Annotated in this window: 54 protein-coding genes and 1 riboswitch (2 of these 55 cut by a window edge); of the genes, 24 read left to right on the forward strand and 30 right to left on the reverse strand. The window is 58.3% G+C overall.

Annotated elements, in window-relative coordinates; all coding sequences use genetic code 11:
* The 3 genes in view from cobN to AGR1_RS14385 are tightly spaced (at most 2 nt apart) and all read right to left on the reverse strand, a layout consistent with a single transcriptional unit that may run on beyond the window.
* Positions 1 to 2,387, reverse strand: partial view of a cobaltochelatase subunit CobN gene (gene cobN / locus AGR1_RS14375; protein WP_149147198.1) — the 5' portion only. It extends 964 nt beyond the left edge of the window; 2,387 of the gene's 3,351 nt are visible here — the first part of the coding sequence; it begins with the start codon at positions 2,385 to 2,387; its stop codon lies off the left edge, out of view.
* Positions 2,388 to 2,389: 2 nt separating this feature from the next.
* Positions 2,390 to 3,427 (reverse strand): cobalamin biosynthesis protein CobW, encoded by a 1,038-nt coding sequence (gene cobW, locus AGR1_RS14380; protein ID WP_149147199.1) that lies wholly within the window; start codon positions 3,425 to 3,427, stop codon positions 2,390 to 2,392.
* On the reverse strand, positions 3,424 to 3,849 hold the full coding sequence (locus AGR1_RS14385; RefSeq protein ID WP_162927476.1) for a DUF1636 family protein: 426 nt from the start codon (positions 3,847 to 3,849) through the stop codon (positions 3,424 to 3,426). Before AGR1_RS14385 ends, cobW begins: the two co-directional genes overlap by 4 nt.
* 119 nt (positions 3,850 to 3,968) lie before the next feature.
* Positions 3,969 to 4,183, reverse strand: a riboswitch (cobalamin riboswitch).
* Positions 4,184 to 4,317: 134 nt separating this feature from the next.
* Here AGR1_RS14385 and cobO point away from each other — a divergent pair.
* On the forward strand, positions 4,318 to 4,935 hold the full coding sequence (cobO, locus tag AGR1_RS14390; RefSeq protein ID WP_149147200.1) for a cob(I)yrinic acid a,c-diamide adenosyltransferase: 618 nt from the start codon (positions 4,318 to 4,320) through the stop codon (positions 4,933 to 4,935).
* Position 4,936: 1 nt separating this feature from the next.
* A complete protein-coding gene (locus AGR1_RS14395) occupies positions 4,937 to 6,394 on the forward strand; it encodes a cobyric acid synthase (RefSeq protein ID WP_149147201.1) in 1,458 nt (485 codons plus the stop codon).
* Here the strand turns inward: AGR1_RS14395 and cbiB are convergent.
* Entirely contained in the window at positions 6,381 to 7,346 is a 966-nt protein-coding gene (gene cbiB, locus AGR1_RS14400; protein WP_080792182.1) for an adenosylcobinamide-phosphate synthase CbiB, read from the reverse strand. The two genes, AGR1_RS14395 and cbiB, sit on opposite strands and share 14 nt — an antisense overlap.
* Here cbiB and cobD point away from each other — a divergent pair.
* Positions 7,345 to 8,391 (forward strand): threonine-phosphate decarboxylase CobD, encoded by a 1,047-nt coding sequence (gene cobD, locus AGR1_RS14405; RefSeq protein WP_080792181.1) that lies wholly within the window; start codon positions 7,345 to 7,347, stop codon positions 8,389 to 8,391. The two genes, cbiB and cobD, sit on opposite strands and share 2 nt — an antisense overlap.
* Here the strand turns inward: cobD and AGR1_RS14410 are convergent.
* The 9 genes from AGR1_RS14410 to AGR1_RS14450 form a co-directional block, all read right to left on the reverse strand.
* The gene (locus AGR1_RS14410) at positions 8,373 to 9,650 is read right to left on the reverse strand and encodes an L-fuconate dehydratase (RefSeq protein ID WP_149147202.1); all 1,278 of its coding nucleotides are present in this window, start codon (positions 9,648 to 9,650) and stop codon (positions 8,373 to 8,375) included. The genes cobD and AGR1_RS14410 overlap by 19 nt on opposite strands.
* A gap of 36 nt (positions 9,651 to 9,686) precedes the next feature.
* Positions 9,687 to 10,016 carry an L-rhamnose mutarotase gene (locus AGR1_RS14415; protein WP_149147203.1) on the reverse strand — a complete coding sequence of 110 codons (330 nt, stop codon included), beginning with the start codon at positions 10,014 to 10,016 and terminating at the stop codon, positions 9,687 to 9,689.
* Positions 10,017 to 10,027: 11 nt separating this feature from the next.
* The gene (locus AGR1_RS14420; RefSeq protein ID WP_080792175.1) at positions 10,028 to 11,161 is read right to left on the reverse strand and encodes a mannitol dehydrogenase family protein; all 1,134 of its coding nucleotides are present in this window, start codon (positions 11,159 to 11,161) and stop codon (positions 10,028 to 10,030) included.
* A complete protein-coding gene (locus tag AGR1_RS14425; protein WP_149147204.1) occupies positions 11,158 to 12,168 on the reverse strand; it encodes a zinc-binding alcohol dehydrogenase family protein in 1,011 nt (336 codons plus the stop codon). Before AGR1_RS14425 ends, AGR1_RS14420 begins: the two co-directional genes overlap by 4 nt.
* Positions 12,169 to 12,171: 3 nt before the next feature.
* Positions 12,172 to 12,993 (reverse strand): amidohydrolase, encoded by an 822-nt coding sequence (locus AGR1_RS14430; protein WP_149147205.1) that lies wholly within the window; start codon positions 12,991 to 12,993, stop codon positions 12,172 to 12,174.
* 4 nt (positions 12,994 to 12,997) lie between these two features.
* The gene (locus tag AGR1_RS14435) at positions 12,998 to 14,011 is read right to left on the reverse strand and encodes an aldo/keto reductase (protein WP_149147206.1); all 1,014 of its coding nucleotides are present in this window, start codon (positions 14,009 to 14,011) and stop codon (positions 12,998 to 13,000) included.
* Between the two features lie 61 nt (positions 14,012 to 14,072).
* A complete protein-coding gene (locus AGR1_RS14440) occupies positions 14,073 to 15,014 on the reverse strand; it encodes an ABC transporter substrate-binding protein (protein ID WP_080792163.1) in 942 nt (313 codons plus the stop codon).
* A 75-nt stretch (positions 15,015 to 15,089) separates the two neighbouring features.
* On the reverse strand, positions 15,090 to 16,112 hold the full coding sequence (locus tag AGR1_RS14445) for an ABC transporter permease (protein WP_080792160.1): 1,023 nt from the start codon (positions 16,110 to 16,112) through the stop codon (positions 15,090 to 15,092).
* Positions 16,113 to 16,120: 8 nt separating this feature from the next.
* Positions 16,121 to 17,686, reverse strand: a complete 1,566-nt coding sequence (locus AGR1_RS14450; protein WP_187772148.1) for a sugar ABC transporter ATP-binding protein — start codon at positions 17,684 to 17,686, stop codon at positions 16,121 to 16,123.
* 252 nt (positions 17,687 to 17,938) lie between these two features.
* On the opposite strand from AGR1_RS14450, the gene AGR1_RS14455 reads away from it, so the two are divergent.
* Positions 17,939 to 18,631, forward strand: coding sequence for a FadR/GntR family transcriptional regulator (locus tag AGR1_RS14455; RefSeq protein WP_080792159.1), 693 nt, complete (start codon positions 17,939 to 17,941; stop codon positions 18,629 to 18,631).
* Positions 18,632 to 18,673: 42 nt separating this feature from the next.
* Positions 18,674 to 20,206, forward strand: a complete 1,533-nt coding sequence (locus AGR1_RS14460) for an altronate dehydratase family protein (RefSeq protein WP_080792157.1) — start codon at positions 18,674 to 18,676, stop codon at positions 20,204 to 20,206.
* Between the two features lie 87 nt (positions 20,207 to 20,293).
* On the opposite strand, the gene purH is transcribed toward AGR1_RS14460, so the two are convergent.
* From purH to htpX, 4 genes are all read right to left on the reverse strand, one after another.
* Positions 20,294 to 21,910 carry a bifunctional phosphoribosylaminoimidazolecarboxamide formyltransferase/IMP cyclohydrolase gene (gene purH / locus AGR1_RS14465; RefSeq protein ID WP_149147207.1) on the reverse strand — a complete coding sequence of 539 codons (1,617 nt, stop codon included), beginning with the start codon at positions 21,908 to 21,910 and terminating at the stop codon, positions 20,294 to 20,296.
* 152 nt (positions 21,911 to 22,062) lie between these two features.
* On the reverse strand, positions 22,063 to 23,730 hold the full coding sequence (locus tag AGR1_RS14470; protein ID WP_187772149.1) for a heparinase II/III family protein: 1,668 nt from the start codon (positions 23,728 to 23,730) through the stop codon (positions 22,063 to 22,065).
* A gap of 125 nt (positions 23,731 to 23,855) precedes the next feature.
* Entirely contained in the window at positions 23,856 to 25,241 is a 1,386-nt protein-coding gene (locus tag AGR1_RS14475) for an RsmB/NOP family class I SAM-dependent RNA methyltransferase (protein ID WP_149147208.1), read from the reverse strand.
* Positions 25,238 to 26,203, reverse strand: a complete 966-nt coding sequence (htpX, locus tag AGR1_RS14480; RefSeq protein WP_080792151.1) for a zinc metalloprotease HtpX — start codon at positions 26,201 to 26,203, stop codon at positions 25,238 to 25,240. Before htpX ends, AGR1_RS14475 begins: the two co-directional genes overlap by 4 nt.
* Positions 26,204 to 26,319: 116 nt before the next feature.
* On the opposite strand from htpX, the gene AGR1_RS14485 reads away from it, so the two are divergent.
* Entirely contained in the window at positions 26,320 to 26,532 is a 213-nt protein-coding gene (locus AGR1_RS14485; RefSeq protein ID WP_080792147.1) for a DUF1674 domain-containing protein, read from the forward strand.
* Between the two features lie 60 nt (positions 26,533 to 26,592).
* Here AGR1_RS14485 and AGR1_RS14490 read toward each other — a convergent pair whose 3' ends face one another.
* The 8 genes from AGR1_RS14490 to hemE all read right to left on the reverse strand — a co-directional run bounded on the left by AGR1_RS14490 (position 26,593) and on the right by hemE (position 35,339).
* Complete coding sequence (locus tag AGR1_RS14490) at positions 26,593 to 27,474, reverse strand: ParB/RepB/Spo0J family partition protein (protein WP_080792146.1); 882 nt, start codon at positions 27,472 to 27,474, stop codon at positions 26,593 to 26,595.
* A 30-nt stretch (positions 27,475 to 27,504) separates the two neighbouring features.
* Positions 27,505 to 28,299 (reverse strand): ParA family protein, encoded by a 795-nt coding sequence (locus tag AGR1_RS14495; protein WP_003505322.1) that lies wholly within the window; start codon positions 28,297 to 28,299, stop codon positions 27,505 to 27,507.
* A gap of 19 nt (positions 28,300 to 28,318) precedes the next feature.
* Positions 28,319 to 28,936, reverse strand: a complete 618-nt coding sequence (rsmG, locus tag AGR1_RS14500) for a 16S rRNA (guanine(527)-N(7))-methyltransferase RsmG (protein WP_149147209.1) — start codon at positions 28,934 to 28,936, stop codon at positions 28,319 to 28,321.
* An 11-nt stretch (positions 28,937 to 28,947) separates the two neighbouring features.
* Positions 28,948 to 30,831 (reverse strand): tRNA uridine-5-carboxymethylaminomethyl(34) synthesis enzyme MnmG, encoded by a 1,884-nt coding sequence (mnmG, locus tag AGR1_RS14505; RefSeq protein ID WP_149147210.1) that lies wholly within the window; start codon positions 30,829 to 30,831, stop codon positions 28,948 to 28,950.
* Positions 30,832 to 30,892: 61 nt separating this feature from the next.
* On the reverse strand, positions 30,893 to 32,224 hold the full coding sequence (mnmE, locus tag AGR1_RS14510) for a tRNA uridine-5-carboxymethylaminomethyl(34) synthesis GTPase MnmE (protein ID WP_187772150.1): 1,332 nt from the start codon (positions 32,222 to 32,224) through the stop codon (positions 30,893 to 30,895).
* Between the two features lie 86 nt (positions 32,225 to 32,310).
* On the reverse strand, positions 32,311 to 33,576 hold the full coding sequence (gene rho / locus AGR1_RS14515) for a transcription termination factor Rho (RefSeq protein ID WP_004444236.1): 1,266 nt from the start codon (positions 33,574 to 33,576) through the stop codon (positions 32,311 to 32,313).
* A 186-nt stretch (positions 33,577 to 33,762) separates the two neighbouring features.
* The gene (gene hemJ / locus AGR1_RS14520) at positions 33,763 to 34,308 is read right to left on the reverse strand and encodes a protoporphyrinogen oxidase HemJ (protein ID WP_187772151.1); all 546 of its coding nucleotides are present in this window, start codon (positions 34,306 to 34,308) and stop codon (positions 33,763 to 33,765) included.
* Positions 34,305 to 35,339 carry a uroporphyrinogen decarboxylase gene (gene hemE / locus AGR1_RS14525; RefSeq protein ID WP_149147212.1) on the reverse strand — a complete coding sequence of 345 codons (1,035 nt, stop codon included), beginning with the start codon at positions 35,337 to 35,339 and terminating at the stop codon, positions 34,305 to 34,307. Before hemE ends, hemJ begins: the two co-directional genes overlap by 4 nt.
* A 408-nt stretch (positions 35,340 to 35,747) precedes the next feature.
* Here hemE and AGR1_RS14530 point away from each other — a divergent pair, with 408 nt between their 5' ends.
* From AGR1_RS14530 to dnaQ, 5 genes are read left to right on the forward strand one after another with little or no spacing between them, the layout of a single operon-like run.
* Complete coding sequence (locus AGR1_RS14530; protein WP_149147213.1) at positions 35,748 to 36,569, forward strand: pyruvate, water dikinase regulatory protein; 822 nt, start codon at positions 35,748 to 35,750, stop codon at positions 36,567 to 36,569.
* Positions 36,570 to 36,600: 31 nt separating this feature from the next.
* Entirely contained in the window at positions 36,601 to 37,200 is a 600-nt protein-coding gene (locus AGR1_RS14535) for a Maf-like protein (protein WP_149147214.1), read from the forward strand.
* Complete coding sequence (locus tag AGR1_RS14540) at positions 37,193 to 38,053, forward strand: shikimate dehydrogenase (protein ID WP_149147215.1); 861 nt, start codon at positions 37,193 to 37,195, stop codon at positions 38,051 to 38,053. Before AGR1_RS14535 ends, AGR1_RS14540 begins: the two co-directional genes overlap by 8 nt.
* A complete protein-coding gene (coaE, locus tag AGR1_RS14545; protein ID WP_080792130.1) occupies positions 38,053 to 38,661 on the forward strand; it encodes a dephospho-CoA kinase in 609 nt (202 codons plus the stop codon). The genes AGR1_RS14540 and coaE overlap by 1 nt, the downstream gene beginning before the upstream one ends.
* On the forward strand, positions 38,654 to 39,352 hold the full coding sequence (gene dnaQ / locus AGR1_RS14550) for a DNA polymerase III subunit epsilon (RefSeq protein ID WP_149147216.1): 699 nt from the start codon (positions 38,654 to 38,656) through the stop codon (positions 39,350 to 39,352). The genes coaE and dnaQ overlap by 8 nt, the downstream gene beginning before the upstream one ends.
* Positions 39,353 to 39,455: 103 nt before the next feature.
* On the opposite strand, the gene secB is transcribed toward dnaQ, so the two are convergent.
* Both secB and AGR1_RS14560 read right to left on the reverse strand, forming a co-directional pair.
* The gene (secB, locus tag AGR1_RS14555; RefSeq protein WP_077983679.1) at positions 39,456 to 39,938 is read right to left on the reverse strand and encodes a protein-export chaperone SecB; all 483 of its coding nucleotides are present in this window, start codon (positions 39,936 to 39,938) and stop codon (positions 39,456 to 39,458) included.
* Positions 39,939 to 40,040: 102 nt separating this feature from the next.
* Positions 40,041 to 40,592, reverse strand: a complete 552-nt coding sequence (locus AGR1_RS14560; RefSeq protein WP_149147217.1) for an FxsA family protein — start codon at positions 40,590 to 40,592, stop codon at positions 40,041 to 40,043.
* A gap of 140 nt (positions 40,593 to 40,732) precedes the next feature.
* Between AGR1_RS14560 and AGR1_RS14565 the strand changes: the two genes are divergently transcribed.
* From AGR1_RS14565 to gyrB, 5 genes are all read left to right on the forward strand, one after another.
* Entirely contained in the window at positions 40,733 to 41,431 is a 699-nt protein-coding gene (locus AGR1_RS14565; protein ID WP_149147218.1) for a Tim44/TimA family putative adaptor protein, read from the forward strand.
* Positions 41,428 to 42,537: a murein transglycosylase A gene (locus AGR1_RS14570; RefSeq protein WP_149147219.1), complete on the forward strand. Its 1,110-nt coding sequence runs from the start codon at positions 41,428 to 41,430 to the stop codon at positions 42,535 to 42,537. Before AGR1_RS14565 ends, AGR1_RS14570 begins: the two co-directional genes overlap by 4 nt.
* Positions 42,537 to 43,106, forward strand: a complete 570-nt coding sequence (locus tag AGR1_RS14575) for a Smr/MutS family protein (protein WP_080792121.1) — start codon at positions 42,537 to 42,539, stop codon at positions 43,104 to 43,106. Before AGR1_RS14570 ends, AGR1_RS14575 begins: the two co-directional genes overlap by 1 nt.
* Positions 43,103 to 43,468: a helix-turn-helix domain-containing protein gene (locus tag AGR1_RS14580; RefSeq protein WP_149147220.1), complete on the forward strand. Its 366-nt coding sequence runs from the start codon at positions 43,103 to 43,105 to the stop codon at positions 43,466 to 43,468. Before AGR1_RS14575 ends, AGR1_RS14580 begins: the two co-directional genes overlap by 4 nt.
* Before the next feature lie 157 nt (positions 43,469 to 43,625).
* Positions 43,626 to 46,061, forward strand: coding sequence for a DNA topoisomerase (ATP-hydrolyzing) subunit B (gene gyrB, locus AGR1_RS14585; RefSeq protein ID WP_149147221.1), 2,436 nt, complete (start codon positions 43,626 to 43,628; stop codon positions 46,059 to 46,061).
* Between the two features lie 98 nt (positions 46,062 to 46,159).
* Here the strand turns inward: gyrB and AGR1_RS14590 are convergent, their stop codons facing one another.
* Entirely contained in the window at positions 46,160 to 46,762 is a 603-nt protein-coding gene (locus tag AGR1_RS14590; RefSeq protein WP_149147222.1) for a nitroreductase family protein, read from the reverse strand.
* A 128-nt stretch (positions 46,763 to 46,890) separates the two neighbouring features.
* On the opposite strand from AGR1_RS14590, the gene AGR1_RS14595 reads away from it, so the two are divergent.
* The 8 genes from AGR1_RS14595 to AGR1_RS14630 all read left to right on the forward strand — a co-directional run bounded on the left by AGR1_RS14595 (position 46,891) and on the right by AGR1_RS14630 (position 55,149).
* Positions 46,891 to 47,733, forward strand: a complete 843-nt coding sequence (locus AGR1_RS14595) for a fumarylacetoacetate hydrolase family protein (RefSeq protein WP_149147223.1) — start codon at positions 46,891 to 46,893, stop codon at positions 47,731 to 47,733.
* A 126-nt stretch (positions 47,734 to 47,859) separates the two neighbouring features.
* Positions 47,860 to 49,092: a polyhydroxyalkanoate depolymerase gene (locus AGR1_RS14600; RefSeq protein ID WP_246669644.1), complete on the forward strand. Its 1,233-nt coding sequence runs from the start codon at positions 47,860 to 47,862 to the stop codon at positions 49,090 to 49,092.
* Positions 49,093 to 49,160: 68 nt separating this feature from the next.
* Entirely contained in the window at positions 49,161 to 49,928 is a 768-nt protein-coding gene (locus AGR1_RS14605) for a M48 family metallopeptidase (protein ID WP_149147225.1), read from the forward strand.
* 102 nt (positions 49,929 to 50,030) lie between these two features.
* A complete protein-coding gene (locus tag AGR1_RS14610) occupies positions 50,031 to 50,693 on the forward strand; it encodes a phosphoribosylanthranilate isomerase (RefSeq protein WP_149147226.1) in 663 nt (220 codons plus the stop codon).
* 1 nt (position 50,694) lies between these two features.
* Positions 50,695 to 51,915 carry a tryptophan synthase subunit beta gene (gene trpB / locus AGR1_RS14615; RefSeq protein ID WP_149147227.1) on the forward strand — a complete coding sequence of 407 codons (1,221 nt, stop codon included), beginning with the start codon at positions 50,695 to 50,697 and terminating at the stop codon, positions 51,913 to 51,915.
* Positions 51,916 to 51,919: 4 nt separating this feature from the next.
* Entirely contained in the window at positions 51,920 to 52,759 is an 840-nt protein-coding gene (trpA, locus tag AGR1_RS14620) for a tryptophan synthase subunit alpha (protein ID WP_080793324.1), read from the forward strand.
* 27 nt (positions 52,760 to 52,786) lie between these two features.
* Positions 52,787 to 53,683 (forward strand): acetyl-CoA carboxylase, carboxyltransferase subunit beta, encoded by an 897-nt coding sequence (gene accD, locus AGR1_RS14625; protein ID WP_080792098.1) that lies wholly within the window; start codon positions 52,787 to 52,789, stop codon positions 53,681 to 53,683.
* A gap of 86 nt (positions 53,684 to 53,769) precedes the next feature.
* Entirely contained in the window at positions 53,770 to 55,149 is a 1,380-nt protein-coding gene (locus AGR1_RS14630; RefSeq protein WP_187772152.1) for a folylpolyglutamate synthase/dihydrofolate synthase family protein, read from the forward strand.
* Between the two features lie 47 nt (positions 55,150 to 55,196).
* On the opposite strand, the gene trxA is transcribed toward AGR1_RS14630, so the two are convergent.
* Complete coding sequence (gene trxA, locus AGR1_RS14635) at positions 55,197 to 55,517, reverse strand: thioredoxin (protein WP_003505361.1); 321 nt, start codon at positions 55,515 to 55,517, stop codon at positions 55,197 to 55,199.
* A 77-nt stretch (positions 55,518 to 55,594) separates the two neighbouring features.
* Positions 55,595 to 57,671: the 3' portion of a double-strand break repair helicase AddA gene (gene addA, locus AGR1_RS14640; protein ID WP_149147228.1), read on the reverse strand. It continues 1,481 nt past the right edge of the window; only the last 2,077 of its 3,558 coding nucleotides appear in the window; its start codon lies beyond the right edge, outside the window — the gene reads right to left on this strand; it ends in the stop codon at positions 55,595 to 55,597.

Below are 57,671 nucleotides of genomic sequence, written 5' to 3' on the forward strand. Positions count from 1 at the left end.
TGCAGAGCCTGCGCCACGTCCTCGCCGCCATTGCGCAGACTGGCGCTGCCCCAGAGATCGAAGACCAGATGTTTCGGCCACTCACCATGGGTCTGCAGATGATGACGCAATACTTCTTCAGCTGCCATTTTGCCGAGCTCAAATGCCGTCGGCGTCGGCATGGTACGGGGATCGGCGGCATAAAGGTTGCGACCGGTGGGCAGCACATCAAGCCTTCCGCGCGCAGGTGCGCCGGAAGGGCCGGGCATGATATGGCGGCCATCAAGCGCGGCAATCAGGGCGGCTTTTTCCGATTTGGCGCTTTCAAGCCTCAGGAGGTCGGTCTCACCCTCGGCACTGCGGCCAAAAACATGCTGGCCGTCCTTGATCGCAAAATCCTTGAGGTCGCAGAGAAAGGCATCGATGCGCGACAGCGCCGCATCTGGATCATCTTTTTCGGCCACACCCGCTTCCGCCGCAAGCCCGGTCTCCAGCGCCTTTTCAACGATCAGTTTCGCCAGCCGGTCACGCCGGCGGCGATCCAGCCCATCCGCCTGGGCATATTCATCGACCAGTTGCTCCAGCGCCGACTGCTCCGGCGAAAGCCCGGCATTCACGAGTACTGGCGGAACATGGCCGATGGTCACGGCCGCAATTCGCCGCTTGGCGACCGCAGCCTCGCCCGGATTGGAAACGATGAACGGATAGACTACAGGCAGCGAGCCGGTGACGATTTCGGGAAAACAATAGCGGGAAAGTGCTACCGTCTTTCCGGGCAGCCATTCCAGCGTTCCATGCGCGCCCACATGCACGATGGCATGCGCACCCGCAATCCGCTGCATCCATGCGCCGAAGGCAACAAGCGCGTGACGCGGCGGCAGGGCCGGGTCGTGGTAGTCCACCCGACGATCCTCATTGCGGCCCCGGTCCGGCGCGAGCGCCACGAACACTTCGCCGAAACGGGCGGCGCGGAACCGGAACGCGCCGTCGACGAGTGTGTCGTCATCGATTGCCGCGCCCCATGTCGCTTTTACGGACCCGGCAGATGCCGACGGCAAGGTGGAGAAAAAAGCCTCGTAGGTGGAAAGATCAATTGCCGCTTCCTGCTGTTCGACACAGTCGAGCAACGCCCGCGCGGTCTCAGGAATATCCTTGACCGTATAACCGGCCCCGGCGAGATCCTGCATCATTTCGAGAACGCTTTGCGGTACATCGAGACCGACGGCATAACCGGTTCGCCCGGGCGCCGCACCGGGATAATCCGGCATCAGAATGACGATGCGGCGATCCCGTGGAGCGGCATTCCGCAGCCGCAGGAAAGCGGCGATGCGATTTGCCGCCTGCTCGATGCGATCAGGCTCGGGTACATTGAGCAAACTCGCGCCGCCATCCACGCGCGCCTGTTTGAATGAGATCGCACCGGCAAGAATCCGGCCATCCAGCTCCGGCAGGACGACATGCATGGCGAGATCGGAAGGATTGAGACCGCGCGCGTTTTCCGCCCATCCGTCCCTCCGCGTCGTCGCCATCACCACCTGAAACACCGGAACGCCTATCCGGTCAAACAGGGTTGCCCCGTCATCATTCGTCTGACTGGCGAAGGCGGTGGCGGCGATGATGGCGGCGGGGTTCAGATCGGGCAGCGCCGTTTCGACGAAACGGATCGCCTCGCCATCCTTCAGACCACTGACAAAAATCGGCAATGGCGCAAAGCCGCGCTGCGAGAGCGCCTTAAAAAGCGCGTCCACCGGTGCGGCATCTGCCGCCAGAAGCATGGAACGGTAAAACAGAATGGGCAGAACGGGCGCACCTTCTGGAAAACCCGCGCAGGCTTCCGCCCTATCCACAACGCCCCTGCCGGGCCGGTAGAAACCGGCTTTCGGCAGCGGCTCGGCTTCGATATCCGGCCATGCCTCGCCCCTTGCAAGAGCGGCGAGAGCAAGGGCAAGCCGATCCATATTCTCCTGCCCACCCCCACGGAAGAAGGACAGGACCGAGGCCAAAATCCGCCGATCGACGGTCGAGGCCGCTTCCAGTTTCTCGTCCCTTTCGCTGCACTCGCCCGGCAAAAGCAGAAGCTTGATGCCACGCCCGTGCGCAAGAATGGAAAGCTGATCGACGCCGTAACGCCAGCGTTCCGCACCGCCGAGAATCCGGATAAGAATAACCTTGGCGTGTTCCGCCGTCTTTTCGACCCAGAGATCGACCGACATGGGATGCCGAAGCTCGGAGAGGTTGGCGGCTGACAGGGAGGGGAGCGCACCCCCTGTTCGCCGCCAGGCCTGTTCCAGCCCGGCCAGATCGCTTGCCGAAAAAGACAGTATCACCACATCAGACCGAGGCTGGTTGAGATCAACCGGCTCGATCAGATCGTCCAGAGACGAGGATGTGGTAGCAAGGATGTGCATCGTCAGGCGGCCAGCATCTGTTCGATCTTTTCGCGGTTGATGCCCTTTTCGCCGATGACGACGAGGCGGCTGCGGCGTTCCTCTCCTGCAGCCCAGGGTCGGTCGTAATAATGATTGACGCGGCTGCCCACAGCCTGCACCTGCAGGCGCATCGGCTTTGCGGCAACCTCGATGAAGCCCTTGATGCGCAGGACATTTTCCGCAGCAGCTGTCTCGGCGATACGGATCGCAAGCGCTTCCGGATCGGTAACAGTCGGCAGATCGATGACGAAGCTGTCGAAATCGTCATGCTCGTGGTCGAGTTCGCCATCATGGTGGGTGCGGCGGTTTTCGATATCCTCTTCCACCGCAAGGCCAAGACCGATCAGCACGGCGGGGTCGATGGCGCCATTGGAGGCCACAACGATCTTTGCCGCCCGCGGCAGATGTTCGAGAACATGCGCCTTGGCCTTGTCCAGACCGACGTCATCCAGCAGATCGGCCTTGGTCAGCACGATAAGATCGGCGCAGGCGATCTGATCCTCGAAAACCTCTTCGACCGGGTCATCGTGATCGAGCGCCTCGTCGTTGGCACGCTGGGCAGCGAGCGCTTCCATGTCGTGCGCCACCTGACCTTCGGCAAGGGCGGCGCCATCCACTACGGCCACGACGGCGTCCACCGTCACACGGCTCTTGATCGCCGGCCATTGGAAGGCCTGCACCAAGGGCTTCGGCAGGGCAAGGCCCGAGGTCTCGATGAGGATATGCTCCACCTTCGGCTGGCGGCTCAGAATCTGTTCGATGGCGGGCTGGAAATCATCCGCCACCGTGCAGCAAATGCAGCCATTGGCCAGTTCGACGATGTTTTCTTCCGGGCAGCTTTCAATGCCGCAACCTTTGAGAATCTCACCATCGATACCGATGTCGCCGAATTCGTTGACGATGATCGCCAGCCGCTTGCCGTCCAGCTTTTCGAGAAGACCGCGCAGCAGCGTGGTTTTGCCGGCCCCCAGAAAGCCGGTAACGATGGTGCAGGGAACGCGGTCCAGAAGGGTGCTCATGATCTCTCCTCGGTAAAATCGAATGGGGGAATGCGCGCCACCATGCCGCGCTTTAAGGGTTCGGGGCGGCCGCGCCAGGGCATCAGGCCGTCGGGGGCGGCAGCCAGCAGCCGTGCGCCGGTCAGCAAATCGTCCGCATCACCGGTCGTCAGCCCGCCGAAGACATAGGACCAGCCATCGGCGCTGCGCAGTGCAGCGCTAAGGCCGCGCTTGCAATTGGCGAGGCAGTTGACGGAACGAACGGTGACACCCGTTTCCTGCGCCTTTGCGATGACGGCATCGGCGAGACGCGAACCGGGGCGCGGTTCGGCATTGGGATCGGTTTCATCACGGCAGCTTCTGCAAACGAAGACGGTCACGCCGGACGCCGTTTCGTTCTGCGTGTTTCCGCCTGCACATGAAGATGTCGCTGAAATATCCAAACCGTATCGTTTCCCGCGCCTTACAAAAAATCTCGGGGGTGCGGATGTCGAATACGGCATGCGGACAGGCGCAAGCCGGGTGTTCGATCTAACCGACTGACCGGAGCACCCCGCCCGGCAGACGTTTTTCCTGAAACGGCAGGTCTCCTGGCTCGCGGCTTTACACCCTGACACCGCCTTCCCGAACCCTTGAGGTGTCCAGTGGCTTTACGGTGCGGGCTTACCGCTTACAGTTGCGGGGGCAGCCACGGAATGACCCGGTAGTCGGGATGGAACCGTGTTCCCTCTTAGCTTTTCCCGTTGCCGGGAAAAGACCGTCAGTTCGTTACCCTTAGGCTGAACGGGCGTGGGGGTCAATGCCGCGGCCCTGTGGCCCGCACATTGCCGGGTGCGGCAAATTGGGTATAGTCGCCGCTCCGAATGGCGGGGGCACCGGGTCCCGCGCCGCTGGATGAAAAGGAAAACGCGATGACACGCGACATCAGCGACAGCGAAGCCGAACGTCACCGGCAGAAAATGGTCAATCGCAAGACGGTGCAGGACACCGAAGTTGCGGAAAAGACCATCGAAAAAGGTCTGCTGATGATCAATACCGGTCCCGGCAAGGGCAAATCCACCGCCGCTTTCGGCCTTGCCCTGCGCATGCTCGGCACCGGGCGGCGGGTCGGCGTCGTTCAATTCATCAAGGGCGCATGGTCGACGGGAGAACAGCAGGCGCTGACTTTGTTCGGCGACAGGGTCGTGTGGCGCACCATGGGCGAGGGGTTCACCTGGGACACGCAGGATTTAAAACGCGACGTCGCAGCGGCGGCAAAGGCCTGGGAAGAAGCCCAAATCCTGATGGCCGACGAGACCATCGGCCTGCTGATCCTCGATGAGCTGAACATCGCACTCCGTTACGATTACCTGCCGCTGGAGGAGGTGGTCGAAACGCTTTCCAGCCGCAGGCCCGATCTCCATGTCATCGTCACCGGCCGCAATGCCAAGCAACCGCTCATCGACGCGGCCGATATGGTGACGGAAATGACCCTCGTGAAACATCACTTCAAGGCGGGCGTAAAAGCGCAGGCGGGGATAGAATTCTGACATGGTAGCACGCGTGCTGATGTTTCAGGGAACCGGCTCGGATGTCGGTAAATCGCTGATGGTGGCCGGCCTTGCCCGCGCCTTCGTCAGGCGCGGCCTGTCCGTCATGCCGTTCAAGCCGCAAAACATGTCAAACAATGCGGCGGTCACCGCCGATGGCGGCGAGATTGGCCGCGCGCAGGCACTGCAGGCACGGGCGGCGGGCGTGCCGCTTTCCGTGCACATGAACCCGGTGCTCCTGAAGCCGCAGAGCGAGACCGGCGCACAGGTGGTGGTGCAGGGCAAGATCGCCGGCAATGCCAAAGCGGCCGACTATCAGAACATGAAGGCCGGGCTGATGCCACGCGTGTTGGAAAGCTTCAACCGCCTGAAACAACAGGCCGATCTGGTGTTGGTGGAAGGGGCGGGCAGCGCATCCGAAATCAACCTGCGTGCCAATGACATCGCCAATATGGGCTTTGCCAGAGCTGCGGACGCGCCTGTGATCCTGATCGGCGATATCGACCGGGGAGGCGTCATCGCCAGCCTCGTCGGCACGAATGCCGTACTCGAAGCTGAAGACGCGGCGATGATCGAAGGTTTTATCGTCAATCGCTTTCGCGGCGATCCGGCCCTGTTTTCGGACGGCATGCAGATAATTGCGGAAAAGACCGGCTGGGCCTCTATCGGGCTCCTGCCGCATTTTTCCGATGCCGCGAAACTGCCGGCGGAAGATGCGCTGGGGCTTTCCGGCGCGGCCCAACAGAAGCCCGGCGCAAAGATCCGCATCGCCGTGCCGATCCTGCCGCACATTTCCAATTTCGACGACCTCGATCCGCTGGATATGGAACCGGATGTCGAACTGATCCGCGTGCGGCCGGGCGAAACCATTCCCGCCGATTGCCGGCTGGTTTTGCTTTGCGGCTCGAAATCCACCATCGCCGATCTCGCCGTGCTGAAAGATGCGGGCCTAGACATCGATATAAAGGCGCATGTGCGGCGCGGCGGCTACGTTCTCGGCCTTTGTGGCGGATACCAGATGCTCGGAAAAACCGTTGCCGATCCTGACGGCATCGAGGGATCGCCAGCGACTGTCGATGGGCTCGGTCTCCTTGATGTCGACACGGTTTTGACGGGTGACAAGCGACTCGTTTCCGTTCAAGGCGTGAGCTTTGATGGTATTGGTTTATCCGGCTACGAAATGCATGTCGGGAAAACAACGGGAGCAGCGGGCAATCTGGCGTTTTCGACGATCGACGGGCATAGCGATGGAAGCATTTCACCCGACGGTCGCGTCTTCGGCACCTATATTCACGGCCTCTTCGCAGATAACAGCCAGCGGAGCGCGTGGCTCAAGCGTCTCGGCGGGCAGAGCACGGAGCTGAACTATGATGAGCAGGTGCATGCGGTTCTCGACCGTCTCGCTGCACATATGGAGCAGCACCTCGATCTCGACAGACTTCTTGCTATAGCGCGATAAGGATCGCCAGAAGTCCCAACAGGCCGATCAACAACAGGTCAGCGATCCGCGCCAGCCGTAGCGCCGTGCGAATATCACCGGCAACCAACGCCGCCCTGCCGCCTTCGCCCATGAAACGCGCCTCGATCATCTGCCCGCCATAGGAGCGCGGCCCTGCGAGCGCAAAGCCGAGAGCGCCGGCCAGCGCCGCCTCCGGCCAGCCGGCATTGGGGGAACGGTGATGATGGGCATCGCGACGTATCGCGGCCATGGCCCCGCCGGGTGATGCGCCCTTAACAAAAAACGCCGCGACCACGAAAAGACCGCCGCTCAGCCGAGAGGCCGGCAGATTAACGAGATCGTCCAGCCGGGCGGAGGCCCAGCCGAAAGCCTCATGGCGGGGTGAGCGATGGCCGATCATGCTATCGGCCGTATTAATCGCCTTGTAAGCCGCGCCGCCCGGCAGGCCCAATAGACCAAGCCAGAGGGCAGGAGCGACGATGCCATCGGAAAAATTCTCGGCCAGACTTTCAACCGCCGCCCGGCAGATCGCCGCCTCGTCCAGCTTTTGCGGATCACGCCCGACGATCATCGATACCGCCTTGCGGCCGCCTTCCACACCCTCGCGCTCCAGAGCGATGGCGACAGCCTCCACATGCTGCTCAAGACTTTTTTGCGCCGGCAGCGAAGCGCCAAGCACGGCGACCAACAAAAGGCCGAAAGGCAGGAAGAGGAGAACGGATTGCGCCAACCACGCAACAAGCAGCGTCAGCCCGACGAAAACGAGGAGAGCCGCGACACCGGCACCCTTACGCTGTGAAAATGACGCACTCTCCCGGTTCCATTTTTTGTCCAGCAGCGCGATAAGCGAACCGATCCAGGTGACGGGATGGCCGATGCGTTTGAACAGCCAGTCCGGATAGCCGGTCAGGCGTTCGATCACGAGCGACAGGAAAGCGAGAGCAAAGAACATGGGCGAAACAGTACCAGAAAAGGCGAAAGCTGCGATCCGTCACGGTGGCAATCTCGGCAGGGCGCGTTTGATGTTTCCTGAAGCCCCGGAACCGTGGATCGACCTTTCGACTGGGATCAATCCGCACTCCTATCCGCATTCGCCGATCCCCGCCAGCGCATTCGCGCGCCTGCCGGAACCGGACGCCGCCGAAAAATTGAGACATCTGGCCGCCACCCATTTCAATGCGCCTTCCGCCCGGCATGTGGCGCTTTCCCCCGGCACCCAGATGCTGATGCCGTTGCTGGCTCAGATCGCTATCGCCCGCGGGGCAAAAAGCGGCGCCGTCCTTTCCCCCGCCTATGCGGAACATGCCCGAACCGCACGCATGGCCGGACTGGCTGTGACCGAGGCGGAAAACATCAGCGCGATGTCGGCTCATGACTATGGCGTCGTGGTCAATCCCAATAATCCCGATGGCCGCATCACGGATCGCACCGCCTTGTTGTCGCTGGCCGCCGCCATGCGCCGCAAGGGTGGGCTGCTCGTCGTGGACGAAGCCTTCATCGAGACAGGAGGTGCCGAAAGCCTCGCAAATGCCGCTGGTCAGGATGCACTGGTGATCCTGCGCTCTTTCGGTAAATTTTACGGCATGGCAGGCGTTCGGCTGGGTTTCGCGATTGCGCAGCCCGATATCGCTGCTGAACTGGAGGCAAGGCTCGGCCCCTGGGCGGTTTCCGGCCCGGCGCTGCATATCGCGACGCAGGCTCTGGCGGACGGGGAATGGCAATCGTCCATGCGTCTGCACCTTGCCGAAGACGGCCGGCGCATGAACGCCATGCTGGAAAAAGCGGGGCTGGCAATTGCCGGCGGCACGTCGCTGTTTACTCTGGTGCGGGATCCCCGCACCACAAACCTGTCCAGCCATCTTGGCCGACACGGCATTCTGGTCCGCATTTTTGATGAAAGGCCGAACGACATGCGTTTCGGTCTTCCCGGTAGCGAAACGGAGTGGCAGCGGCTCAAAGAGGCGCTGTCATCCTTTGACTATTCCTCGAAGGTGTAGGTCTCAATCGACTCCGGCTTCATTTCGATGGAGAAGCCCGGCAATTTCGGCGGCATGTAAGCGGCGTTTCTGATATCGCAGGGCTCGATGAAGTGCTCGTGCAGGTGGTCGACATATTCGATCACGCGGCCTTCTTTCGTGCCAGATACGACCAGATAGTCGATCATCGACAGATGCTGCACATATTCGCAAAGGCCGACGCCGCCGGCATGCGGCCAGACTGGCAGATTGTATTTGGCGGCGATCAGCAGCACCGCCAGCACCTCGTTCAGACCGCCCATGCGGCAGCTGTCGATCTGCACCACATCGATGGCGCCCTCGGCGATGAACTGTTTGAACATAATACGGTTCTGGCACATTTCACCCGTCGCCACCTTAACCGAACCGATGGCCGCGCGGATCTTGCGATGGCCGGCGACGTCGTCCGGGCTCGTTGGCTCCTCAATGAAGAAGGGGTTGCAGAAGGCGAGCTTGTTGACCCACTCGATGGCCTGATCGACTTCCCAGACCTGATTGGCGTCAATCATCAGGTAACGGTCGGGACCGATCACCTCACGGGCAATGGTAAGACGGCGAATGTCGTCTTCCAGATCGCGGCCTACCTTCATCTTCACATGGTTGAATCCGGCGTCGATGGCTTCCTGGCAAAGGCGGCGCAGCTTGGCGTCGTCATAACCAAGCCAGCCGGCAGATGTCGTGTAGCAGGCGTAACCTTCGTTCTTCAGCGTCTCGATACGTTCCTTCTTGCCGCTTTCGGCTTTTTTGAGGATCGCAAGCGCTTCGTCCCGGGTCAGCACGTCGGTCAGATAGCGGTAATCGACGATATCGGCGATTTCTTCCGGACTCATATCGGCGACAAGCTGCCATACGGGCTTGCCTGCCTTCTTGGCCAGCAGATCCCATACCGCATTCACAACGGCGCCGGTGGCGAGATGCATCGCGCCCTTGTCCGGGCCGATCCAGCGTAGCTGGCTGTCGCTCGTCAGATGCCGCCAATATTTGCCGGGGTTCTCGGTGACGGTGGCAAGATCGGTGCCGACCACCAGATGACGCATCGCTTCGATGGCCATGCAGCAGATGTCATTGCCGCGGCCGATGGTGAAGGTCAGCCCGTGGCCTTTGAGACCCGGCTCATCGGTATCGAGAATGACATAAGCCGCCGAATAATCCGGGTCGGGGTTCATCGCATCCGAACCGTCGAGACTTTGGGACGTCGGAAAACGCAGGTCGAAAACACGCAGATCAGTAATTTTGGTCATGGCCGTTCACTCGCGGTCGGTGTCAAAGGAAATCGTTCAATCGTGGTGGAAGGTCTCTTCCATCATCGCCCACCACTCGCCTTCCTTGCGGCTTTCGAGTGGCTGCTGGCAGGGAATCGTGAAGGACCACCATTCCTGATTCTTGGGGCTTGCAGCCATCTTCGCCATGTCGGCGCTGATATCGTTGCCGTGATATTCCCAATAGCCGAAGAGCAGATTTTCCGGCTCGCGCAGGAAGATCGTATAATTGCGGATATTGCAGTCGCTGATGAGCGCCAGAATTTCAGGCCAGACGGCGGCATGCAGCCTTTTATATTCCGCGATCATCTCCGGTTTGACGCCTATGACCATACCCATGCGCTGCATGAAAAACTCCGTTATTGCTTGATGGTGGCGAGCGCCGCGCGCAACTTCGACTGTGGCAGGCTCAATCCCAGCCGTTCCGCTGCGGCAACGACCGGAGCGAAGCGGCGGCGCTTCTTTTCATCGTGGTTGCCGGCGATATCGGCCAGCCGATGCGCGAGAAAGGGATTGCGCAAACGCTCCCGCAGCACGCCAATATAGGCCTGCGCCTCTTCTCCCATGCCTTCAGCGGCAAAGACCGGCAGAACCTCGTCCCGCCAAAGCGTCTCCAGATCCGCAACCAGAACATCGTCGACCATTGCTTGACGCACCGTCTCGTCCTTCGCACGCGCATCCTGCAACCAGCGCTCCGCAAGATAGGAATGGCCAAGATTGAGCAGGAAAAGCTTCAGCTTTTCATAGTGATCGAGATCATCGGTCAACACCACGGCGGGGTGCGTGCAGGGAAGGACAAGCCCGTCCTGTTTCTCGATTGCCCAGAGTGCATAGGGCTCCGCCACCGCACCCACTGGCTCGATAGGCTCGGAGACAATGCGATCCACCAGACTATTGCCGAAACGGCACTTCTCATTCAGATAAAAGGCAAAACCGGCCGGCAATTGCCATTCATCGACAAGCCGGCGAATGACCTGTTTCAGCTTTTCGCCATTGCGCGGCACGAGCTCGCAAGGAAAGATGGAAATCGGTGCTTCCGGATTGCGCTGAAAACGCTCCAGCAGCAACATGCAGAGTTTCGCCGGAAAGCTTTTCGGTACGATCATGAAATCGCCAGCAAGCCCGGCACTATCAGCCGAATCCAGCTCATAACCGCGATCGCCCGTATTGGACAGAATGACCTCGGCCTCGCAGGCAAGGCGGCGCACCTCGGCCCAGTCGGTCGCAGCCGTCAATGCCCGCGCGACAGCCCCGCCCTGAATTTCCTCATCTACTTCCTGCCCATCGCGGATGCCGCGAATACGCACGGGGTAGCGTGCGCCGCCGTTCAACGCCGTAACACGCTTCAGGCTCTCCGCGTTACCGGTCGTCTGTACAATCGCGATGCGCCCGAGAGCCTCGCCCTTGTCCAGCGCCTGTGAAACAAAGAGATCCGCATGCGCCAGAAGAAAGCGGCTGGTGCCGAATTGCAGGATGGGCGTATCGGGCGTCATGCGACCTCCACCATGCCCTTGATCACTCCGGCCTTCGGATCGGTCAGGCCGGCGAATCTGGAGGGCACATCGGCAAGCGTCATGCGATGGGTGATCAGTGCTTCCGGTACCTTGCCTTCCCGCAGCGCCTGCAGGACGCGCTCGAAATCCTCAGGCGTTGCATTGCGGCTGCCGAGCAGCGTCGTCTCCCGCTTGTGGAATTCCGGATCGTTGAAGCTGATATCGCTGGCGACAATGGAGACCAGCACATAGGAACCGCCATGGCCGACAAAGGAAAAGCCGCGCTCCATGGCTTTCGGATTGCCGGTCGCATCGAAGACCGCATCGAAGAAATCGCCGCCGGTGATGTCGGAGAGGCGATCCCTGTCGCCCTCGCCGAGCGCCACCGTGTGTGCGACCCCGAGATGCTCCTTGCAGAAATCCAGCCGGTCGGTGCGCCCGTCGATCATGGTCACTTCGCCGCCATCGAGAACCGCGAAAACCGCAACCGCCATACCAATCGGGCCGGCGCCGACGATAAGAACTTTCTGCCCCTTCTCGACTGCGCCACGGCGCACCGCATGCGCACCGATAGCCAGAAATTCAGTCATCGCCGCCTGATCGAGGCTCAACCCCTCCGCCTTCAGCACGAATTGCTGCGGTACGCTCAGATATTCGACCATCCCGCCATCGCGATGAACGCCCAGCACACCGATATTGCGGCAGCAGTTGCTCTTGCCCTTCAGGCAGGCGCTGCATTTGCCGCAAGAGATATAGGGAATGACGGTGACCACATCGCCTGCAGACAGATGGCTGCCTTGCGGCGCCTCTTCCACCGTGCCGGAAAGCTCATGGCCCATGATACGGGGATAAGAAAGATAAGGCTGGTTGCCGGTGAAGATGTGCAGATCCGTGCCGCAAACGCCGATGCGGCGAATACGCACCAGCACTTCGCCTTCGCCACGCACTGGTTTCGGCAGTTCCTTGGAGACGAGTTGACCTGGGGTTTCGCAGAAAATCGCCAGCATGCATCACCTGTGGGAAAGGGAATAAAAACGAATGGCGTTACCGCCGAAAACTGCCGCATGGTCCTTTGCCGGCACGATATCGCGGCAGAAATCCAGCCACGCCTGATAGTCGCCCGCCAGCCGCAACACCGGCCAGTCACTGCCGAAAATCACGCGGTTGCCGCCAAAGAGTTCCAGAATGGTCTCAGCATAAGGCCGTACCGCTTCCGGCCGCTGATCGCCGCGCTCGGTCAGCAGACCGGAAAGCTTGCAATGGACATTGGGAAGAACCGCCAGAGCGGCCATATCCTTGCGCCAGTCGCTGTAGTGTCCGGTGGCAATCAGCGGCTTTGCGCCATGATCGATGACGATCGGCAATTGCGGATGGCGGCAGGCAAAAGCGAGGAGATGCGGCAGATTGGGCGGCAGGACCAGCGCATCGAACGCCAGACCGTGCTTTACCAACGCCGCCACGGCGGGATCGAGTGCCGGATCATCGATCCAGGCGACATCCTCCATGCCCTGCAACATCGGACGCACACCCTTGAACGCCGGATGTTTTGCCCGACGGGCGATTTCACTCGCCGCATCGTCGGATTTCATATCCACCCAGCCGACCACACCCTTGATGAAATCGGTCTTTTCCGCCAGTTCCAGCATGAAATCCGTGTCGGCCGCCGTCTCCATCGTCTGAACCAGCACGGTACCGGAAACTCCGGCAGCGGCCAGCAAAGGCGACAGGTCGGCGGGGAGAAAATCCCGGTAGATGGCGGCGAGCGACGGCGGCGGCCACTGCCCGGCGCGATCCTTCATCAGCCAGAAATGCTGGTGGGCGTCGATGAGCATCGCCTCAGGCCTTCCCGCCGGGCACCGGCGCGCCTTCGGCTATCAGACCGCGCCTGTGCAGCTCGGACCAGAATTCATCCGGGATCGACTGCTCGAACCACTCGATATTGGAGGCGAGTTGCTGCGCATTGCGCGCGCCCGAAACGACCGTGACCGATGCCGGATGGGCAAGCGGAAATTGCAGTGCGGCCGCCTGCAGCGATACGCCGAGTTCCTCGCAAACACCCTGCAGCGCATCGACACGCGTAAGAATATCGGCAGGCGCGTCGGCATAATTGAATTTGCGGTTGCCGGCCAGAATGCCAGAATTGAATGCACCGGCGACAACGATGGCGACACCGCTTTCAGCGCAACGGTTCATGAAAGCAAGGCTCTGCTGCTCCAGCAGCGTATAACGGCCGGCAAGCATGGCGACGTCTATATCGAAGACATCCATGGCGTCGCTGACGATTTCCCACTCATTGACGCCAAGGCCGACGGCCCCCGTCGATCCCTCCTCGCGCAGCTTGCCAAGCGCCCGGAAGCCGCCCCCGGTGGTCAGCTGCTCCCAGTAGTGCCGATGCTTTTCGTCATGGGTGAAGGAGCCGATATCATGGACATAAAGAATATCCGGCTTCAGAACGCCTAGCCGTTGCTGGCTTGCCTCGAAGGAGCGCAGAATACCGTCATAGGAATAATCATAGACCGGACGGAACGGCAGGGGCGTTATATAGGCATCCTCCTCCGGACCGACGGTCTCGTCCGGCACCATCACACGGCCGACCTTGGTGCTGAGCGTATAGTCGTTCCGGTCATGCTCCGTCACCATGGTGCCGAGGCGGCGCTCCGACCGCGTATAGCCGTAGAACGGCGCGGTATCGAAATAACGCATGCCGCTTTCCCATGCCTTGTCGAACGCGCCTTTGGATTCCTCATAGGGCGTGACCCGATAGAGATTACCCATCTGGGCGCAACCGAGGCCCATAACGGTGACGTCGACGGCGCGGCGCGGCAATTTACGTGTATCGGAGACTTTCATCGCAGGGACTTTCCAGTTTTTGGAAGGACGCGCCGCCGCAAAGCGGCGCGTCATCACGCAATCAGTAGAGAACGTTCTTGGCTTCCGGCTTTTCGATATTGTCCTTGGTGACAACAACGACGCCAGTATCGACGAACTTCTCGACCTTTTCCTTGTTGATGAGCTTGGTCACGGTTTCCACGCCCTTTTCACCCATCTGGTAGGAACCCTGAACGACGATGCCGGCAAGCGTGCCGTCCTTGACGAAGCTCTGCAGATCCTGGTTACCGTCGAAGCCGATGGCAACAACCTTGCCGGCCTTTCCGGACTGGGCAAGCGCGCGGCCAACACCGATGGCGGTGGGCTCATTGGCGCCGAAAATGCCCTTGAGGTCGGAATTGGCGGCCAGAACGTCGGTCGTCTGGTTCAGCGCGGTCGCCATCTGGGACTGCGAGTAGAACGGGCCAACGATCTGAAGCTTCGAGTGCATCTGGATGTAGTCGGTGAAACCGCCAACGCGGCCGATTTCGGAACCGGCACCGGCGACATAGGACATGACGGCAATCTTGCCTTCCGTGCCGACCTTGTCGATCAGCGCCTGCGCGGCCAGTTCGCCGGCTTTCTTGTTATCGGTCGCCAGGAAGGACTGATAATATTGCTCCGAACCCTTTGCGAGCTGCGAGTCGATCAGAACGACCGGAATACGGGCTTCCCAGGCCTTCTTGACGGCCGGTACCAGCGCGTCCGGGTCGGAAGGTGCCAGAACAATGCCCGCTACCTTACGATTGATGGCGTTTTCGACCATGTTGACCTGGTCGGCAATGGCGGACTCGGCAGCCGGACCCTGGAAGGTCATGGTATTGCCGGAAGAGTTCTTCATCGCCGCATCAGCGCCCTTCTGGACGTTCTGCCAGAAGGTGGAGTTGACGGTCTTGACGATGACGGCGATTTCACCGGCCTGCACGGTGGAAACGCTCCACAGCGCGATTGCGGATGTCAGAAGGGCAGTCGCAATTTTCTTCATTTCTTCCTCCGTGATGTCGGCATACCGGGCCTCCCCTGCCGATCTTTTTTGCGGAAAGGGTCCGCAGCCCTTTGGTCAGCGGCGGTTGCGCAGCTGGTCGATCCAGACGGTGACCAGAATGACGAGGCCGATGATGATCTGTTGCGTGAAGGCGGAAACGCCATTCATATTGAGACCGTTGCGCAGGATGCCGATGACGAAGGCGCCAATGGCCGTGCCGGAGATCGTGCCAACGCCGCCGATCAGCGATGTGCCGCCGATAACGGCGCTGGCGATTGCGTCCAGCTCATACATCACACCCTCATTCGGCTGGGCAGTGACGAGGCGAGACATCAGCACACAGCCCGTCAACCCGGCGAGCGTGCCGGACAGGATGTAGGTGAAATTGGTGACACGGGCGACATTGACACCGGAAAGGCGCGCGGCTTCGGCGTTGGAACCGACAGCGTAAATATGACGGCCGAGGATCGAGCGATTGAGCATGAAGGAAACCGCAAGCGCAATCACCACCATCAGGATGACGGGGTAGGGGATGCCGGGAAACACCACATTCGGAAAGCCATCGTCACCAATCGTGACGATGCGGAAGAGGGCGCCATTACCGAGTTCACCGAAAGATTCGCCAAGGCCGGATACGGCGCGCGCGCCAGTGATTTGCAGGGCAACACCGCGGGCGATCAGCATCATGCCAAGCGTGGCAATGAAGGGTGGGAGCTTGAAGCGGGTGACCAGAAGACCGTTGATGAGACCGCAGAGCGATCCCGTCAGAATGCCGAGTAACATGCCGACCGGCACCGGCATCCCAAGTTCCTTGACTGCAAGAGCGGCGACTACACCGGCGAGCGCCAGCACCGAACCGACCGAAAGATCGATACCACCGGTGATGATGACGCAGGTAGCGCCGATTCCAAGCAGGGCGATGGACGTGACCTGCAACGCGATCGTCATGCCGTTATTGACGGTGAAGAAGGCGCTGCTGGTGGCCGAGAACACCGCGACGAGGGCGAACAGGCTGCCGAGCGCGGCAAACTTCTGGATGATGTCCTTCTGGCGATCGCTGATAGCGAAGCCCTTTTTGGGTTCTGCAATATTGGCCATGTCGTTCCTCACTGCGCGGCCCGGCCGTAACCGGACGCATACCGCATGATTTCTTCCTGATTGGTCTTGGCGGTTTCGAGCACGCCCGTAATCCGGCCCTGATGGAAAACGGCGATACGATCCGTCAGCCCCAGAATTTCCGGCAGTTCCGAGCTGATGAGAATGACGCCGATACCCTGCGCGGCGAGCTCGTCCATGATCTTGTAGATCGCGAATTTCGCGCCGACATCGATTCCGCGTGTCGGCTCATCGAAGAACAGCACGCGCGACTGCCGGAACAACCACTTGCCGATGATGATTTTCTGCTGATTGCCGCCGGAAAGCAGTCGCACCGTCTGCCCGATGGAGGGAGTACGGATATTCAGGAGATCGACGTAGCGCTTTGCCACATCGTCATGCTTCTTGAAGTCGATGAGCCCGAAACGGTTGGAAACCTCGCCGAGATTGGCAAGCGTCGTATTGGCCGCCACTGACATCTTGATGGCGAGGCCATCGCTTTTACGATCTTCCGAGAGATAGGCTATGCCTTCTTCGATGGCGTCCTGCGGTGAGCTGATCGAAAGCTCGCGCCCGTTGAAAACGATCCTGCCCGCATCGAGCGGATCGGCACCGAAGACAGCCCGGGCGACTTCGGTGCGGCCGGCACCCATCAACCCGGCAAAACCGAGGATCTCACCGCGGCGCAACGTAAAGCCGACATCGTGGAACACGCCGCTGCGCGTCAGGCCCTCGACAGAAAAAATAACATCTTCCGTGGGGCGCGATGTCCGCTCGGGGAATTTGTCTTCCAGCGAACGCCCCACCATGCGCGTGACAATGTCATCAACGGTGATCGAGGCAAAATCGTCGGTTGAAATATAACGTCCGTCGCGCAGAACCGTCACACGATCAACGATTTCGGCCATTTCATCGAGACGATGGGAAATATAGACGATCCCGACACCGGATGCCTTGAGATCGCGGATGACCTTGAACAGGAGCCGGGTCTCCTGCTCCGTCAGCGAAGAGGTCGGCTCATCCATGATGAGGACTTCAGCGTCAAGAGAAAGCGCCTTGGCGATTTCCACCATCTGACATTGGGCAACCGAAAGGCCGCGGACGATCTGGTCGGGATCGATATCGACACCCAGACGGTCGAGACAACGCTTGGCATCGAGACGCAGCTTCTTGCGGTCGACGAGAAAACCACGACGTGGTTCGCGCGCAAGATAGATGTTTTCAGCAACGGAAAGATGCGGAACGAGGTTCAGTTCCTGATGGATGATGGCGATGCCGGCGGCTTCGGATTCCAGCGGCGATGCATATTGCACCTTCACACCTTTATGAAGAATGGTGCCGTCGCTCGGCTGATAGACGCCGCTGACGATCTTCATCAGCGTCGATTTTCCCGCGCCATTTTCGCCGCAGACGGCATGCACCTCGCCTGCGCGCAGATCAAAATGCACGTTCGACAGTGCTTTGACGCCGGGAAATTCCTTGCTGATATTATCGAGGCGCAGGAGCACCCCGCGCTGTCCGCGCGCCATCTGTTCAGACGAAAAATCGCCTCGAATTGTCGATGCGCCCTGCGACATCTGGAAACCTCCCACCCGTATCCCCGCTCCACCGGGTCATGAACAGGTCAAATGGTTAGGCCGGTTTTTCAAAATGGTCAAGCCAATTACGTCAAAATCTACGAGGCCACATTAAAAACAAAGACAGCGCGTAAAAAAGAAATCGATAATAATAACTTATTTTCATGCACTTAAGTAATTCCTTGCGTATTGATACGCTTGGCATTACGGTAAGGCCAAATAAACTTTGCAGACAGGACTCGTCAAAAACTCATGAGTGGTCAGGCCAAAATAGCAGAACCGCGCAGGCTTTATCAGCAAATTGCGGACCAGATACGCGAACTCATCGACATGGGTGAATTCCTGCCCGGCACGCGGCTTCCTGCTGAGCGGGAACTGGCACAGAAACTCGGTGTATCGAGGCCTTCCTTGCGCGAGGCGCTGATTGCGCTTGAAATCGATAACACCGTTGAAATTCGCATGGGTTCCGGCGTCTATGTATCGGCCGAAGCGCTGCAGACGACCCATCATACCAAATCGCTGGGTGACAGCCCCTCCGAACTGATGCAGGCGCGCGCCGCGCTGGAGGGGGCGACCATTGTGCTGGCGGCAAGCCGGATGACCGATGAGACAATCGCGACCCTCCGCCAGATACTCAATACCATGCAGCGGGAAATCGAGGCCGGCCGCAAGCCTCTGGATCAGGATCGTCTGTTTCACGTCACCATCGCCGAGCAATCCGGTAACAGCGTTTTGGCCCGAATGGTGGCGAACCTCTTCGACGAGCGCCACAGCCCCATTTCGGCCCAGCTTCGCGTGAAATTTGAAGACCGCGATACCTGGACCCAAGCCCTTCAGGAGCACGAGGCCATTCTGGCGGCGCTTGAACTGAAAGACCCGCTGCTGGCGCAGGCCGCCATGCATACGCATCTGGAAGGTTCGAAGAGACGCTGGGTCGAAAACTGACCTGGAAACATAGCAGGCAATATACCGGGAGGAGGATAACCCGTGAGTGAGAATTCCGAGGCAACCATTTTGCTGAACGCCAACGACAATGTCGCGGTGGCGCGTCGGTCCATTCCGGCCGGCGGCGCGACGGGCAGGGGCGATCTGGCGGCGCTCGAGCTGATCGGGCGCGGGCACAAGGTGGCCCTGAAGTTCATCAAATCGGGCGATGAGGTACTGAAATACGGACAGGTCATTGGTATCGCCACCCAGGATATTGAGCCCGGCCGGCACGTGCACCTGCACAATCTCGCCATGGTGCCTTCCGAACACGCGCATCAGTTCAGCGTTGATATCGAAGAAAAGGGCATGGTGCCGGAAGCCGAACGACGGACGTTTAGGGGTTATGACCGCGGCCTTGGTGGTGTTGGAACGAGAAACTATATCGGCGTCATCGCTTCGGTGAACTGTTCAGCCACGGTGTCGCGTTACATCGCGGATTATTTCAACAAGCAGGGCGGCCTTGATGGTTTCGACAATGTCGATGGCGTCGTGGCGCTGACCCATGGCGGCGGCTGTGCGCTGAACACGAAATCGGAAGGTTACCGCCTGCTGATCCGCACTATTCAGGGCTATGCCCGCCACCCGAATTTCGGCGGCATTCTGCTGATCGGCCTCGGTTGTGAAACCAACCAGATCGCGCCCATTCTCGAACATTACAAGATGGAAGAGGGTGAGCGGCTGCGCACCATGACGATCCAGCAGCATGGCGGCACCCGCAAGACGATCGATGCGGCGATTGCCGAGATCAAGGCCATGCTGCCGATGGTCAATGCCGCCCGCCGCACGGAACAACCGCTTTCCAAGCTGAAGGTGGCGCTGGAATGCGGCGGTTCGGATGGTTATTCCGGCATTTCCGCCAACCCGGCTCTGGGTTATGCCTCCGACCTCATCGTCCGCAACGGCGGCACCACAGTCCTCTCGGAAACGCCGGAGATTTACGGCGCTGAACACCTGTTAACGAAGCGCGCCGTCACCCCTGCCGTCGCCGAGAAGCTCCTACAGCGTATCGACTGGTGGCGTGATTATACCGCCCGTAATGGCGACGAACTCAATAACAACCCTTCCCACGGCAACAAGCTTGGCGGCCTGACCACCATTCTGGAAAAATCGCTGGGCGCGGTCGCCAAGGGCGGCTCCATGCCGCTGAAGGCAGTTTATGAATTCGCCGAAACCGTGACAGAGCAGGGTTTCGTCTTCATGGATACACCCGGCTATGACCCCGTTGCCGTCACCGGCCAGGTCGCCGGGGGCTGCAACGTCATCTGTTTCACCACCGGCCGCGGCTCGGTTTCGGGTTTCAAGCCAGCCCCCTGCATCAAGATCGCCACCAATTCCGAAATGTATGAACACATGAAGGAAGACATGGATATCAATTGCGGTGAGATTGTCACGGGCGCTGAAACCATCGAAGAATCCGGCAAACGAATTTTCGAGCATATTCTGGCGGTAGCTTCCGGCGACAAGACCGTCAGCGAAATATACGACTACGGCGATAATGAATTTGTGCCGTGGCAGGTTGGGGCCGTGACCTGAAAACTGCGGCGCCAAGACTGTCCCACGTGAAACAAAAGGCCCGGAAATCAATTTCCGGGCCTTCGTTATTCCTGGTTGTTTCCGCGCTTAATGGCGGAAGTGGCGCATGCCGGTAAAGACCATTGCCACATTATGCTCGTTCGCAGCGTCAATCACTTCCTGATCGCGCATGGAGCCGCCCGGCTGGATGACAGCGGTGGCACCTGCAGCAATCGCGGCGAGCAAGCCATCAGCAAAGGGATAAAATGCTTCCGAAGCGACGGCGGAGCCACGCGTCAAAGGTTCGGCAAGGCCAAGAGCCTTGGCGGCATCTTCCGCCTTCTGGGCAGCGATACGAGCGGAATCGACACGGCTCATCTGTCCCGCACCGATGCCTGCGGTCTGCCCGTCATTGGCGTAAATGACGGCATTTGACTTCACATGCTTGGCGATCTTGAAGGCAAACTTCATGTCTTCAAGTTCCTGCGGTGTCGGCGCACGCTTGGTGACGACCTTGAGGTCCAGATCCTCGACCATGCCATTGTCGCGGCTCTGCACCAGCAGGCCGCCCGAGACGGTCTTCGCGGTGAGGCCAGCCGCGCGCGGATCAGGCAAACCGCCAGCAGCCAGAAGGCGCAGGTTAGGCTTGCGGGCGATGATGGACTTGGCTTCTTCGGTGACATCAGGCGCGATGATGACTTCGGTGAAGAGCTTGACGATCTCTTCCGCCGTTTCCGCATCGAGCGTGCGGTTCAGGGCAATCACGCCACCAAAAGCGGAAACTGAATCGCATGCCAGCGCCCGCCGGTAAGCTTCGGCGAGTGTCGGCCCCGTCGCCACGCCGCAGGGATTGGCGTGTTTGATGATAGCGACTGCTGGCGCATTTTCCGGCAGGAATTCCGCCACGAGCTCGTAAGCTGCATCGGTGTCATTGATGTTGTTATAGGAAAGCTGCTTGCCCTGAATAAGCGTCGCGGTCGCAACGCCAGGACGCTTTTCGCCGGTGAGGTAAAAACCAGCGCTCTGGTGCGGGTTTTCGCCATACCGCATCTTTTCCTTCAGCGCGCCGCCGATAGCGCGGTAATCCGGCGTTTCGATTGCAAGCGCCTCAGCGAACCAGTTGGAAATCACCGCATCATAGGCGGCGGTGCGGGCATAGGCCTTGGCGGCAAAACGCTGGCGCAGCGCATAGGATGTCTGGCCGTCATCGGCCTGCAGGGCCTCAACCAGATCGGGATAGTCAGACGGATCGGTAACCACCGTGACATAGGCGTGGTTCTTGGCGGAAGCGCGGATCATCGCCGGGCCGCCAATATCGATGTTTTCCACCGTCGTCGGATAATCGCCGCCCTTGGCGCGAACTTCCTCGAAGGGATAGAGATTGATGACCGAGAGATCGATCGCCTCGATGCCGTGCGCCTTCATCGCCTCGACATGTTCCGCATCGTCCCGGATGGCCAGAAGCCCGCCATGGACATTGGGATGCAGCGTCTTGACGCGGCCATCCATGATCTCGGGAAAATTCGTTACGTCGGAGACATCCGTCACAGGCAGGCCTGCTTCGGCAATGGCTTTCGCCGTTCCACCGGTCGAAAGCAGCTTGACGCCAAGCTTGGAGAGCACCGTCGCCAATTCGATAATGTCCGTCTTGTCAGACACGGAAAGAAGCGCCGTGCGGATTTTGACCTTATCGGGGGCGGGGATTTTCTTGGACACGACGGCCATCAGGCATACTCCGTTTAACGGGGAGGACAGGCTGGAATGGGATTGATCCAGCAATTGCCGCCGCGTTAACACAGCTAACCGGATTAATAAACAGCGGGGATGCCGAACGGTGAAAACTATGGTGGTTTTTGGCCGACCGTGCCAGAAATTGTCTAGGCTTGGCGCTCGATGAGCCAGCGGATCTCCCGCGTATTCGCGAGATTGAAGGGGAGTTCGATCTGCTGCGACGGGCGCATACCGGATGCGTCGGCCATGAAGACATCTTCGGTGACGAAAAGCTCCAGCCCGGGGGCGGAAAACAGCCAGACGATTCCATCCGCTGCCTCCAGATAGACCGACTCCTCATCCCGCTGATGTACCTGAATATGGGGATGAATATGGAAACGTGAAACCGCTGTGACCGACTGCGATTGCGCTTTCGCCGCATTTTCGTCGCGCCGCAGCAGATCCCGACCCTTTATCTTGGTGCCGACCGCATTCAGTTCTATTTCCCGCTCATGGTAACAACCGAAATTCTGCAAATAACCGTCATGTGATGCCCAGAGAACATCATTACCGTTAGCATCCGCCCCGCGCCTGCTGTCGACGTGGCTGACGCCTGACACCATAATCGGACCAAGCAGCCGCGAGCGCGACAGTCTACAGGATGAGGTGTCCGCAAGCGTGACGGTGGAATGCGCCGCCGTGGAACGGCTGGCGCGCTGATATTCCGGCGCAGCGTTACGTGGAAAGCCGGAATTGACGATGAAGCGGTTCTTGCCGCAGGACATTTCGAAAGACAGGCAACCCGAATGAGCACTCCTTGAAAGCTCCGCTGAACCGGAATAACCCGTATCCACGATGATAACCGTATCGTCCGTCGCAAGCCGGTGATAGTTCACATCCGGCAGGACCTTGGAAGGCCGGCCGGCCGTTTCATCATAGCGCAATACGGAAACAAGCTCATTGGCGAGCGTCGCCGTGGCGCCGTTGAACAGCGCGAGATCGCCGCCCTGATGCCGGAAGAACCGGATAGCCGGGAACATGCGGTCTATCGCCGGCACCAGACCCGACGGCAGATCATGGCCGAGATTGATATAACTTTGCCGAAGCGGCAGGAGATCGAGCAACAGATCCAGCATGACGCGTGGATTACGGGAAACATGTCCGCCATCGGGCAGAATCTGGCGTTCCATTTCCTGAGCCAGCTTCATTCCATTCCGCTTGATCCGCGGAAGGCGCGTTGGCATGGCGATTGAAGCCATGGCCAAGGCGATCCTGATTCTCAGCCGCGCTTCGCCATCGGGCGCATGTCTGACGATTCTTTCGAGATAGCGCACATGAAAGGCGAGGCTTTTCAGGAACCGGCGATAGAAGCCGGCATCGGCCTCATACAAAACCACGGGAGAATGCGAAAGCCAGGCAATCAGCCTTTGTGCGGCGATTTCCGGCGACCAGGCGGCGCCTGCAAGCCGTCTGCCATAAAGCACCATCCATTCCGCAACAATGCGGCGCGCCCGTTTGCAGGCCTCGCTCGATTTATCGGAGCGAATATGCCGTAGCCAACTAAATGCATGCAGCCGTTCTTCAAAGACCGCGGAGGGATATTCCACCTGGAATGGCGAAGCTCCGCCAGTTTCGACGACGCGCCCGGCCAGCGCGATGCGGCCCCGCAATAGTTCCTCGGCGAAATAGGGATCAATGGCTCTGAGATCGGTCGGCGCCGCCACCAGACCATCGGGTACACGATTGGCAAATCGCAATATATGCAGGCGCAAAGGCGTGAGGCCCACACACAGATGACGATACGCCATCCGCGACAGAAGACCGACGGCATTCATTCTGCCTGCGAAGGACCCTAACAAGCTGTGTTTCCCGTTTCACATGTTTTGTTTTTATCAGTGAACCGCGACGACCGGAACGTTTTCGATAAATATCTAATGATTCGCGAGAGCTTGGCTTTTTTCTACTTCTTACGCAAGACACTGCTAAAAAACCCATCGACGCCGCCGAACATATCCGGCGTTGTGCGAAGATCGCCATCGGGACTGATGGCCGCTTCCATTCCGGGCCAATCCTCGCGGCGGACGGCAACACGCTCCACGTCGGGATTTTCCGCCAGAACCTCGGCGATCATCGCTTCTCCTTCAGAAGGATCCAGCGAGCAATTGGAGAAGACTACGAGACCGCCCGGACCAACAAGGGTCAGCGCATGCCGCAGCATCTGGCCTTGGAGAGCAGCGAGTTTGGCGATGTCCTTCTCATCCTTGGTCCAGCAGACATCGGGATGTTTGCGAAGTGTCCCTGTGGAAGAACAGGGCGCATCGAGGAGGACCGCGTCAAAAAGCTGTTCCGGCTGATATTTCAGCATATTGGCCTCCACCGTTTCGGCACGGAGACCAAGCCGGTCGAGGTTTTCCCTGAGGCGACGAAGACGGTTGCCGGACTGATCCAGCGCCGTTACCTTGGCGCCCGCCAGCGCAAGCTGCGCGGTCTTGCCGCCCGGGGCCGCACAGAGATCGGCAACACGTTTGCCCGCAATGTTGCCCATAAGCCGAACCGGCATGCTGGCGGCTAGATCCTGCACCCACCATGCACCCTCGGCGAAACCTTCAAGCGAGGGGATCTGCCCCTCGAATTCACCCAGACGCACGCTGCCGTTCGGCATCAGCGTACCGCCCAGTTTTTCCGCCCACAAAGCGGGATCAATCTTGATCGTGAGATCGATAGAGGAAGGCGTCAGCTGCGCTTGCGAAATCCTCTGAGCCGCCTCAATTCCGTAAGCCGAAACAAGCCGCTCGTAGAACCAATCCGGCAGCACGGGAACGTCGGCGACAGCCTTTTCGATCTCCGTCTTTTCGCGACCGAGCCGTCGAAGAACAGCATTCACCAGTTTGACAAAGCGCTGGTTGCGCGGATCGCGGTGAGCCTGCTCTACAGCGAGATCGACAGCGGAATGATCCGGCACATCGAGGTAAAGCATTTGCGCCGCACCGACGACAAGAACGTGATGCAGCGATCGCGCGCCCTGCGGCAGCGGACCATCAAGCAGCATCGACAAAGCCGTTTCAATCCGGGGGAGGTGGCGAAGCGCGCTGTTGACGATGGCTCTCACCAGCGCCCGGTCGGCAAGCGACAGGGCTCGATAGACGGGATTGCCGTTCTCGCTATCGAGCATCCCATCCAGCGAGGTCTTTTTTTCCAGAACGGCGGCCAGAATGCGGGTGGCGGCAATGCGCGCGGCGAGACCCGGCTTGTCCTGGAAAGACGAAGGGCCGTCTTCACGGCCCCTCCCATTAGACGGTCTCGGTTTTCTGGACCGCGCCGGCTTATTCTGAATATCGGATGTCAAGACCACGGCCCCTTGCGCTCGTTTTCATTGCCTCGTCCCCAACCTGTTTTGGGAACGGAGCCTGATTTGCGCAAAGATCTATCACCCGATGGCGACGGCGTCGATCCTCGCGGGGAAAACTCCTGCGCCATGGCGTGCAGCGCCGCCACGCGGTTTTCCGTATTCGGATGCGTGGAGAAGAGATTGTCCATGCGCTCTCCGGAAAGCGGATTGATGATGAACATATGCGCCGTTGCCGGGTTACGCTCGGCATCGTCATTGTGGATGCGCTGCGCCATGCCCGAAATCTTCTGCAAGGCGGAAGCAAGCCAGAGCGGGTTGCCGCAGATTTCCGCGCCGCGCCGGTCGGCGGAATATTCCCGCGTGCGGCTGATCGCCATCTGCACCAGCATCGCTGCCAGCGGCGCCACGATCATCGCCACCAGCACACCGATAAAGCCGAGCGGGTTATTGTTGTTCTCCCGGTTGCCGCCGAAGAAGAAGGCAAAATTGCCGAGCATGGAGATGGCGCCCGCCAGCGTGGCGGTAATTGTCATGGTCAGCGTGTCCCGGTTCTGCACATGCGCAAGCTCATGCGCCATGACACCGGCCACTTCCTCTGGCGTCAGACGCTCCAGCAAGCCTGTCGAAGCGGCAACAGCGGCATTCTGCGGGTTACGCCCGGTCGCGAAGGCATTGGGCTGCGGGCTATCGTAAATATAGACCTTCGGCATTGGCAGGCCGGCATTTTGCGACAGGTCGCGGATCATGTGAAAAAATTCCGGCGCATTCGCCTCGTCGATCTCCCGCGCATGATAGGCGGAGAGAACCATCTTGTCAGAGTTCCAGTAGGAAAAAATATTCATACCGGCTGCGATGACCAGGGCAATCATCATGCCGCCCTTGCCGCCGATCAGAAAACCGACACCCATGAACAATGCGGTCATGAAGGCCAGAAGCATTGCCGTGCGCATCATGTTCATCCGTTAAACTCTCCTCGTCACTCACCGGGAATATTCCGGGGTTTATAAAGCCCCTCGGATTATATAATCTGGTAAGCGGCAAACGTATTTCAATATCCCGTCATAGGGAGGATTTCATGCAGAATGCGAATAATGACAACGCCACAGACAGCGGCGCAGAAGGTGTAAAGAGACTTTCGCCGGCGGCGCAGCGAGCGTTGAAAGAAGCGGAAGAACGGCGCAGGCAACAGACCGATCTCCAGTTGCCGCCGGAAACCGGCGGCCGCGGCGGTGCAGAACCCGTGCGTTTCGGCGATTACGAAATAAAAGGCCGGGCCATCGATTTTTGAGACCATAAATAAAAATACCCGCCAAAGGCGGGTATTTTATATTTGAAAACAAATAGTTAGTTATTTCTGCTCCAGAAGCCGGCATACCGCTTCAAGCTGTTCCAATGTCCGGTAACCGATACGGATTTGCCCCGATCCGCCCTTGTGGCTGATCTTCACATCCAGCCCGAGAGCATCGGACAGGCTGCGTTCGAGCGCAATCGTATCGGAATCCTTTTCCGCAGCAGGTCGCTTCTCCGCAACATCGCCCTGCGCTTTGATATCATTCTGCGCCAGGCGCTCGGCATCACGCACCGAAAGCCCCTTGGATACGATTGTTTTCGCGAGCGCCGCCGGATCGGAAGTGGAAACAAGCGCGCGCGCATGACCTGCGGAGAGCGAACCATCCGCCAGCATATCCCGTACCGGATCGGGAAGCTTCAAAAGCCGCAGGCTGTTGGCAACGTGGCTTCGGCTCTTGCCGATGATTTCACCGAGATCATTCTGCGTATAACCGTGTTCGGCGATGAGCTGCTCATACCCCATCGCTTCTTCGAGCGGATTTAGATCGGAACGCTGTACGTTTTCGACAATCGCCAGTTCCAGCGCCGTGCGATCATCCACATCGCGAACAATGACCGGAACATCGGTAAAGCCCGCCAACTGCGCCGCACGCCAGCGGCGCTCACCGGCGATAATCTCGTAGCGGTTGACTCCTACCGTTCTCACCACCACTGGCTGAACAATTCCATGCTGACGAATGGAGGCGGCAAGGTCCTGCAGCTCGTTTTCATCAAAATGACGCCGCGGGTTTCTCTGGCTGCGAGCGATGAATTCAATGGGAATGGTACGATCGGCATTAACAGCGCGCTGGGGCTCACCCACCGGCACTGGTTGATCCATTTCTCCGATCAATGCAGCAAGACCGCGCCCCAGCCGACGCTTGGAAAGATCATCACTCATAAGATATTACTCCATACATTCCGGCAGGCGTCAGGCGGCTTTACGCAGACGCTCTCTCTGGATCACTTCGGACGCCAGCTGCAAATAGGCCTGGCTACCGGCGCATTTCAGATCGTAAAGAATTGCCGGTTTACCATAAGAAGGCGCCTCGGATACACGCACGTTGCGTGGAATGAGCGTGTGGTAAACCTTTTCCCCCAGATGCGTGCGTACATCCGAAACAACCTGTTGTGCGAGGTTATTACGGGCATCGAACATGGTAAGAACAATACCCTGTATATCGAGCTGCGGGTTCACCGATCCACGAATCTGACTGACCGTGTCCAGCAACTGACTAAGACCCTCCAGCGCAAAGAACTCACATTGCAGCGGCACAAGCACGGAATGGGCGGCCGTCATGGCATTCATCGTCAGAAGATTAAAAGAAGGGGGGCAATCAACAAGAATATAGGAATAGCCTCTGGCTTCCTGCGTCTCCATGGCTGCACGCAACAGGAAAACCCGGTTGGAAACATTCGCGACCTGCATTTCGAAACCGAGCAAATCCATCGTGGAAGGCACGATATCGAGATTTGGAACGGCCGTGGGAACAGCAACTTCCGCCACCCCATGATCTCCCACAAGAAGATCATAGGACGAAAGCTTGCGCTCCTTGCGGTCAATCCCAAGCCCGGTACTTGCATTACCCTGCGGGTCCAGATCCACGATCAGCACACGCTCACCAATAGCCGCCAGCGCGGTCGCCAGATTGATGGCGGTTGTCGTTTTACCGACGCCGCCTTTCTGGTTAGCAACTGCGATAATCCGGTTTTTTTCAAAAGTCATGCCGCACCTGGCCAGTTCGTCAGCGCCTCAGAGCGAGGTTGCTGATTTCAAGAACAACAGAATCTGCCTCAATGGCACTCTGATGTTTTACCAGATCAAACTTCCAGCGACCATGTGCTTTCTGCACTTCAGAATCATAATCCCGGCCTTTATTAAAATAGGCCTTGAGATTTGGGTTATTCTGCGCCCAAGGATGAATATAATCGAAAAGCAAATCCAGTTCGGCGAGCGCGCGTGCCGAAACAGCCTCGCAATTATTGATGATCTCCGGTGCTGTCTCGATCCTGACGGGGTGAACCGCCCCTCTTGCACCAGTTTCCTTCAGTGCAATTCGCAGGAATGCCGCCTTTTTATTGTTGCTTTCGACCAGATCAACCCAGCCGTCGCCAAGATCCGCAAGAAAAATCGCGGTGACAACGCCGGGGAATCCGCCGCCGCTTCCAAGATCAATCCATTTTTTTGGCTGCGGAGAGAGTTGGAATATTTGCGCGCTGTCGGCCACATGCCGGTTCCAAAGCTCCGCGAGAGTGGAAGGCGCTACCAGATTTGTGGTTCTGTTCCACTTCTTAAAAAGCTCGATAAAATGTTCGAGTCTTTCCTGTGTTTCACGTGAAACACTCTGGCCGTTTATCTTCATAATCCGACTCGCTATTGGTGCATGCGTAATTTTTCACTTCGCGTTGCAGAATCCTTCCGCAGAAGTGCGAGCAGCAGCGATATCGCAGCCGGCGTCATGCCGTCAACACGAGCGGCCTGGGCAATATTCTCAGGACGGGCTTTTTCCAGCTTTTGTTTAAGCTCGTTGGAGAGGCCGGATAGGCTCTTAAAATCAAAATTATCGGGGATTTTTCTGTCTTCGTCCCGTTTGATATCGATGATATCAGCGCTCTGCCTTTGCATATAGACCGCATAACTCGCCTCAATCTGCAAGGCCTCGGCCACTTTCCCATCTAGGGCGCCCAGTTCTGGCCAATGCTTGGCAAGGATTTCGACAGACATATCAGGATAGGCCAGCAACTCGTAAACGGACCGGCGTTGACCATCCTGGTTAAGTTTCAACCCCTGCTTGGCCGCCTGGGACGGGCTGATAGAAGTCGTCTTCATCAGCTCGCGACCGCGATCCAGATCGGAAATGAAGTTTGCGAAGCGTTCTTGCCGCTCGCGGCCGATGATACCAACCGTCTGACCGATGGGTGTAAGCCGTAAATCCGCATTGTCCACACGCAGAGAAAGGCGATACTCCGCTCTGGACGTAAACATACGGTAGGGTTCACTGACACCCTTCGATGTCAGGTCATCAATCATGACCCCAATATAGGACTCGGTTCGGCTAAAATAGACCGGATCGGCATTGCTTGCATAAAGCGAGGCATTCAAGCCGGCAACAAGACCCTGAGCACCCGCTTCTTCATAACCCGTCGTTCCATTGATCTGGCCGGCCAGAAACAATCCCGCAATCTTACGACATTCCAGCGACGGTTTCAGCTCGCGTGGATCGACATAGTCATATTCGATCGCATAACCCGGCTGCAGGATCGTCACCTGTTCAAGGCCGGGTATCGTTCGGATAAATTGTTCCTGCACGGAAGCGGGAAGGGACGTCGATATGCCGTTTGGGTAAATAGTGTGATCGTCGAGACCTTCCGGCTCCAGGAATATCTGATGACCGTCCCGTTCACCGAAACGGGTAATCTTGTCCTCAATTGACGGGCAATAACGCGGACCGACCCCCTCGATTTGTCCCGAATACATCGCCGACAGATGAATATTCTCCTGAATGATCTTATGGCCAGCTGGCGTGGTGCGAGTTACACCACATTCTATTTGCGGATTGAGAATACGATCCGTCATGAAGGAAAAAGGAACAGGATGCTCATCGGCAGCCTGCCGATCCACCGCATTCCAGTCAATCGTGCGTCCGTCCAGTCGGGCAGGGGTGCCGGTTTTCAGGCGTCCCATAACGAGACCCAATCGCGAGAGCGTGTCAGAAAGGCCAACAGACGGCTTTTCTCCTACGCGTCCCGCCGGAATCTTTTCGGAACCGATATGAATGAGACCGCACAGGAAGGTGCCGCTCGTCAGCACCACCGCGCTACAAGGAATCCGGCTACCGTTCTTCATGATAACGGCTGCGACGCGGCCACTGGCCATCTCAATATCGAAAGCATCGCCTTCAATGACGGTCAGGTTTTCAATCGCATCGATCTCGCGCTGCATGGCTTCGCGGTAGAGCCGGCGGTCGGCCTGGGTTCGCGGACCACGGACAGCCGGACCCTTTTTACGGTTGAGCATGCGGAACTGAATACCTGCCGCATCGGCAACCCGGCCCATCAAACCATCCAGCGCATCGATTTCCCGAACGAGGTGTCCCTTTCCCAGACCGCCGATGGCGGGATTGCAGGACATGACGCCAATCGTCTCACGCTTATGGGTAACAAGGGCGGTTTTTGCGCCATGCCTTGCGGCAGCAGCCGCGGCTTCGCTGCCCGCGTGGCCACCGCCAATAACAATGACATCGAATGACTGGTGCATATCCCTGCGCCCTGTTCTACCAACATCGACATCCGCTTCGGCCGTCGATGTTTCACGTGAATCATTTTCCTATGCAGAATTCCGAGAAGATCACGCCGAGCAAATCTTCCACATCAACGCGGCCGGTGATCCGTCCGAGCGATGTCGCGGCGAGTCTTAAATATTCCGACCTTATCGCAAGGTCCAGGGTCTCGGAATCGAGCGCATCACTAACATAGTTCAGCGTCTCTTCAAGTCGTTTTTTATGCCGAGCGCGTGCGGGAACCAAAGACTGGCCGGCACCGACGCGTTTTTCTATCTCCTGCTTCAGCATTGAACGCAATTCGTTCAAGCCTATTCCTTCCTTGGCTGAGATAGACAGATCAAATCCATCATTCAAAGTAGGGGAATGGAGCGCTGTTTTCGTTCTGACCCGCAAATAGCTCCGGCTCCCGAGCGATTCAACAGATTGTTTCGGAACCGAATCATTATCCTGAAGCAATAGAACGAGATCCGCGGTCTCGGCTGTCAGAACCGCGCGCCGCACGCCTTCAAGCTCAACGATATCCTCTGTTTCTCTTATTCCCGCCGTATCGAATATCCGAACCAAATATCCTTCCAGATTGATATCGACGCTCAAAACGTCTCGCGTTGTACCGGCAATATCGGTAACGATCGCAACATCGCGACCGCTAAGGGCGTTCAAAAGAGTGGATTTTCCCGCATTAGGTTCGCCGACCAGTGCAACCTTGAACCCGTCGCGAATGATTTCGCCGCCTTCGCCGCCCTGGAGATGATCATGGATTTCCTTTTTGAGAAGCGCCATGGCTTCCCAAACCTGAGCCGCCACGGAATCTGGAACGTCCTCCTCGTCGGCAAAATCCAGTTCCGCTTCGATGAGCGCGCGGGCTCGCGTCAGGCGGCTGGCCCAGCCATCATAAAGCGCCGACAATTTGCCAGTGCTCTGTTCCACCGCCAAACGCCGCTGCATTTCCGTTTCAGCCTGCAACAGATCAGCGAGGCCTTCGGCCTCGAGGAGATCCATCTTCCCATTTTCGAAGGCTCTACGAGAGAATTCACCGGCGTCGGCGGGCCGAAGACCCTCAAGATTTTCAAGCTCGGCAAAAATCGAAGCTATGACCGCACGACTGCCATGGCTATGAATTTCAACGCAATGCTCACCCGTGAAAGAATTTGGAGCTGGAAAGGCGATTACCAGCGCCTGATCGATGATATCGTCGTTTCGACTCCGAATCGAGCACAATATAGCCTTTCGTGGTGAAGGAAGTTCCCGTCCCGTCAGCATCTTTAACGCATCGAAAGCTCTGGATCCGCTAATCCTGAGAACAGCCACACCCGCCGGCAAGGCGCCGCTGGAAAGCGCGTAGATCGTATCTTCGGAAGCTGGCATCATTCACCTCGGTCTAAAACAGTCAAGCCGCATCCGAATAAACGGACGCGGCTTTGAAGCTCTCACGATGAATCCGGCTAAAGTCCGGATCAGGTATTCATCGATTCGAAGAAATCCGAATTGTTCTTGGTCTGCTTTAGCTTGTCGATCAGGAATTCAATGGCGTCCATCGTACCCATCGGCGCGAGAATACGGCGAAGAACGAAAATCTTCTGCAGATCCTGACGCGGCACCAGCAGGTCTTCCTTACGCGTACCGGATTTCAGAATATCCAGTGCCGGGAAGATGCGCTTGTCTGCAACCTTGCGGTCAAGCACGATTTCCGAGTTACCCGTACCCTTGAATTCTTCGAAGATGACTTCATCCATACGGCTACCGGTATCGATCAGCGCCGTGGCTATAATCGTCAGCGAGCCGCCTTCCTCGATATTACGGGCAGCACCAAAGAAACGCTTCGGGCGCTGCAGGGCATTGGCGTCCACACCACCGGTCAGGACCTTGCCGGAGGAGGGAACGACCGTGTTGTAGGCCCGGCCAAGACGGGTGATGGAATCGAGCAGGATGACAACGTCGCGGCCATGTTCGACCAGACGCTTCGCCTTTTCGATGACCATCTCAGCGACCTGTACGTGACGGACTGCCGGCTCGTCAAAGGTGGAGGAAACAACCTCGCCCTTCACGGAACGCTGCATGTCTGTCACTTCTTCCGGACGCTCATCGATCAGGAGAACGATCAGGTAGCATTCCGGATGGTTTGCCGTGATGGAATGAGCGATATTCTGCAGCAGAACCGTCTTACCGGTGCGCGGCGGCGCCACGATCAATCCGCGTTGACCCTTGCCGAGCGGTGCGACGAGATCAATCACACGCGATGACAGGTCTTTCGAGGTCGGAACATCCAGTTCCATCTTGAAGCGCTCATTCGGGTAAAGCGGCGTCAGATTGTCGAAGTGAACCTTGTGGCGGATCTTTTCCGGATCGTCGAAATTGATCGTATTGACCTTGAGAAGCGCGAAATAACGTTCGCCTTCCTTGGGTCCGCGGATCGGACCTTCAACGGTATCGCCGGTTTTCAGCGAGAAGCGCCGGATCTGCGACGGCGAGATATAGATATCGTCCGGACCGGGCAGATAGTTTGCATTTGCGGATCGCAGGAACCCGAAACCATCCTGCAGGACTTCAACGACGCCCTCGCCGATGATTTCGATGTCCTGGCTCGCGAGAACCTTGAGGATTGCGAACATGAGTTCCTGCTTGCGCATGGTACTCGCATTTTCAACTTCCAGGGATTCGGCAAAAGTCAGCAAGTCGGTAGGCGATTTGCTCTTAAGTTCCTGTAGCTTCATTTCAGCCATGAAGAGAAGACCGTTTGATAATGTAATGTCGGGGGAGGGCGTGTTCGCGAATCAGATGCTGTGGGAAATGCCGCAGATGACTGAATAATTCACATGCCACGAAGATGAGTGGCCCGAAAATAGCGATTGTACACGGCCGCTGCAAGAGGAAAGCACGAATTCCGCGAAATTTATCGTTGCACGGCCCTAACCGAAGGGTTTCACAACCACAAGTATGACGATGGCGATCATCAGCACCGTCGGAACCTCGTTCATCAACCGCCAGTGACGGGCAGGCCGCGTATTTTCATCCCGCACGAAACGTTTTGCGCTGCGCGTGAAATAAACATGGGTCGCGGTCAGAAGCAGCACCAGCGCGATCTTGGCATGCAGCCAGCCGCCGGAAAAACCATAGACCGACCAGGCGAGATAAAGTCCCAACATCCAGGATATCATCATCGCCGGGTTCATAATCACCTTGATCAGCCGCTGTTCCATCACCTTGAATGTTTCAGACTGCTGCGAACCCGGGGGTGCATCGGTGTGGTAGATGAAGAGCCGCGGCAGGTAAAAAATCGCCGCCATCCAGGAAATAACGGCGATGATATGCAGCGCCTTGATCCAGAGATAAAGATCGGCCGGATCGGCATAAAATAGCAGGCCGACGAAGGCGGCAAAGACACATAGTGCGATGCCGGCGCGCAACGTCGCCCGGTTTCCGGGACGGGCAGAGGTCTGTTTTTCGACGCTCATGTCCCGGCTCCGTTGGCACGCACCCGCGCCACAAGCCGGGTGACGTTTTCCGGGTCAGCCTGCGGAGTGATGCCATGGCCGAGATTGAAGATCAGCGGCCCTTGCGCAAGGGCCTGCAGCACCGCATCTATACCATCCTCCAGCGCCTTACCGCCCGCCACCATCAGCATGGGATCGAGATTGCCCTGCACCGGCCCTTCCTTCTGCAAATCCTTTGCAAAGCTCAGCGGCACCGACCAGTCGAGCCCAATGGCGTCGGCGCCTGTCTTGCGGCGATAATCCTTGAGAAGATAACCAGCCCCCTTGGCGAAGGCGATGATTTTTGCCGCTGGCCGACGGGCGCGCACCGATGCGATAATGCGGGCAACGGGTTTTATCGCATAATCTTCAAATTCCTTCTCGCCGAGCACACCGGCCCAGGAATCGAATATTTGAACCGCATCCGCACCTGCATCGATCTGTGCGACCAGATAATCGGCGGAAACGTCGGCCAGAAAAGCCAGCAGCTTTTCCATGGCGGCCGGCTCCTGATAACCGAATAGCCGCGCCGGGGCCTGATCCGGCGTTCCATGCCCCGCAATCATATAAGTCGCAACTGTCCACGGTGCGCCGCAAAAACCGAGAAGCGTCGTTTCATCGGGTAAAGAGGTGCGCAGACGGGAAACGGTTTCGAAAACGGGAGAAAGATGCGCCAAGACGTTTTCAGCATCCAGTTTCTTGATACCGTCGACATCGATTGGGTCCATGGCCGGACCCTTTCCCTCGCTGAAAGACACGTTACGGTGAAGCGCGTCAGGTATCACCAGAATGTCGGAAAAGAGAATGGCGGCATCGAGCCCGAACCGGCGAATGGGTTGGAGAGTCACCTCCGTCGCCAGTTCAGGATTATAACAGAGATCGAGGAAACTACCGGCACTCTTTCGCGTTTCCCTGTACTCAGGAAGATAACGGCCGGCCTGCCGCATCAGCCATATTGGCGGCGGCGTGACCGTTTGCCCGTTCAACACCGTCATAACCTTGCGTTTGCTCATAGCACCCAGCTTCTAAAAAATAAAATCAAAGAGATTTAAAAGATTTTCTATTTCTTAGAGTCTGTGGGTAGCAAGGATTAAAATCGTTCCAGTCGAAATGCCGCAGCCGCAAAGCCTCAAGCGAGCTTGCGGATGCTATCGGTCCTCCTGTTTTTTAATCATGCGAAGGATATAAATTTCATAAATCATTTCATATACTTATAATGATCTATAGAAACGGCGCGACTGTGGATAATATGGGGAAAATTTTGAGCTGTTTCGCATTTTCCCAATAATCCACAGGCGCATCGGAGACAACTGAAGCCACTTGCGGATTGTGGAAAAACACCACTTTATTCACGGCGCGGTTCGGCCCGCAGGACAATTCGGGGATTTGTCCCGGTTTATCAACAGCGGGAGAAAAACAGCGTGGAGAACAAAAAAAGCTTCTTCCATCTGCACCTGATTTCGGACTCAACGGGAGAGACTCTAATGTCGGCCGGCCGGGCGGTTTCGGCCCAGTTCCATGCTTCCATGCCTGTGGAACATGTCTATCCGATGATTCGAAACCAGAAGCAGCTCGCGCAGGTCGTCGATCTCATCGATAAGGAACCGGGCATTGTTCTCTATACGATCGTCGACCAGCAGCTGGCCGGGTTTCTGGATCTGCGATGCCACGCGATTGGCGTACCCTGCGTTAATGTTCTTGAACCCATCATCGGCATCTTCCAGACTTACCTCGGTGCGCCGTCCAGACGGCGGGTGGGTGCGCAACATGCCTTGAATGCGGATTATTTCGCGCGGATCGAGGCGCTCAATTTCGCTATGGATCATGATGACGGGCAAATGCCCGAAACCTATGACGAGGCTGATATCGTCATCATCGGCATCAGCCGCACCTCAAAAACACCGACCAGCATCTATCTCGCCAACAGAGGAATAAAGACCGCCAATATTCCGGTCGTTCCCAATGTGCCTTTGCCCGACAGTCTTTATGCAGCCACGCGGCCACTGATCGTGGGACTGGTCGCGACATCGGACCGCATATCGCAGGTGCGGGAAAACCGCGAACTCGGCGCGACGGGCGGATTTGACAGCGGCCGCTACACGGATCGCGCCACCATCATGGAAGAGCTGAAATATGCACGCGCGCTCTGCGCCCACAACAATTGGCCGCTGATCGACGTTACGCGCCGCTCCATCGAGGAAACGGCGGCGGCGATCCTTGCCCTTCGTTCGAGGACACGATAATCCGAATCGCACGATTCGGAGCAGACAGTCGATGAAACAAGAATTGATCCTCGCCTCGTCCAGCGCATCCCGCCAGATGCTGATGCGCAATGCGGGGCTGACATTTTCGGCCATTCCGGCGGATATTGACGAGCGGGCGCTCGACGAACAGCTGGAACGAGACGGTGCTAGTCCGGAAGAGGTTGCACTGGAACTCGCCAGGGCCAAGGCTCTTGCGGTCAGCACGCTCTATCCCGGAGCATTGGTTCTCGGCTGCGACCAGACCATGGCGCTCGGCGCCCGCGTCTATCACAAGCCGAAAACCATGGCGGAGGCGCAAGAGCATCTGCTGTCATTGTCCGGCAAGGTCCATCGCCTGAACAGCGCCGCCGCTCTCGTCCAAAATAGTGAGGTGGTGTGGCAGATTGTTTCCAGCGCTGAACTGACCGTTCGGACTTTGAGCGCCGAATTTGTCTCCCGCCACCTGCAACGGGTGGGGGAAAAGGCCTTGAGCAGTGTGGGTGCGTACCAGCTCGAAGGAGAAGGAATCCAGCTATTCACATCGATCGAGGGCGATTATTTCACGATTCTCGGCTTGCCGCTTCTGCCGCTTTTATCGAAACTGCGCGACATGGACGTCATCGATGGCTGATTCACGTGAAACATTAACCATAAACGCCTTCGTTGTCGGCTATCCGATCAAGCATTCGCGATCGCCTATTATACATTCCTACTGGTTGAAGAAATTCGGCATTGCCGGTTCCTATAAGGCGGTGGAAATCTCTCCGGACGATTTCGCGAATTTCATTTCAACGCTGAAGCAGGGCAAGCCGGGCACGGCCGTCGGCGGCAATGTCACCATTCCCCATAAGGAAGCGGTTTACCGGCTGGCAGACAGACCCGATGCTCTGGCGGAAGAACTCGGCGCCGCCAACACGGTCTGGATGGAGGAGGGCGAGCTTCACGCTACCAATACGGACGGTTATGGTTTTGTTTCCAATCTCGATGAGCGACATCCGGGCTGGGACAGGACAGAGCGGGCAGTTGTTCTGGGCGCCGGCGGCGCAAGCAGGGCGGTCATTCAGTCACTGCGTGATCGCGGCATTGCCGAAATCCACGTCCTTAACCGTACCGTCGAAAGGGCGCGCGAACTGGCCGACCGTTTTGGGCCGCGGGTCTTTTCCCATCCCCCGGCAGCGCTTCATGAGGTCATGCAGGGTGCCGGGCTCTTCGTGAATACGACGTCGCTCGGCATGGATGGAACGGAAGCGCCGCATCTTGATTTTTCGCCCCTGGCAGATCAGGCCGTTGTAACCGATATCGTCTATGTGCCGTTGAAAACCCCGATCCTGAAAATGGCAGAAGAGCAGGGCGTCGCAACCGTCGACGGGCTCGGCATGCTGCTTCATCAGGCCAAACCCGGTTTCAAGCGATGGTTCGGCAAAACGCCCGAGGTCGATGAGACCCTGCGTTCTCTCATCATCGAGGATATGGAGAAACATTGATGATCGTCATCGGTCTCACCGGCTCGATTGGAATGGGAAAAACGACGACGGCGAAGTTGTTTGCCGGGGAAGGGGTTCCGGTTCTCGATTCCGATGAGGTCGTGCACGGGCTTTACCGGGCGGAAGCCGTTTCGCTGATCGAAGCGGCCTTTCCGGGTACTACCGTTTCCGGTGCGGTGGACAGGCAGAAACTCGGTGAGGTCTTGCGGAAGAATCCGGCTAATTTCAGCAAACTGGAAGAAATCGTGCATCCGCTGGTGCGCGGAAGGCAGGAGGATTTTCTGGCTCAAGCAAGGAAAGAGGATCGGCAATTCGCCCTCCTCGATATTCCGCTACTCTTCGAAACCGGGGCGGAAAGCCGCGTCGATAAAGTCGTTGTCGTCAGTTGTGCGCCGGAAATTCAGCGAGAGCGGGTTTTATCGCGACCCGGAATGACGGAAGAGAAATTCGAAATGATTCTCTCCAGGCAGTTGCCCGACCCGGAAAAGCGTCGGCGCGCCGACTTTATCGTCGATTCCGGAAAAGGTGTCGAAGCGGCACGGGATCAGGTAAAAGAGATTCTGCAGAAACTGGCCGCTGAGTCGCGCCGTGGAGATATGAATGCGTGAGATCATTTTCGATACGGAAACCACGGGGCTCGAATCGAAACTGGACCGCGTGATTGAAATCGGCGGCATCGAGCTGATCAACCACTTTCCCACTGGCCGAACTCTGCATCTGTACATCAGCCCGGAAGATCGCAAGGTTCACCCCGACGCACTTGCCGTTCACGGGATTACCGATGAGTTTCTGAAGGATAAACCCAAATTCGCCGAGGTCGTCGACCAGATTCGTGACTTCTTCGAGGGCGCGCGCTGGGTGGCGCACAACGCCACGTTCGACATGGGCTTCATCAACGCGGAATTCGCCCGTCTCGGTATTGAGCCGGTCGCCGCCGATCTGGTGACGGATACGCTCTCGCTTGCCCGTCGCAAGCACCCGATGGGACCGAATTCGCTGGACGCACTTTGCCGGCGCTACGGCATCGACAATTCCCATCGCACCAAGCACGGCGCGCTTCTCGACTCCGAACTGCTCGCCGAGGTTTATATTGAAATGATCGGCGGGCGCCAGACGGCGCTTGGTTTCGGTTCCGCCGCCAAGCAGGAAACCATCATCGTCGAGGACGATGTACCGCTTGAGCCGCTGCAAAGGCCGCGGGCTTTGCCCTCGAGGCTGGATGCGGAAACGGTCGCGGCCCATGGTAAACTTGTTCTCGGCATGGGCGACAAGGCGATCTGGAACCGCTACCAGAATTGATACCTGTCCAGGCACCGGAAACGGTGAATGCCGTCAAAGAAAAACCCGGGCATGAACCCGGGTTTTGTTTTGTCTGAATTCTGTAAGCGCAGAGCCGCGTCACTTAGTTCGGTACGGCCTGAACCTTGGCCTTGGCCTGTTCCTCGGCAACGCGCTGGGCGAACATCTGCGCGAAATCGATTGGATCGATCATCAGCGGCGGGAAACCGCCATTGCGGGTAACGTCTGCAATGATCTGGCGCGCGAAGGGGAACAGCAGGCGCGGGCATTCGATGAACAGCACCGGCAGCATATGTTCCTGAGGGAAGCCGGCAATGCGGAACACGCCGCCGTAAACCAGTTCGGCCGCGAACAACACCTTGTCGCCATCCTTGGCTTCCGCGTTCAGCGTCAGAACAACATCGAAATCCGAACCGGAGATCGGGTTTGCGTTGACGTTGACATTGATATTGATCGACGGCGCATTGTCACGTGCCTGAAGCGAGCGAGGAGCACCCGGATTTTCGAAAGAAAGATCCTTGATGTACTGGGCAAGAATGTTGAGGGAAGGACTTACTGCGTCCTGTGCACCATTTTCAGCGGTCATTACATTTCCTCACGGCATGAATTCGTGGAAGGCGGTCTACCATTTCGACCGGGGGCTTACAACCCTTCGTGATCGGGTCACCGCGATCCATTCCGCCCGGGATCAGGGTTTTGGCAAGTCGCGATTGTCCGGTTTGCGCGACCATGGGGAATCATCCTTTGGCTCGTCGCGATGAAACTCTTCCTCGTCGAGATCCACTACCTTCGAATTGCCGGTATGTCCCGGGTCATTCCGAAAGCCGGAAAAATCTCCGGGTTGAGAACCAGATTGCTGGCCGGAGTGCCGAAAGGAACCCGCAACGACGACGCGCGGCCCGAAGGCTTTCCAGAAAAAGCGCCGTACGATGGGCGACAGAAGCAGAAGGCCGAGAATGTCGGTAATGAAACCGGGAATGAAAAGCAAAATCCCGGCAACAACGCGCATGGCGCCATTCACCAACTCATCCGCCGGCTGCGCGCCGGTACGCCCCGCGTCCTGGAGGTTTCTTACCATGCCGATGCCGCCCAGCCGCAGGATGAGCAACCCCAGAAACGAGGTGAATAGGACAAGCGCCAATGTCAGCCACAAGCCGATTACCTTGCCGACGATGATGAAGCCGGCAATTTCGAGGATGGGCATCATCAGGATGACGATGGGAAGAAAGGAAAAACGCATCTTCTAGCCTTGCGTGTGCATCTCTGGCAGATTGCCGGTTTCCGGGACACCGATGATTGAATCTGCACATTTGAATGATGATAAGATGCAGACTATATGATGGTGAGGATTTCGAATTTAAATGGCGGTTTTGGTAAAAGATGGGCTTTAGCGACTTTATCACATTGTTTTTTCTCGTTGCAGCGGTGCTGATCTTCTTTCAGCTGCGCAGTGTCCTTGGCCGCCGCACGGGCAATGAGAAGCCGCCGTTCGACCCTTATAGCCCGCGGGATGTGGCAAAGGGCCCTGTTGCAGATGATAACAAGGTCGTGACCTTGCCAAAACGTGGCGAGGCGGAGGATGAGAACCGGTTTGCCGAGGCGGATGCGCTTGCACCCGTCGATACGCCGCTTAACGCCGCGCTCCGCGAGGTGATGACCAGGGACCCGTCCTTCGGGCCGAAGGAATTCCTGAACGGCGCCCGCATGGCCTATGAAATGATCGTCATGGGCTTTGCCGATGGCGACCGCAAGACGCTCAAGAACCTTCTGTCGAAGGAGGTGTTTGACGGTTTCGAGGCGGCCATTTCCGAGAGAGAAGGTCGTGGCGAGGTGGTGAAGTCCACCTTCGTGGGTATCGAGAAAGCAGATATCACGCAGGCCAGTGTGCGTGATTCTGAGGTGCAGATCACCCTGAGGATCGTCAGCCAGCTGATTTCGGCGACCTACGACAAGGATGGCACGCTGGTGGATGGCGATCCGGATGCGGTTGCGGAGGTGGACGACATCTGGACCTTCTCGCGCGATATCCGCTCGCGCGATCCAAACTGGAAGCTGATCGCCACCGAATCCGAGCAATGACCGCGCCATTTTCGATCAAGGAAGTTTCTTTCAGCGACCTGCCCGGATGGAGGCAAGACGATCCGCGCAAGCTTTTTCCGGCGATGGCGACAATCCTGTCGCACCTTCGGAACGCAAAACCCTACAGGACAGGCGCGCTCGGGGTCACGGCGGCGGAACTGGTTTCGCTTCTGGATAGTGCTGAGAAAAACCCGGTAAACAGCCCGGAGCAGGCGCGCCGGTTTTTCGAAACCAATTGCGTGCCTTTCAGGATTTCTTCAGCTCCGGGGAAAAGCGGTTTCGTAACCGCCTTTTATGAACCCGAACTGGAAGTGTCATCTGAACCCGACGACATCTGGCGTTATCCGATTTACCGCCGGCCGGCCGAGCTGGTGGATATCGACGATACCAATCGGCCTGCCGGCTTCGATACGTCCTATGCTTTCGGCAGGGCGGATGAGGACGGGATTTCCTACTTTCCCGACCGTCGGGCGATCGATGAAGGGTATCTTGAGGGCAGGGGCCTTGAGATCGCCTGGGCGAGATCGAAGGTCGACCTGTTTTTCGTTCATGTGCAGGGTGCGGCGCGTCTGGTGTTTCGCGATGGCGCTGTAAAGCGCATTACCTATGCGGCCAAGGTTGGGCATGCTTTTTCCCCGATTGGCCGTCTGCTTCTCGATCGCGGAGAACTTGATCCGAAAACCGTGTCGATGCAGACGATCCGCAAATGGCTCGCTGACCATCCCGACGAGGTGGATGGGGTGCTATGGCATAACCGCTCCTATATTTTTTTCCGGGAGGCGGATGTCGCCGATCAGCATATGGGGCCGATCGCGGCTGCGAAGGTTCCGTTGGTCGCGGGGCGAGCCCTTGCGGTGGACAGGCTCATCCACACTTTCGGGCTTCCCTTCTTCATCCATGCGCCGTCGCTTACTCATCTGGATGACGGAAAGCCTTTTGCGCGGCTCATGCTGGCGCTCGATACCGGTTCAGCCATCGTCGGCCCGGCCCGTGGTGATATTTTCACCGGCTCCGGTTTCGAAGCAGGAGAGCTTGCCGGTACGGTGCGCAATGAGGCGGATTTTTATATACTGATACCGCGCGTTGCCGCGGAGAGGTATCGGTGATGAAGAGCAGTCGCAAGCTCGGCAAGGAAGAACGCATTCTGTGGGGGAAGGTCGCAAAAACGACGCGGCCGATCTCCGGCAGACTGGAAGACCTGCTGGCTTTCGATGACATGGAGGAGCCTGCGGTGGAACCCGAGGTTTCGCAGACCGGCAAGAGCAGCTTTCCGCGCATGCTCGCGGAGCCGCCCGAGCCGCCATCAGCGGCTCCGGACAAAAAGCCGAAGATTCATCAGCCGATGGAAAAACCGGTCAAGCGCAAGCTCACCCGTGGCCGGTTGCCGCTGGAAGGGCGGATCGATCTGCATGGCATGTTCCAGAGCGAAGCCCATGCGGTGCTGCTTGATTTTCTGTTGCGCGCGCATGAACGCGGTCTGAGACACGTGCTCGTCATAACGGGCAAGGGCCGTTCCATCGGCAGCGACGGCGCGTTGAAAAGGGCGGTACCCATGTGGTTTTCCAAGCCGGAATATCGCCACCTGATCTCATCCTATGAGGATGCATCCGCCAATCATGGCGGTGACGGCGCGCTTTATGTGCGGCTGGCGCGTCGGCGGGGTGAAAAGTCATGACGCCCTTTGCGGAGGCCGTGCGGCAGCTGCGTGAGCGCAAGGGCGTGACGCAGAAGGAGATGGCCGCCGCAATCGGCGTGTCGCCGGCCTATCTTTCGGCGCTGGAGCATGGCAAGCGCGGCAAGCCGAGCTTCAACCTTCTCCAGCGCACCGCCGGATATTTCAACATCATCTGGGACGAGGCGGAGGAATTGTTCTTTCTGGCCGGCTCATCCGACCCGAAAGTGGTGATCGACACCATCGGTCTGCCGCCGCAATATACGGCTTTCGCCAACCAGCTGGCGCGGGATATTCGCAAGCTGCCGCCGAGTGTGGTAGAGGAACTGTCAGCCGTGCTGCAAAAAAGCCGTTCTTGCGATTGAAACCCCTCTATCCCCTGCTTTATGCAGCATCCTGAAGCATGCGGCCTTTGGGATTGGGTGTAGAATTTCTATAGTCGCATGTCGGATTTGAGTGATTCGCTGGCTTCAGGCCCTCTCACTGGAAACCTGGCCCGAGAAAACTTTGGAAAGAGTATTTATGACCGAAACATCGTCAAGCGAAGTCGGCGCGAACGCGGAATATGGAGCCGATTCGATCAAGGTCCTCAAGGGCCTTGATGCCGTGCGCAAACGGCCCGGCATGTATATCGGCGATACCGATGACGGTTCCGGCCTGCACCACATGGTCTATGAGGTCGTCGACAACGCCATTGACGAGGCGCTCGCCGGCCATGCCGATCTGGTGACGGTGACGCTGAATGCCGACGGCTCGGTGACGGTGACGGATAACGGACGCGGCATTCCCACCGACATCCATTCTTCCGAAGGCGTTTCCGCCGCCGAAGTCATCATGACCCAGCTGCATGCGGGCGGTAAATTCGACCAGAACTCCTATAAGGTTTCGGGCGGCCTGCATGGTGTGGGTGTGTCGGTGGTCAATGCGCTCTCGGTCTGGCTGAAGCTCAGAATCCGCCGAAATGGCAAGCTGCACGAAATCGGCTTTACGCATGGCGTTGCCGATGCGCCGCTTTCCGTCATCGGCGAATATGAAGGCCGTTCGGGTACGGAAGTCACATTCCTTGCAAGCCCGCAAACCTTCACAATGACGGACTATGATTATGGAACGCTGGAGCATCGCCTGCGCGAGCTCGCCTTCCTGAATTCCGGCGTTCGCATCCTGCTCACCGACAAGCGCCATTCCGACGTCAAGCAGGAAGAGCTGCTGTATGATGGCGGCCTCGAAGCCTTCGTCCGTTATCTCGACCGCGCCAAAAAGCCGCTGGTGGACAAGCCGGTCGCCATCAAGGGTGAAAAGGACGGCATTACGGTTGAGGTCGCGCTCTGGTGGAACGACAGCTACCATGAGAACGTGCTTTGCTTTACCAACAACATTCCCCAGCGCGACGGCGGCACCCATATGGCCGGTTTCCGCGCGGCGCTGACCCGTCAGGTAACCTCCTATGCCGAAACCTCGGGCATCCTGAAAAAGGAAAAGGTGAGCCTGCAGGGCGAGGACTGCCGTGAAGGTCTGACGGCCATTCTTTCCGTCAAGGTTCCCGACCCCAAATTTTCCTCGCAGACGAAAGACAAGCTAGTGTCGTCCGAAGTGCGTCCGGTCGTGGAAAGCCTTGTCAACGAAGCGCTCTCCACCTGGCTGGAAGAACATCCTTCCGACGCGCGAATTCTGGTCGGCAAGGTGGTGGAAGCCGCGGTCGCCCGCGAAGCTGCCCGCAAGGCACGCGAACTGACGCGCCGCAAGGGCGCACTCGATATAGCCTCGTTGCCCGGCAAGCTTGCCGATTGCTCAGAGCGCGATCCGGCGAAATCCGAACTTTTCCTCGTCGAGGGTGACTCCGCTGGCGGTTCGGCCAAGCAGGGCCGCTCGCGCGAGACTCAGGCCATCCTGCCGCTACGCGGCAAGATCCTCAATGTAGAACGCGCCCGTTTCGACAAGATGTTGTCCAGTCAGGAAATCGGCACGCTGATTACCGCGCTCGGCACCTCCATCGGCAAGGACGAGTTCAACGCCGATAAGCTGCGTTACCACAAGATCATCATCATGACGGATGCTGACGTTGATGGCGCTCACATCCGTACCCTGCTCTTGACCTTCTTCTTCCGCCAGATGCCGGAACTGATCGAGCGTGGCCATCTCTATATCGCCCAGCCGCCGCTTTATAAGGTCACGCGTGGCAAATCCGTGCAGTACCTGAAGGATGAAAAGGCCCTTGAAGAATACCTCATTTCGATGGGTCTTGAGGAAGCATCGCTGACCCTCGGCACCGGTGAGGTTCGCGTCGGCGCCGATCTTCGCGAAGTCATTCTCGATGCGGTGCGCATGCGCTCGATGATCGACGGGCTGCATTCCCGTTACAGCCGCTCGATCGTGGAACAGGCGGCGATTGCCGGCGCGCTGAACCCCGAGCTTTCGGCCGATGCCGCCCGCGCCGAGGAGACCGTTGCCGAAGTGGCGCGGCGTCTCGACATGATCGCGGAAGAAACCGAACGTGGCTGGTCCGGCACTGTGCTGCAGGATGGCGGTTTGCGTTTCGAGCGCATGGTGCGCGGGGTGAAGGAAGTCTCGACGCTGGATATGGGCCTGCTCGGTTCGGCCGATGCCCGCCATATCGATCAGCTCGCAGCTCGTATGCGCGATATCTACGCCACGCCGCCGGTCCTGCAACGCAAGGACGGCACGATGGAACTGGCCGGTCCGCGCGCGCTTCTGGATGCAATTTTTGCCGCTGGCCGCAAGGGACTTTCCATGCAGCGTTATAAGGGTCTCGGTGAAATGAATGCCGAGCAGCTATGGGAAACGACGCTTGACGCCAATGTTCGCTCCCTTCTCCAGGTCAAGGTCAACGACGCCACCGACGCCGACGGCCTGTTTGCCCGCCTGATGGGCGACGAAGTGGAGCCGCGTCGCGACTTCATCCAGGAAAACGCGCTTAGCGTCGCGAACCTCGATATCTAATCCTGTGGAGCGTTTCGCGGAACGATTCACGTGAAACGAAACTTTAACAAAAGGCCCGGCGGTCAATTTCCGCCGGGCTTTTTGTCGTTCTGAGAACATCAATCAACCTTGCCGGTGAAGCGACCTTCGAAGGCCACATCCGAAAGGGGCAGACGCTTGCTCGGCACTTCCCGCTCCGCTAGATCATCAGGGAGAACGGACTTGTCGGTCAGCGTGCCGATGGCGACCGCGGCTTCAACCTTGTAGCCTTCCGGAATGTTCAGTTTTTCAAAGATTTTATCCTTCAATATGCCAGCCATGCCATGGGCGTGGTAACCGAGAAGGTGAGCCTGCATGGCAAGCGAAAACCAGGCAGCCCCCGCATCGAAGGAATGGGTAGCGGATGGCTTTTTCTCGCCATCGCGCGAGATGTTATAGCCGCGGGAAATGACGAAGAGCAGCACGGAGGCATTTTTTGCCCAGCGCTGGTTTCCCTCCATCAGCAATTCCACGAAGAGCGGCCAGTCTCCGCTATCCTTGTGCGCATAGACAAACCGCCATGGTTGATGGTTGGAGGCAGACGGCGCCCAATGCGCGGCATCCAGAATGGTCATCAGATGCTCTTGCGGCATGGCGTGGCCATCGAAGGCGCGTGGAGACCAGCGATCGAGGAAGAGGGTATCGACGGGATATTCTGATTGCCGGGAATTGCTGTTCGTCACGGGCGATGTCCTTTTGATTGCCGGGAAGGAAAAGGTATTTTTCGAAACTTGGCGCAGTCAAGGGGTGACAAGTATGAATGCATCGTTCATATATGCATCATCTTGTCTGACAACCGGGAGAGAGTTCCATGAAATTGATGCGTGTTGGCCAGCCCGGCCAGGAAAAACCAGCCATTCTCGACGCGGAAGGAAAAATCCGCGATCTGTCCGCCCACGTCAAAGACATTGGCGGCGATGCTATTTCTCCGGAGGGCCTCAAGAAGATCGCCGCGATCGACCTCGGCGCACTTCCGGTCTTGAGCGAAGAACGCATCGGCGCCTGCGTTGCCGGAACGGGAAAATTCATCTGCATTGGCCTCAATTTCTCCGACCACGCCGCCGAAACGGGTGCTACCGTACCGCCGGAACCGGTCATTTTCATGAAGGCGACCTCGGCCATCGTCGGTCCGAACGATAACGTCACCATTCCGCGCGGTTCGGAAAAGACCGACTGGGAAGTCGAGCTTGGCGTCGTCATCGGCAAGACCGCGAAATATGTCTCGGAAGCCGATGCTCTCGACTATGTCGCCGGTTATTGCGTTTCGCACGATGTGTCCGAGCGCGCCTTCCAGACGGAGCGTGCCGGTCAGTGGACCAAGGGCAAGTCCTGCGATACTTTCGGCCCCATCGGCCCATGGCTGGTGACGAAGGACGAAATCACCGATCCGCAGAACCTTGGCATGTGGCTGAAGGTGAACGGCCAGACCATGCAGGATGGCTCCAGCAAAACCATGGTTTACGGCGTTGCCCACGTTGTCTCCTATCTCAGCCAGTTCATGTCGCTGCATCCCGGCGATGTCATTTCCACCGGCACTCCCCCCGGCGTCGGCATGGGCCTGAAGCCGCCGCGTTACCTGAAGGCTGGTGACGTCGTGGAACTCGGCATCGAGGGTCTCGGTTCCCAGAAGCAGACTTTCGTCGCCGACATCTAATCACCAGCAAGCATTCAATGAAAAGTGAGGCGCCGGCGGGAGACCGCTGGCGCCTTAAATTTTGTGCACCTGCGAAAAGCTGCTATGGTTGAAAAAAAGAGCGTGATCGCGAGGGAGGCGTCATCAGTGTTCTACCACCTCTATGAAATGAACCATGCGGCCATGGCGCCGCTGCGTGCCGGTGCCGATATGATGCGGCAGGCCTGCAACAATCCCCTCAATCCCTTGTCCAGTACGGCTTTCGGCAGAAGCCTCGATGCCGGTTTCGAGGTTTTCGAACGTCTGACGCGCCGTTATGTCAAACCGGAATTCGGCCTCGGCTCCACGGTCGTTGATGGACAGGCCGTGGCTGTCACGGAGGAGACCGTCTGGTCACGCCCGTTCTGCAATCTGCTTCATTTCAAAAAAGAACTCGATCCGGCCCGCCAGTCCGACCCGAAGGTACTGCTGGTGGCCCCGATGTCCGGCCACTATGCAACCCTGCTACGCGGGACCGTGGAGGCATTATTGCCCTCGGCCGATATTTACATCACCGATTGGGCCGATGCCCGTATGGTGCCGGCCACGGAGGGCACCTTCGATCTCGACGATTATATCGACTATGTCATCGAGATGCTGCGGCAGATCGGCCCCGGCGCCCATGTGGTTGCCGTCTGCCAGCCATCCGTGCCCGTTCTAGCTGCCGTTTCCTTGATGGAGGCGGATGGCGATGCGTTTGCACCCGCTTCCATGACGCTGATGGGCGGACCGATCGATACGCGCATCAACCCCACCGCCGTCAACGGTCTCGCCAAGGCCAAGCCGATCGAATGGTTCCGCGACAATGTCGTCATGCAGGTGCCGTGGCCGCAGCCAGCCTTTGGCCGCAATGTGTATCCGGGTTTCCTGCAGCTGTCGGGCTTCATGTCCATGAACCTCGACAAGCACATGACGGCGCACAAGGATTTTTACCTCAACCTCGTCAAGAATGACGGCGATTCCGCTGAAAAACACCGCGAATTTTACGATGAATATCTGGCCGTCATGGACCTGACGGCGGAATTTTATTTGCAGACCGTGGAAACCGTCTTCATCGACCATGCGCTTCCGAAGGGGAACATGCTGCATCGGGGCAGGGCGGTCGATCCCGCTGCCATTCGGAAGGTCGCATTGTTCACTGTCGAAGGCGAGAATGACGATATTTCCGGTGTTGGCCAAACGAAGGCGGCCCATGATCTGTGCCGAAACATCCCTGCAGACAAACGCGCACACTACATGCAGCCGGATGTGGGGCATTATGGCGTCTTCAACGGGTCGCGCTTCCGCAAGGAAATCGTGCCGCGCATGCTGGATTTCATTGGCAAACACCAGACAGCCTAAGGCAAAACGGCAGGTGACGCCGCGCATTTGCGTGGCCAAGCGGTGGACGAATCGGTTATGAAGGCTTCATGTTTTCGCTCCTCAGAAAGTCCCTGAAGTCGCCGGCGCCAAAGAAGATCGTGCCGAGCCAGCGCACCGTCGCGGTTGCGGGCCGGCAGGTGCCGATCACTGTCAGGGAAAACCCGCGGGCCACGCGCATCACCTTGCGCATCGAGCCGGGTGGCCGGGCGCTGAAGCTGACGATCCCGATGGGCCTGCATCACCGTCAGGTCGACGATTTTCTCGAAAGGCATCAGGGCTGGCTGGAAGGCAAACTTCAGAAGTTCAGCCCTGATGACGGTCTGCGTCCCGGTGCGACCATCGATATCAGAGGCATCTCCCATCGCATCGAACACACCGGCAGTCTGAGGGGCCTGACCCATGTCGCGAAAGACGCTGATGGTGCGGCTGTTCTGAAAGTCAGCGGCGCGCCCGAGCATCTGAGACGGCGGATCGCGACTTTCCTGAAAAAGGAAGCAAAGGCCGATCTGGAACGGTTGGTTGCCATTCACGTCCGCGCCGCCGGCCGGCCGGTACGGTCCATCAGCATGAAGGATACGCGCAGCCGCTGGGGCTCCTGTTCTCATGATGGAAACTTGAGTTTCTCCTGGCGTATCGTCATGGCCCCGGAAAGCGTCATCGATTATCTCGCAGCCCATGAGGTCGCGCATCTCCGGGAAATGAACCATGGCCCGAAATTCTGGGCGCTGTGCGAAAAGCTCTGCCCCCACACCAATGAAGCCAAGGACTGGCTGAAACGCCATGGCTCCCGACTTCACGCCATCGATTTCGATTGAAACTGGCGGCGGGCATCGCCATCTGGATTCACGTGAAACATTCCACCAAAAAGGGATGCGATTTGGCTCGACTCTTATCGCATTTCATGTCAGGTCGCGAGTATGAAACCGGATATCAAGATTTGCGGATTGAAGACACCGGAAACGCTGGAGCGTGCCATCAGGCGCGGTGCGTCCCATGTCGGTTTTATTTTCTTTGAAAAAAGCCCGCGCTATATCGAGCCGGATCTTGCCGGCAGGCTGGCCGAAGCCGCCCGTGGCGCAGCCAAGGTGGTCGCCGTTACAGTCGATGCCGATAATGATGATCTCGATGAAATCGTTGATCTCCTGAAACCTGACATCTTGCAGCTGCATGGCAGCGAAAGCCCGGAACGGTTGCTGAACATCAAGGCGCGTTACGGTCTGCCTGTCATGAAGGCGATTTCCATTCGTGATGCCGCTGATCTTGCCAAAATCGATCCTTATATTGGAATAGCCGATCGTTTTCTGCTTGATGCAAAGGCGCCTACCGGTTCCGAACTTCCAGGCGGCAACGGTGTTTCTTTCGACTGGACGATCCTGCGCTCACTTGACGAAAGTGTAGATTACATGCTTTCCGGTGGGCTGAACAAGGACAATGTCGCCGAGGCTCTGGCAGAGACCCGGGCGAGCGGACTAGATTTGTCATCCGGTGTCGAAAGCGCGCCGGGCGTCAAGGATTTGTCGAAGATCGACGCTTTTTTCGATGTGGTGAATGATTGGTCGAAAGGCCCAAAGGGAGCTTGAAGTGAACGACGCGCCAACACCCAATTCTTTTCGTTCTGGTCCCGATGAGGACGGACGTTTCGGTATCTACGGAGGACGCTTCGTTGCCGAAACGCTGATGCCGCTCATTCTGGATTTGCAGGCGGAATGGGACAAGGCCAAGACCGACCCTGAATTCCAGGCTGAACTCAAGCATCTCGGTACCCACTACACTGGCCGCCCGAGCCCGCTTTATTTTGCGGAGCGCCTCACGGCGGAACTTGGCGGCGCGAAGATCTATTTCAAGCGCGAAGAGCTGAACCACACCGGCTCGCACAAGATCAACAATTGCCTCGGCCAGATCCTGCTTGCCAAGCGCATGGGCAAGACCCGCATCATCGCCGAGACCGGCGCCGGCCAGCACGGCGTTGCTTCGGCAACCGTTGCCGCGCGCTTCGGCCTGCCATGCGTCGTTTACATGGGCGCGACGGACGTTGCGCGTCAGGCACCGAACGTATTCCGCATGAAGCTTCTGGGTGCCGAGGTGAAGCCGGTCACCGCCGGTCATGGCACCCTGAAGGACGCCATGAACGAGGCCCTGCGCGATTGGGTCACTAATGTTGAAGATACCTATTACCTGATCGGCACCGCGGCCGGCCCGCACCCCTATCCGGAAATGGTCCGCGATTTCCAGGCCGTTATCGGCGAGGAAGCCAAGGCGCAGATGCTGGAAGCGGAAGGCCGTCTGCCGGATATGGTCATCGCGGCAGTTGGCGGCGGCTCGAACGCCATCGGCATCTTCCATCCTTTCCTCGATGACAAAAGCGTGCGCATCGTCGGCGTCGAGGCTGGCGGCAAGGGCCTGTCGGGCGAAGAACACTGTGCCTCGATCACGGCCGGCTCACCCGGCGTGCTGCATGGCAACCGCACCTATCTGCTGCAGGATGAGGACGGCCAGATCAAGGAAGGCCATTCCATTTCCGCCGGCCTCGATTATCCCGGCATCGGCCCCGAGCACTCCTGGTTGAGTGATATCGGCCGCGTGGAATATGTGCCGATCATGGACCATGAGGCGCTGGACGCCTTCCAGATGCTGACCCGCCTTGAAGGCATCATCCCGGCTCTCGAGCCGAGCCATGCCTTGGCCGAGGTCATCAAGCGCGCGCCAAAGATGGGCAAGGATGAGATTATCCTGATGAACCTTTCCGGTCGCGGCGACAAGGATGTCCACACCGTCAGCAAATTCCTTGGAATGGATGTATAAGATCATGACCGCACGTATGGACAAGCGCTTTGCCGATCTGCGCGCTGAAAATCGCCCGGCTCTGATTACCTATTTCATGGGCGGCGATCCGGATTTCGAAACCTCCCTCGGCATCATGAAGGCGCTGCCGGAAGCAGGAGCCGACGTTATCGAGCTCGGCATGCCGTTTTCCGACCCTATGGCGGATGGCCCGGCCATCCAGCTGGCCGGCCAGCGCGCGCTGAAGGGCGGACAGACGCTGAAAACCACGCTCGATCTCGCTCGCGAATTCCGCAGGCAAGACGATGCAACGCCGATCGTGATGATGGGCTACTATAATCCGATCTATATCTACGGTGTGGAGAAATTTCTGGACGATGCGCTCGCGGCTGGCGTCGATGGCCTGATCGTGGTCGATCTGCCGCCGGAAATGGACGATGAACTCTGCATCCCGGCACTCGCGCGCGGCATCAATTTCATCCGTCTGGCGACACCCACGACCGATGGCAAGCGCCTGCCTGCCGTCCTTAAAAATACCTCAGGTTTCGTCTATTACGTCTCGATGAACGGTATCACCGGTTCAGCACTTCCCGATCCATCGTTGATCTCGGGCGCTGTCGGTCGTATCAAGGCGCATACGGAACTGCCGGTCTGTGTCGGTTTCGGTGTCAAGACGGCCGATCATGCAAAAGCGATCGGCGCCGTCGCGGATGGCGTGGTGGTCGGTTCGGCCATCGTTAACCAGATTGCGGGCAGCCTGACCAAGGATGGACAGGCAACCGCAGACACCGTGCCGGCCGTTACGACGCTGGTAAAAGGACTTTCAACGGGCGTGCGTGCATCGCGCCTTGCCGCTGCGGAATAAGCGCGCGGCCCAGTCAGGAGTAGACAGTTGAACTGGATCACCAATTACGTTCGGCCGCGGATCAATTCCATGCTCGGCCGCCGCCCGGAGGTTCCGGAGAACCTATGGATCAAGTGCCCGGAAACGGGCGAGATGGTCTTCCACAAGGATCTGGAAGACAATAAGTGGGTCATACCGGCTTCCGGTTACCATATGAAGATGCCGGCCAAGGCCCGCCTTGCGGATCTTTTCGATGATGGCGTCTATGAGGCCTTGGTCCAGCCGAAGGTGGCGCAGGACCCCTTGAAGTTCCGCGATTCCAAAAAATACACCGACCGTCTGCGCGACAGCCGCACGAAGACCGAGCAGGAAGACACGATCCTTGCCGGCGTTGGCTTGCTGAAGGGCCTGAAGATCGTCGCCGTCGTGCATGAATTCCAGTTCATGGGCGGTTCGCTCGGCATTGCCGCTGGCGAGGCCATCGTCAAGGCCTTCGAGCGCGCGATTTCCGAGCGCTGCCCGCTCGTGATGTTCCCGGCCTCGGGTGGCGCACGCATGCAGGAAGGCATTCTGTCGTTGATGCAGCTGCCACGTACCACGGTTGCCGTGAACATGCTGAAAGAAGCCGGCATGCCCTATATCGTGGTTCTGACGAACCCGACCACGGGCGGTGTCACGGCCTCTTACGCCATGCTGGGTGACGTGCATATTGCCGAGCCGGGCGCGGAAATCTGCTTTGCAGGCAAGCGCGTCATCGAGCAGACCATTCGTGAAAAGCTGCCGGAAGGCTTCCAGACCTCGGAATACCTGCTGGAACACGGCATGGTGGATATGGTCGTCGACCGCCGCGAAATCCCGGACACCTTGGCCAATCTGCTCAAGATCATGACCAAGGCGCCCGCTGACAACGCAAACGCTGTTGTACCGCTGGCCGCTTCGGCCTGAGGAAAAAAATATGTCGCCCGGAGGCATAAACTGCCTTCGGGATGATGCTATACGTTGCCTGATTTCATTTTTGGGGCGGCGGACAAATGGCAAACAAAACGCCTGAAAGGCGAACGGAAGACATGACGAAGCCCGCGATCGGTGAGGCCGAAAAGATCATTGAAGAGCTGATGCAGCTTCACCCCAAGGGGTTTGATCTTTCACTCGACAGAATTTCCCGTCTTCTCGAAAAACTCGGCAATCCGCAAAACAGAATGCCGCCAGTGATCCACGTGGCGGGCACAAATGGCAAGGGCTCCGTCAGCGCCTTTTGCCGGGCTTTGCTGGAAGCGGCCGGACTCTCCGTTCACGTTCATACCTCGCCTCATCTGGTAAATTGGCACGAACGATACCGTATCGGCGTGGCGGGCGACAAAGGCCGTTACGTCGAAGACGAGATATTTGCGGATGCGCTGCGCCGCATTGAAGCTGCCAATGCTGGTCAGACAATCACGGTTTTCGAAATCCTGACTGCGGCTATGTTTGTGCTTTTTGCGGAACAGCCTGCCGATGCGGCGGTCGTTGAGGTGGGCTTGGGCGGCCGTTTCGATGCGACCAATGTTATCAACAACCCGGCGGTTTCCGTCATTATGCCAATCTCGCTTGATCATCAGGCCTATCTCGGCGACCGCGTGGAACTGATTGCCGCTGAGAAGGCTGGCATCATGAAAAAGGGCTCGCCTGTCGTCATTGGCCACCAGGAATATGACGCGGCGCTAGACACGCTTGTCGCGACGGCCGAACGTATTGGTTGCCCGGTCTCGGTTTATGGGCAGGATTTTTCCGCCCATGAAGAATTCGGCCGCATGGTCTATCAGGATGAGTTCGGCCTGACGGATGCGCCGTTGCCAAGGCTTCCCGGCCGCCATCAGCTCGCCAATGCCGCCGCAGCGATCCGCGCTGTGAAAGCAGCCGGTTTTGACGTGACGGAACGGATGATTGAAAAGGCCATGACCTCCGTGGAATGGCCCGGCCGTCTTCAGCGTATCCTGACCGGCAAAATCGCTGACATGACCCCGAAGGATTCGGAAATCTGGATCGATGGCGGTCACAACCCCGGTGCGGGTGAAGTGATTGCCGAGGCCATGGCCGGCTTTGAGGAAAAGACGCCGCGCCCGCTCTTCATCATCGCGGGCATGATCAATACCAAGGATCCGGTGGGATATTTCAAGGCTTTCGCCGATATAGCCGAATACGTCTTCACCGTGCCCATCGGCGGCACGGATGCGGCGATCGACCCCGTCGTGCTTGCCCATGCCGCTTTTGATGCCGGGCTGGTGGCCGCGCCCACGTCGTCGTTGACGCATGCGCTGGAAGAGCTGTCGCGCCGTTTCAACGCCGAAGGACCAGCGCCGCGCATCCTGATCGGGGGCTCGCTTTATCTTGCCGGCAACGCGCTTGCCCTTAACGGCACGGTTCCCCAATAAAGAAAGCCCGGCAGCGATGCCCGGCTTTCTCATTCCATTGATATTGCTTATGCGGCGCCGGAAATCCAGGCTGAGAGCGCTGTCTTGGGAGCAGCGCCAACCTTGATGTCGGCCACTTCGCCGCCTTTGAACATGGCGAGCGTCGGGATGGAACGTACGCCGAACTGGGCTGCCAGTTCCGGGTTCTCGTCGATGTTCAGCTTTGCGACCTTGACCTTGCCGGCCAGCTCGGACGAAATTTCCTCAAGGCTCGGCGCGATCATCTTGCACGGGCCGCACCATTCGGCCCAGAAATCCACCACGACAGGTTCGGCGGATTCGAGGACCTCGGACTGGAAGTTGGCGGCATCGACTTTTACGGTAGCCATATCTGGCTCTCCTTTCAGCTAAACTTTTCCGCTATCGATGTGATGCGGGCGCTTCGAAATTTCAATGCCCCGGTATCTCACTTTGTCTTTATTGCGGCAAGGGCCTCCGCCATGGCAGCGTCGCTAACCGTTACAAAAGCGGCATTTTCCGTATAGATCAGCGCACAGACAAATTCCTTGCCCGGATAAAGCGGCGCGAGAATTTCGCGATAGATCGCAAGCTGCGCGGTGTGGGAGAAAGGTATCTCGCGTGCCGTGCGCGGCGGAACCCGGTTCGTCTTGTAGTCGACCAGAATAACGCGATCACCATCCACCGCCAGCCGGTCGACGCGACCGGAGACGGCATAGTGCTGCCCGCCGATGGTCATCGTGCCCATGATCGACACTTCCGCACGGCTGTTGGCGGAAAAGGCCGGCTGCACTGCCGGTTCGGACAGCACCCGCAAAACTGCCCGTATCAAATGGTCCCGTTCGGCTGCGGGCCAGAAACGTGCTGCGCGCTCGGCATAACGCCAGGCTGCTGCTTCCCGCTCACTTTCCGCAAAATCCGGCAAGGCCTGCAGCATGCGATGCACTAGCCTGCCCCGCTGCAGGGCAAGGCTGGAAGCATCGGTCTTTTCCCCGAACAGTGGAGAACGCACAGCCAGATCGTCCGCACCGTCATCAATGATCGTCCCGGCGCCCGAAGGGCTGAGTGGTCTTGGCAGCGAAGGCAAGGCAGGCAGGGGTTCAAGAAGGCCGGGCGGAAGCGCGTGGTCTTCTTCCTGCTGGGGTTCTGCCGTCTTGTGCGGGGCAGGTGCCGGGCGTGCTTCAGACTTGCGCCAGACAACACCCTGCCATTCCTCGCCGTCGGCACTGAATAGCTGCGGCTGGCAATGATCCTGATTATCCGCAAGTGCCGCCCTGACGATGGCATGCCAGCATTCGGGATTTTCCTTCTGACCACGATAACCGCAGACAACCAGATGATCGGCGGCGCGCGTCATCGCCACATAAAGCAGCCGTCGATATTCATCTTCCGCAGCCGTCTTCAGGCGTTCCTCGTCCGAGCGAATGAGGTGATTGGTAAAACCGCTGCCGGGCAACCAGACCGGAAAGGCATCGCCATCGGCTTCCACGAAGCGCAGTTTGGGCACATGGCTATGGTTGAAGGCCTTCGAGCCGCCGTCGACGACAAAAACCACCGGCGCTTCCAGGCCTTTGGAGGCGTGCACGGTCATGATGCGCACTTCGCCGCGATCCTTGTCCTGCTCGCGCTTCACTTCAGGTGAATCGGTCTCCAGGACGGAGAGAAAGGCCTGAAGGCCGGGCAGGCCGGTTCTTTCGTAATCCAGCGCAAAGGACAGGAACTCGTCGAGAACGTCGCTCGCTTCGTTGCCAAGCCGCCCAAGGAATTTTTTGCGTCCGTCATGCAGGGTCAGAACCGCCGCGAAAAAATCATGCACCGTGGTGGTTTTCGACAGTGAAACGAAATGCCGAAGTTTGTCGGTGACGATGGATAGACGGCTGGTTTCTTGGCCTGAAAGGACTTGCAGTCTCTGCCACACGCTCTCCGTCTCGGATCGCGTGGCGGCGATCTGGAAGACATCGTCTTCCGTCAGGTTGAAGAGCGGGCTTTTCAGCAGCGCCGCCAGCGAAAGATCATCTTCCGGCAGCACCACGAACCGGCCGAGCGCCAGAAGGTCCTGTACGGCAATGTGATCGGTCAGGCGAAGGCGGTCGGCACCGGCGACGGGGATGTTCTTGCGTCGTTTCAACTCGCGGGTCAGCGCGTTGACGAAGGCGGCGCGTTTTCTGACAAGCACGAGAATATCGCCGGCCTCGATAGCGCGCTCCACGCCTTTTTCGATGATGGTTTCGTTTCCGATCATGTCGGCAATGCGCGCGGCGATACGGCGGGCGACGATGGTGGCCGGCGCGCTTTCCCGCAGCGCATCGAAGGGGGCCGTCCAGTCTTCTTCATCTTCGGTGGTTTCCGGCGCCACCATATCCCACACTTCCACCGTGCCGGGATGGCCGGCCCGGTTGGAGCGGTGTTCGACGGGCTCATTGTCAGCGCTGAGGCCGCTCGCGTTTTTCGAATCTGAAAAGACCTGGTCGACGGCAGCCAACACATCCTCGGTGGAACGGAAGGAGAGTGGCAGGCGGATACGA

Origin of the sequence: Agrobacterium sp. B1(2019) (assembly GCF_008274755.1) — a bacterium.
Taxonomy (GTDB): Bacteria; Pseudomonadota; Alphaproteobacteria; order Rhizobiales; family Rhizobiaceae; genus Agrobacterium; species Agrobacterium salinitolerans.

Bases quoted from the DNA above. Each gene is read 5' to 3' on its own strand.
- trpA (WP_080793324.1), top strand. From the start codon at position 51,920: ATGACCGCACGTATGGACAAGCGCTTTGCCGATCTGCGCGCTGAAAAT.
- AGR1_RS14560 (WP_149147217.1), bottom strand. From the start codon at position 40,592: ATGCGTTTTTCCTTTCTTCCCATCGTCATCCTGATGATGCCCATCCTC.
- cobD (WP_080792181.1), top strand. From the start codon at position 7,345: ATGGGCGAAACAGTACCAGAAAAGGCGAAAGCTGCGATCCGTCACGGT.
- mnmE (WP_187772150.1), bottom strand. From the start codon at position 32,224: ATGATGCCAGCTTCCGAAGATACGATCTACGCGCTTTCCAGCGGCGCC.
- purH (WP_149147207.1), bottom strand. From the start codon at position 21,910: ATGGCCGTCGTGTCCAAGAAAATCCCCGCCCCCGATAAGGTCAAAATC.
- AGR1_RS14565 (WP_149147218.1), top strand. From the start codon at position 40,733: ATGGGCTTTAGCGACTTTATCACATTGTTTTTTCTCGTTGCAGCGGTG.
- rsmG (WP_149147209.1), bottom strand. From the start codon at position 28,936: ATGAAGATAAACGGCCAGAGTGTTTCACGTGAAACACAGGAAAGACTC.
- AGR1_RS14395 (WP_149147201.1), top strand. From the start codon at position 4,937: ATGGTAGCACGCGTGCTGATGTTTCAGGGAACCGGCTCGGATGTCGGT.
- mnmG (WP_149147210.1), bottom strand. From the start codon at position 30,831: ATGCACCAGTCATTCGATGTCATTGTTATTGGCGGTGGCCACGCGGGC.
- AGR1_RS14630 (WP_187772152.1), top strand. From the start codon at position 53,770: ATGGCAAACAAAACGCCTGAAAGGCGAACGGAAGACATGACGAAGCCC.
- AGR1_RS14445 (WP_080792160.1), bottom strand. From the start codon at position 16,112: ATGGCCAATATTGCAGAACCCAAAAAGGGCTTCGCTATCAGCGATCGC.
- AGR1_RS14535 (WP_149147214.1), top strand. From the start codon at position 36,601: ATGAAACAAGAATTGATCCTCGCCTCGTCCAGCGCATCCCGCCAGATG.
- AGR1_RS14580 (WP_149147220.1), top strand. From the start codon at position 43,103: ATGACGCCCTTTGCGGAGGCCGTGCGGCAGCTGCGTGAGCGCAAGGGC.
- gyrB (WP_149147221.1), top strand. From the start codon at position 43,626: ATGACCGAAACATCGTCAAGCGAAGTCGGCGCGAACGCGGAATATGGA.
- cobW (WP_149147199.1), bottom strand. From the start codon at position 3,427: ATGAGCACCCTTCTGGACCGCGTTCCCTGCACCATCGTTACCGGCTTT.
- trxA (WP_003505361.1), bottom strand. From the start codon at position 55,517: ATGGCTACCGTAAAAGTCGATGCCGCCAACTTCCAGTCCGAGGTCCTC.
- AGR1_RS14540 (WP_149147215.1), top strand. From the start codon at position 37,193: ATGGCTGATTCACGTGAAACATTAACCATAAACGCCTTCGTTGTCGGC.
- coaE (WP_080792130.1), top strand. From the start codon at position 38,053: ATGATCGTCATCGGTCTCACCGGCTCGATTGGAATGGGAAAAACGACG.
- AGR1_RS14605 (WP_149147225.1), top strand. From the start codon at position 49,161: ATGTTTTCGCTCCTCAGAAAGTCCCTGAAGTCGCCGGCGCCAAAGAAG.
- AGR1_RS14440 (WP_080792163.1), bottom strand. From the start codon at position 15,014: ATGAAGAAAATTGCGACTGCCCTTCTGACATCCGCAATCGCGCTGTGG.
- AGR1_RS14435 (WP_149147206.1), bottom strand. From the start codon at position 14,011: ATGAAAGTCTCCGATACACGTAAATTGCCGCGCCGCGCCGTCGACGTC.
- AGR1_RS14470 (WP_187772149.1), bottom strand. From the start codon at position 23,730: ATGAATGCCGTCGGTCTTCTGTCGCGGATGGCGTATCGTCATCTGTGT.
- AGR1_RS14595 (WP_149147223.1), top strand. From the start codon at position 46,891: ATGAAATTGATGCGTGTTGGCCAGCCCGGCCAGGAAAAACCAGCCATT.
- hemE (WP_149147212.1), bottom strand. From the start codon at position 35,339: ATGAGCAAACGCAAGGTTATGACGGTGTTGAACGGGCAAACGGTCACG.
- AGR1_RS14450 (WP_187772148.1), bottom strand. From the start codon at position 17,686: ATGTCGCAGGGCGCATCGACAATTCGAGGCGATTTTTCGTCTGAACAG.
- AGR1_RS14410 (WP_149147202.1), bottom strand. From the start codon at position 9,650: ATGACCAAAATTACTGATCTGCGTGTTTTCGACCTGCGTTTTCCGACG.
- AGR1_RS14570 (WP_149147219.1), top strand. From the start codon at position 41,428: ATGACCGCGCCATTTTCGATCAAGGAAGTTTCTTTCAGCGACCTGCCC.
- cbiB (WP_080792182.1), bottom strand. From the start codon at position 7,346: ATGTTCTTTGCTCTCGCTTTCCTGTCGCTCGTGATCGAACGCCTGACC.
- AGR1_RS14415 (WP_149147203.1), bottom strand. From the start codon at position 10,016: ATGCAGCGCATGGGTATGGTCATAGGCGTCAAACCGGAGATGATCGCG.
- dnaQ (WP_149147216.1), top strand. From the start codon at position 38,654: ATGCGTGAGATCATTTTCGATACGGAAACCACGGGGCTCGAATCGAAA.
- AGR1_RS14495 (WP_003505322.1), bottom strand. From the start codon at position 28,299: ATGACTTTTGAAAAAAACCGGATTATCGCAGTTGCTAACCAGAAAGGC.
- AGR1_RS14485 (WP_080792147.1), top strand. From the start codon at position 26,320: ATGCAGAATGCGAATAATGACAACGCCACAGACAGCGGCGCAGAAGGT.
- cobO (WP_149147200.1), top strand. From the start codon at position 4,318: ATGACACGCGACATCAGCGACAGCGAAGCCGAACGTCACCGGCAGAAA.
- hemJ (WP_187772151.1), bottom strand. From the start codon at position 34,308: ATGAGCGTCGAAAAACAGACCTCTGCCCGTCCCGGAAACCGGGCGACG.
- AGR1_RS14430 (WP_149147205.1), bottom strand. From the start codon at position 12,993: ATGCTCATCGACGCCCACCAGCATTTCTGGCTGATGAAGGATCGCGCC.
- AGR1_RS14455 (WP_080792159.1), top strand. From the start codon at position 17,939: ATGAGTGGTCAGGCCAAAATAGCAGAACCGCGCAGGCTTTATCAGCAA.
- AGR1_RS14490 (WP_080792146.1), bottom strand. From the start codon at position 27,474: ATGAGTGATGATCTTTCCAAGCGTCGGCTGGGGCGCGGTCTTGCTGCA.
- rho (WP_004444236.1), bottom strand. From the start codon at position 33,576: ATGGCTGAAATGAAGCTACAGGAACTTAAGAGCAAATCGCCTACCGAC.
- htpX (WP_080792151.1), bottom strand. From the start codon at position 26,203: ATGAACATGATGCGCACGGCAATGCTTCTGGCCTTCATGACCGCATTG.
- AGR1_RS14420 (WP_080792175.1), bottom strand. From the start codon at position 11,161: ATGACGCCCGATACGCCCATCCTGCAATTCGGCACCAGCCGCTTTCTT.
- AGR1_RS14610 (WP_149147226.1), top strand. From the start codon at position 50,031: ATGAAACCGGATATCAAGATTTGCGGATTGAAGACACCGGAAACGCTG.
- secB (WP_077983679.1), bottom strand. From the start codon at position 39,938: ATGACCGCTGAAAATGGTGCACAGGACGCAGTAAGTCCTTCCCTCAAC.
- AGR1_RS14425 (WP_149147204.1), bottom strand. From the start codon at position 12,168: ATGCTGGCGATTTTCTGCGAAACCCCAGGTCAACTCGTCTCCAAGGAA.
- AGR1_RS14575 (WP_080792121.1), top strand. From the start codon at position 42,537: ATGAAGAGCAGTCGCAAGCTCGGCAAGGAAGAACGCATTCTGTGGGGG.